Source organism: Paenarthrobacter nicotinovorans (assembly GCF_007670255.1).
Classification (GTDB): domain Bacteria; phylum Actinomycetota; class Actinomycetes; order Actinomycetales; family Micrococcaceae; genus Arthrobacter; species Arthrobacter nicotinovorans_B.
This window is the reverse complement of the sequence record NZ_SZVS01000002.1, coordinates 56,300-112,964: the sequence shown is the minus strand read 5'-3', so window position 1 is coordinate 112,964 and position 56,665 is coordinate 56,300. Positions and strand designations below refer to the sequence as shown.

At 63.7% G+C, this 56,665-nt stretch carries 52 protein-coding genes (2 of these 52 cut by a window edge); 19 read left to right on the top strand and 33 right to left on the bottom strand.

The window, feature by feature from the left end:
* From FDP28_RS03355 to FDP28_RS03330, 7 genes are all read right to left on the bottom strand, one after another.
* Positions 1-608, bottom strand: partial view of a glycosyl hydrolase family 28 protein gene (locus FDP28_RS03355; protein ID WP_144659199.1) — the 5' portion only. Its footprint begins 487 nt before the window's first position; only the first 608 of its 1,095 coding nucleotides appear in the window; its start codon is at positions 606-608; its stop codon lies off the left edge, out of view.
* Positions 609-855: 247 nt separating this feature from the next.
* Positions 856-1,653: a PIG-L deacetylase family protein gene (locus FDP28_RS03350; protein ID WP_260842313.1), complete on the bottom strand. Its 798-nt coding sequence runs from the start codon at positions 1,651-1,653 to the stop codon at positions 856-858.
* Positions 1,654-2,760 carry a glycosyltransferase family 4 protein gene (locus FDP28_RS03345; protein ID WP_144659657.1) on the bottom strand — a complete coding sequence of 369 codons (1,107 nt, stop codon included), beginning with the start codon at positions 2,758-2,760 and terminating at the stop codon, positions 1,654-1,656.
* Between the two features lie 36 nt (positions 2,761-2,796).
* Entirely contained in the window at positions 2,797-5,901 is a 3,105-nt protein-coding gene (locus FDP28_RS03340) for a hypothetical protein (RefSeq protein WP_144659198.1), read from the bottom strand.
* Complete coding sequence (locus tag FDP28_RS20720) at positions 5,891-6,037, bottom strand: hypothetical protein (RefSeq protein WP_260842312.1); 147 nt, start codon at positions 6,035-6,037, stop codon at positions 5,891-5,893. Before FDP28_RS20720 ends, FDP28_RS03340 begins: the two co-directional genes overlap by 11 nt.
* The gene (locus tag FDP28_RS03335; protein WP_260842311.1) at positions 6,037-7,338 is read right to left on the bottom strand and encodes a glycosyltransferase family 4 protein; all 1,302 of its coding nucleotides are present in this window, start codon (positions 7,336-7,338) and stop codon (positions 6,037-6,039) included. The genes FDP28_RS20720 and FDP28_RS03335 overlap by 1 nt, the downstream gene beginning before the upstream one ends.
* Entirely contained in the window at positions 7,335-8,057 is a 723-nt protein-coding gene (locus FDP28_RS03330) for a glycosyltransferase (RefSeq protein WP_144659197.1), read from the bottom strand. Before FDP28_RS03330 ends, FDP28_RS03335 begins: the two co-directional genes overlap by 4 nt.
* A 268-nt stretch (positions 8,058-8,325) precedes the next feature.
* Between FDP28_RS03330 and FDP28_RS03325 the strand changes: the two genes are divergently transcribed.
* Positions 8,326-10,545 carry a S9 family peptidase gene (locus FDP28_RS03325; protein WP_144659196.1) on the top strand — a complete coding sequence of 740 codons (2,220 nt, stop codon included), beginning with the start codon at positions 8,326-8,328 and terminating at the stop codon, positions 10,543-10,545.
* A gap of 70 nt (positions 10,546-10,615) precedes the next feature.
* Here FDP28_RS03325 and FDP28_RS03320 read toward each other — a convergent pair whose 3' ends face one another.
* Entirely contained in the window at positions 10,616-11,428 is an 813-nt protein-coding gene (locus tag FDP28_RS03320) for a class I SAM-dependent methyltransferase (RefSeq protein WP_144659195.1), read from the bottom strand.
* Positions 11,429-11,448: 20 nt separating this feature from the next.
* A complete protein-coding gene (locus FDP28_RS03315; protein WP_144659194.1) occupies positions 11,449-11,832 on the bottom strand; it encodes a DUF7793 family protein in 384 nt (127 codons plus the stop codon).
* A 203-nt stretch (positions 11,833-12,035) separates the two neighbouring features.
* Here FDP28_RS03315 and FDP28_RS03310 point away from each other — a divergent pair, with 203 nt between their 5' ends.
* The gene (locus FDP28_RS03310; protein ID WP_144659193.1) at positions 12,036-13,676 is read left to right on the top strand and encodes a sensor histidine kinase; all 1,641 of its coding nucleotides are present in this window, start codon (positions 12,036-12,038) and stop codon (positions 13,674-13,676) included.
* 157 nt (positions 13,677-13,833) lie between these two features.
* Here FDP28_RS03310 and FDP28_RS20470 read toward each other — a convergent pair whose 3' ends face one another.
* Positions 13,834-14,004, bottom strand: coding sequence for a hypothetical protein (locus FDP28_RS20470; protein ID WP_162239598.1), 171 nt, complete (start codon positions 14,002-14,004; stop codon positions 13,834-13,836).
* 106 nt (positions 14,005-14,110) lie between these two features.
* Here FDP28_RS20470 and FDP28_RS03305 point away from each other — a divergent pair, with 106 nt between their 5' ends.
* Together FDP28_RS03305 and FDP28_RS03300 are read left to right on the top strand one after the other, a co-directional pair.
* Positions 14,111-15,163, top strand: coding sequence for a hypothetical protein (locus FDP28_RS03305; RefSeq protein ID WP_144659192.1), 1,053 nt, complete (start codon positions 14,111-14,113; stop codon positions 15,161-15,163).
* A 2-nt stretch (positions 15,164-15,165) separates the two neighbouring features.
* Positions 15,166-16,719 carry a putative bifunctional diguanylate cyclase/phosphodiesterase gene (locus FDP28_RS03300; protein WP_144659191.1) on the top strand — a complete coding sequence of 518 codons (1,554 nt, stop codon included), beginning with the start codon at positions 15,166-15,168 and terminating at the stop codon, positions 16,717-16,719.
* On the opposite strand, the gene FDP28_RS03295 is transcribed toward FDP28_RS03300, so the two are convergent.
* Positions 16,712-17,290, bottom strand: a complete 579-nt coding sequence (locus tag FDP28_RS03295) for a GNAT family N-acetyltransferase (RefSeq protein WP_144659190.1) — start codon at positions 17,288-17,290, stop codon at positions 16,712-16,714. The two genes, FDP28_RS03300 and FDP28_RS03295, sit on opposite strands and share 8 nt — an antisense overlap.
* A 108-nt stretch (positions 17,291-17,398) precedes the next feature.
* Here FDP28_RS03295 and FDP28_RS03290 point away from each other — a divergent pair, with 108 nt between their 5' ends.
* The 3 genes from FDP28_RS03290 to FDP28_RS03280 are packed head-to-tail and all read left to right on the top strand — an operon-like array spanning position 17,399 to position 19,854.
* Positions 17,399-17,869, top strand: coding sequence for a hotdog fold thioesterase (locus FDP28_RS03290; RefSeq protein ID WP_144659189.1), 471 nt, complete (start codon positions 17,399-17,401; stop codon positions 17,867-17,869).
* Between the two features lie 8 nt (positions 17,870-17,877).
* Entirely contained in the window at positions 17,878-19,215 is a 1,338-nt protein-coding gene (paaK, locus tag FDP28_RS03285) for a phenylacetate--CoA ligase PaaK (RefSeq protein WP_144659188.1), read from the top strand.
* A 36-nt stretch (positions 19,216-19,251) separates the two neighbouring features.
* A complete protein-coding gene (locus FDP28_RS03280; RefSeq protein ID WP_144659187.1) occupies positions 19,252-19,854 on the top strand; it encodes a TetR/AcrR family transcriptional regulator in 603 nt (200 codons plus the stop codon).
* A gap of 269 nt (positions 19,855-20,123) precedes the next feature.
* On the opposite strand, the gene paaZ is transcribed toward FDP28_RS03280, so the two are convergent.
* From paaZ to FDP28_RS03235, 9 genes are all read right to left on the bottom strand, one after another.
* A complete protein-coding gene (gene paaZ, locus FDP28_RS03275; RefSeq protein ID WP_144659186.1) occupies positions 20,124-22,223 on the bottom strand; it encodes a phenylacetic acid degradation bifunctional protein PaaZ in 2,100 nt (699 codons plus the stop codon).
* 354 nt (positions 22,224-22,577) lie between these two features.
* On the bottom strand, positions 22,578-23,561 hold the full coding sequence (locus tag FDP28_RS03270; protein WP_144659185.1) for a glycosyltransferase family 2 protein: 984 nt from the start codon (positions 23,559-23,561) through the stop codon (positions 22,578-22,580).
* Between the two features lie 54 nt (positions 23,562-23,615).
* Positions 23,616-24,323 carry a tyrosine-protein phosphatase gene (locus FDP28_RS03265; RefSeq protein ID WP_144659184.1) on the bottom strand — a complete coding sequence of 236 codons (708 nt, stop codon included), beginning with the start codon at positions 24,321-24,323 and terminating at the stop codon, positions 23,616-23,618.
* Between the two features lie 90 nt (positions 24,324-24,413).
* Entirely contained in the window at positions 24,414-25,328 is a 915-nt protein-coding gene (locus FDP28_RS03260; protein WP_144659183.1) for an SGNH/GDSL hydrolase family protein, read from the bottom strand.
* A gap of 254 nt (positions 25,329-25,582) precedes the next feature.
* Positions 25,583-26,179: a GNAT family N-acetyltransferase gene (locus tag FDP28_RS03255; RefSeq protein WP_144659182.1), complete on the bottom strand. Its 597-nt coding sequence runs from the start codon at positions 26,177-26,179 to the stop codon at positions 25,583-25,585.
* A gap of 26 nt (positions 26,180-26,205) precedes the next feature.
* Positions 26,206-27,069, bottom strand: coding sequence for a 3-hydroxyacyl-CoA dehydrogenase family protein (locus FDP28_RS03250; RefSeq protein ID WP_144659181.1), 864 nt, complete (start codon positions 27,067-27,069; stop codon positions 26,206-26,208).
* On the bottom strand, positions 27,066-27,866 hold the full coding sequence (locus tag FDP28_RS03245; protein ID WP_144659180.1) for an enoyl-CoA hydratase/isomerase family protein: 801 nt from the start codon (positions 27,864-27,866) through the stop codon (positions 27,066-27,068). The genes FDP28_RS03250 and FDP28_RS03245 overlap by 4 nt, the downstream gene beginning before the upstream one ends.
* Entirely contained in the window at positions 27,866-29,092 is a 1,227-nt protein-coding gene (locus FDP28_RS03240) for a thiolase family protein (RefSeq protein WP_144659179.1), read from the bottom strand. The genes FDP28_RS03245 and FDP28_RS03240 overlap by 1 nt, the downstream gene beginning before the upstream one ends.
* 130 nt (positions 29,093-29,222) lie before the next feature.
* Positions 29,223-29,879 carry a pentapeptide repeat-containing protein gene (locus FDP28_RS03235; protein WP_144659178.1) on the bottom strand — a complete coding sequence of 219 codons (657 nt, stop codon included), beginning with the start codon at positions 29,877-29,879 and terminating at the stop codon, positions 29,223-29,225.
* A 142-nt stretch (positions 29,880-30,021) separates the two neighbouring features.
* On the opposite strand from FDP28_RS03235, the gene FDP28_RS03230 reads away from it, so the two are divergent.
* Entirely contained in the window at positions 30,022-30,750 is a 729-nt protein-coding gene (locus FDP28_RS03230) for a dienelactone hydrolase family protein (RefSeq protein WP_144659177.1), read from the top strand.
* Positions 30,751-30,823: 73 nt separating this feature from the next.
* Here the strand turns inward: FDP28_RS03230 and FDP28_RS03225 are convergent, their stop codons facing one another.
* Positions 30,824-32,287, bottom strand: a complete 1,464-nt coding sequence (locus FDP28_RS03225; RefSeq protein WP_144659176.1) for an amino acid permease — start codon at positions 32,285-32,287, stop codon at positions 30,824-30,826.
* A 369-nt stretch (positions 32,288-32,656) separates the two neighbouring features.
* Here FDP28_RS03225 and FDP28_RS03220 point away from each other — a divergent pair, with 369 nt between their 5' ends.
* From FDP28_RS03220 to FDP28_RS03195, 6 genes are all read left to right on the top strand, one after another.
* Positions 32,657-33,907, top strand: a complete 1,251-nt coding sequence (locus FDP28_RS03220; protein ID WP_144659175.1) for an Nramp family divalent metal transporter — start codon at positions 32,657-32,659, stop codon at positions 33,905-33,907.
* Between the two features lie 62 nt (positions 33,908-33,969).
* The gene (locus FDP28_RS03215; protein ID WP_144659174.1) at positions 33,970-34,698 is read left to right on the top strand and encodes a CPBP family intramembrane glutamic endopeptidase; all 729 of its coding nucleotides are present in this window, start codon (positions 33,970-33,972) and stop codon (positions 34,696-34,698) included.
* Positions 34,699-34,820: 122 nt separating this feature from the next.
* Positions 34,821-35,258 (top strand): VOC family protein, encoded by a 438-nt coding sequence (locus FDP28_RS03210; protein WP_144659173.1) that lies wholly within the window; start codon positions 34,821-34,823, stop codon positions 35,256-35,258.
* 21 nt (positions 35,259-35,279) lie between these two features.
* Positions 35,280-36,230 carry a 1,4-dihydroxy-2-naphthoyl-CoA synthase gene (locus FDP28_RS03205; protein WP_144659172.1) on the top strand — a complete coding sequence of 317 codons (951 nt, stop codon included), beginning with the start codon at positions 35,280-35,282 and terminating at the stop codon, positions 36,228-36,230.
* An 8-nt stretch (positions 36,231-36,238) separates the two neighbouring features.
* Positions 36,239-37,369, top strand: coding sequence for an AMP-binding protein (locus FDP28_RS03200; protein WP_144659171.1), 1,131 nt, complete (start codon positions 36,239-36,241; stop codon positions 37,367-37,369).
* Positions 37,370-37,421: 52 nt separating this feature from the next.
* A complete protein-coding gene (locus FDP28_RS03195; RefSeq protein WP_144659170.1) occupies positions 37,422-38,303 on the top strand; it encodes a 1,4-dihydroxy-2-naphthoate polyprenyltransferase in 882 nt (293 codons plus the stop codon).
* Between the two features lies 1 nt (position 38,304).
* On the opposite strand, the gene FDP28_RS03190 is transcribed toward FDP28_RS03195, so the two are convergent.
* Entirely contained in the window at positions 38,305-38,616 is a 312-nt protein-coding gene (locus FDP28_RS03190) for a DUF4229 domain-containing protein (RefSeq protein WP_144659169.1), read from the bottom strand.
* Positions 38,617-38,704: 88 nt separating this feature from the next.
* On the opposite strand from FDP28_RS03190, the gene FDP28_RS03185 reads away from it, so the two are divergent.
* Together FDP28_RS03185 and FDP28_RS03180 are read left to right on the top strand one after the other, a co-directional pair.
* Complete coding sequence (locus tag FDP28_RS03185) at positions 38,705-39,139, top strand: PLD nuclease N-terminal domain-containing protein (protein WP_144659168.1); 435 nt, start codon at positions 38,705-38,707, stop codon at positions 39,137-39,139.
* A gap of 6 nt (positions 39,140-39,145) precedes the next feature.
* The gene (locus FDP28_RS03180) at positions 39,146-39,736 is read left to right on the top strand and encodes a hypothetical protein (RefSeq protein ID WP_144659167.1); all 591 of its coding nucleotides are present in this window, start codon (positions 39,146-39,148) and stop codon (positions 39,734-39,736) included.
* Here FDP28_RS03180 and FDP28_RS03175 read toward each other — a convergent pair.
* The 10 genes from FDP28_RS03175 to FDP28_RS03130 form a co-directional block, all read right to left on the bottom strand.
* A complete protein-coding gene (locus tag FDP28_RS03175) occupies positions 39,717-41,228 on the bottom strand; it encodes a dynamin family protein (protein ID WP_144659166.1) in 1,512 nt (503 codons plus the stop codon). The genes FDP28_RS03180 and FDP28_RS03175 overlap by 20 nt on opposite strands.
* Positions 41,225-43,111: a dynamin family protein gene (locus FDP28_RS03170; RefSeq protein WP_144659165.1), complete on the bottom strand. Its 1,887-nt coding sequence runs from the start codon at positions 43,109-43,111 to the stop codon at positions 41,225-41,227. Before FDP28_RS03170 ends, FDP28_RS03175 begins: the two co-directional genes overlap by 4 nt.
* Positions 43,112-43,224: 113 nt before the next feature.
* Complete coding sequence (locus FDP28_RS20465) at positions 43,225-44,451, bottom strand: IniB N-terminal domain-containing protein (protein ID WP_186313491.1); 1,227 nt, start codon at positions 44,449-44,451, stop codon at positions 43,225-43,227.
* Positions 44,452-44,625: 174 nt separating this feature from the next.
* Positions 44,626-46,671 (bottom strand): LuxR C-terminal-related transcriptional regulator, encoded by a 2,046-nt coding sequence (locus tag FDP28_RS03160; RefSeq protein ID WP_144659163.1) that lies wholly within the window; start codon positions 46,669-46,671, stop codon positions 44,626-44,628.
* A 3-nt stretch (positions 46,672-46,674) separates the two neighbouring features.
* Entirely contained in the window at positions 46,675-48,747 is a 2,073-nt protein-coding gene (locus tag FDP28_RS03155) for an Hsp70 family protein (protein ID WP_144659162.1), read from the bottom strand.
* Positions 48,748-48,922: 175 nt separating this feature from the next.
* Entirely contained in the window at positions 48,923-49,990 is a 1,068-nt protein-coding gene (gene ccsB, locus FDP28_RS03150; protein WP_144659161.1) for a c-type cytochrome biogenesis protein CcsB, read from the bottom strand.
* Positions 49,990-51,693 carry a cytochrome c biogenesis protein ResB gene (resB, locus tag FDP28_RS03145; protein ID WP_144659160.1) on the bottom strand — a complete coding sequence of 568 codons (1,704 nt, stop codon included), beginning with the start codon at positions 51,691-51,693 and terminating at the stop codon, positions 49,990-49,992. The genes ccsB and resB overlap by 1 nt, the downstream gene beginning before the upstream one ends.
* Positions 51,693-52,448, bottom strand: a complete 756-nt coding sequence (locus FDP28_RS03140) for a cytochrome c biogenesis CcdA family protein (RefSeq protein WP_144659159.1) — start codon at positions 52,446-52,448, stop codon at positions 51,693-51,695. The genes resB and FDP28_RS03140 overlap by 1 nt, the downstream gene beginning before the upstream one ends.
* Positions 52,449-52,453: 5 nt before the next feature.
* Positions 52,454-53,059 carry a TlpA family protein disulfide reductase gene (locus tag FDP28_RS03135; protein ID WP_144659158.1) on the bottom strand — a complete coding sequence of 202 codons (606 nt, stop codon included), beginning with the start codon at positions 53,057-53,059 and terminating at the stop codon, positions 52,454-52,456.
* Positions 53,060-53,065: 6 nt separating this feature from the next.
* Positions 53,066-53,731, bottom strand: coding sequence for a histidine phosphatase family protein (locus tag FDP28_RS03130; protein ID WP_144659157.1), 666 nt, complete (start codon positions 53,729-53,731; stop codon positions 53,066-53,068).
* A gap of 209 nt (positions 53,732-53,940) precedes the next feature.
* On the opposite strand from FDP28_RS03130, the gene FDP28_RS03125 reads away from it, so the two are divergent.
* The 3 genes from FDP28_RS03125 (at position 53,941) to FDP28_RS03110 (ending at position 56,415) form a co-directional block, all read left to right on the top strand.
* Positions 53,941-54,492, top strand: coding sequence for a YceI family protein (locus FDP28_RS03125; protein ID WP_144659655.1), 552 nt, complete (start codon positions 53,941-53,943; stop codon positions 54,490-54,492).
* Between the two features lie 181 nt (positions 54,493-54,673).
* Positions 54,674-55,411 carry a hypothetical protein gene (locus FDP28_RS03120; protein ID WP_144659156.1) on the top strand — a complete coding sequence of 246 codons (738 nt, stop codon included), beginning with the start codon at positions 54,674-54,676 and terminating at the stop codon, positions 55,409-55,411.
* Between the two features lie 260 nt (positions 55,412-55,671).
* On the top strand, positions 55,672-56,415 hold the full coding sequence (locus FDP28_RS03110; protein WP_144659155.1) for a hypothetical protein: 744 nt from the start codon (positions 55,672-55,674) through the stop codon (positions 56,413-56,415).
* Between the two features lie 45 nt (positions 56,416-56,460).
* On the opposite strand, the gene FDP28_RS03105 is transcribed toward FDP28_RS03110, so the two are convergent.
* Positions 56,461-56,665, bottom strand: the end of a protein-coding gene (locus tag FDP28_RS03105) for a redox-sensing transcriptional repressor Rex (RefSeq protein ID WP_144659154.1). The gene runs 503 nt beyond the window's last position; only the last 205 of its 708 coding nucleotides appear in the window; its start codon lies beyond the right edge, outside the window — the gene reads right to left on this strand; it ends in the stop codon at positions 56,461-56,463.

Below are 56,665 nucleotides of genomic sequence, written 5' to 3'. Positions count from 1 at the left end.
GATGAGTCCAGGACATGGATCCCGTCGAGCTGGTCGTATTTGCCACTCGTAGCAACGATGGTGCTGCTGTTCTTGATGCAGAATTTTGTGGTTCCAGACGCAGCTATTGAGTAGGTGAAGGGGTTCCTGACGTTTACCCCATCCACGACGTTGTTCGAGCCGCCCCGGACGTCAACGACGTACTCGTCCAGGCGCTCGCCCATATTGATGCTCACTGGAAGGGTGTCACCGGAATGGTCCGCCGTGAGGTTGGCAATGGTGGTGTTAGTCGCGAAGTTGGTGGTGACGATGGGGTAGCCGCCCCAAGGTCCCCTTGTGGACAGGAAATTAGGGCCTGCTTTGAGGATCGTGGCCGGGCCTGCGCCCTCCAGTTTGACGTTGTTGGCCATCCGGAGTTTGCCGTTGATGATGTAGGTCCCGGCTACGAGTTTCACGACGCCGCCCCCAGCTGCTCCCGCGGCGTTGATGCGGTTCTGGATGGCGCTCGTGTCGTCCCCGGCGTCGTTGACGGTGGTGGTGACCGTGTAGGCGGTGGTGGCGTTGCTGCCCGTGGCGCCGCTCTTGGTGCACGACGCCGCGGTGGCGGCTGTAGAGGGCGCAGCAGGCACCCCAGCCAAGGCGAGTGACGCAATTGTGGCAGCAACCGCGAAAGCAGACCACCGCCGTCGTGGTTCGGCCCCAGTACTGCGCGTCGGTAGTCCGGAATTGATGGCAACAGTTCCCACTGCAATCCCCCAAAGTTTCGTGGCGCTTCGTTGCGCACCGTTGGCTGGAGCCTACATTTGGGCACCCGTACCGCGAAAACCCCAGCGCGTTGCCTTGTGGATAACTTCCGCCGGTTGTCCTGGGGCACCGTTAGCCGGGCCTGGGCACAAAATAGGTTTCCGGTTTCCGCGGGATCTTTCCGTCAGGGAACAGGGCATCCACCTGCGTTGCGTACTGGCTGATCCGTCCAGCTTTGACTTCCAGTCCCGTGTCCCAGATCCACGGCACAAACCCCGTTTTCGACATGTGGCGTTGATCCGGGGCAGCCACCAGGTCATAAGGGAAATCCGAGTACATCACTACGTTCCCGGGATGCCCGCTACCCAGCTCCCGGGCAATGAGATGGTCTACGTGTTTGCCCACTCCCGCAGGACAAAACAGCAGTTCCGCTTGGGTCTGGGAAATGAGCCCGGCCACAGCGGTACGGAGCCGGCGAATGAGTGCCTGGTCGCCCCTGGCGATCCTGCCCATCGCGATGTCAAAGCGGTAGGTGGGGTAACGGTGGGTCAGCTCCGGAAGGAGCCTGTCCCAAGCGCTGCTGCCCACCATCGGTGGCTTGCGCCGTCGGCGAAAGAGCGCATCCGCTTCGCCGAGATGGATGGCCTGGACTCCCATCGCTTCCAGGACGGCAAGGTCTTCACTTTTCCGGGCCTCAAACAGTTCCCCGGCGTCCGCTACCGTGCATTGGCGCAGGAAGGAACGGGCTGCCCGCGTGTGCGGGGCCGTCTGTGCCTCCGTGAACAGCGTGACCACGATGATCTCGCGTTCCCGGGCCTGTGCCTCAAGCAGTGCGCCGCAGGACAACACCGCATCGTCGAGATGGGGCGACAGGACCAGCCAGGGGGCGTCACCCGCCATGGACTTTTCAACGCGGGATTGCATCGGCATCTATGGCCTCCTCGCCTGGTTGGCTCGAGTTTGGCCATTCCTCATTTCGACAAGGACGGCGCGATAGGCGTCAGCTTGCATGGCGGCGAGCGCGTCCCAGCTGTAGGCGGCAGCGAACTTGCGACCTCGGGCAGCTACTTCTTCCAGTCCGTCCTGGGCATAGCTGCGGACTACTTGTTCTGCGAATTCTTTGACATTGAACGCCTCGATGAGCCACCCAACGCCAGGGGGAATGATCTCCCGCAAACAAGGGATGTCGAAGGCGACCACCGGTGTGCCCGCTGCAAGTGCGTCGATGGCCACCAACCCGAACGTCTCGTGCCGCGAGGGCACCACCAGCAACCGTGCACTGCTCAATGTCCGGAACTTTTCTTCACCGGCCAGCCAGCCGAGCATCTGTACGGAGTCCGAAAGGCCAGCATCTTTTATGGACGCGCGCAACCGTTCCTCATCCGGACCGGTGCCGGCGATCAGAAGCTTCCCATCGATCCGTCCCCGGATCCCGGCCCACGCCTGCAAAAGGAGGTCCAAACCCTTGTGCCCCACTTCGAGGCGGCCTATGAAGAGAACATCCTGGCCGGCGCCGGGATGGGGCTCGATCTCCCATATACCAGGGTCCACACCGTTGCCGATGACATCGACCTGAAGGTCCGGGTTCAGCTCTTTCAGCCGTTCACTGATTCCCTCCGACACGGAGATAAGCCTGCGGTGTGTGCGGACACCAACGCGCTCGATCCAGTGCAGGGGCAGTTTGTACTGCCGCGCTTTTTCCGCCGCATGAAGCCACTGGACGACGCCGATTGTGGGGCGACGCGTCCACAGCGGAGCAGCCATCGTTGAGAATGGGGCAAAAAAGTCCTCCACCACCAGCTCTGTCGTTGACCGGCGTTTGCGCACCTCAAAAGGCAAACGCATGACGTAGCCGGCCAGCCGGGTCAGCCGGTTGGCTCCACTCCCGAAACCGATCGGGATGTAGTGCACACCGTCCTGGGTGCGTTCCTTCCAGCCCGGATAGCGGGTTGTCAGCACAGTAACGTCGAAGCCCTGGGCAGTCAGCCGTCGATTCATCTCATGGGTCCGTACGGAGCCCCCGCCCGCTCCTGGCATGAGCGGATCTTCGAAGCCCAAATGCAGCACTCTCATTTATCGTTCCGTTCCGTAGCTTTTCGACGGCTCACCGATGTTGGCCAACGCCGCAGACTCCAGATCAGCCGGGTCAACAAACCAGATGGTGGTTTCGCCGTTGGTCGGGCCCGGGGTTGTGATCATGGGAGTTGCATGCTGCTTCAACCAAGCGAGCATGGTGGGATTCGCATAGCCGTAGCCCTGGCTGGTTGGCGCAGACTGAGTCAATATGTAACTCGCCCCGTTCTGCTGCATCAGCGGCGCCGATGGCCAGATGCCGAACCGCGGATCATCCATATAGGCAAACTGGCCCGTACTGTTCGTGACGCTGACTCTCGCGTCCGCGGGAAGATTCACCTGGATCCAGTCATCGGCCCGGGCAAAGCCGTCGTCGGGCGTCAGCTCAGTGCGCATGCCCAGCACCACGGTCGACACCACGAACAGGACGCTCAGGATGCCGAGCGCCTTGCGCATCCGGGGATATCGCTCCTTGAACTCCACCACCACAAGGACTGAGCACAGCACTCCAGCCACCATCACGCCGTATCCGTACTGTTCCTCGAAAGTGCCGAACGCAGCACTGTAGATACCGGCGGCCCCAAGAGCCAGACCAACCAAGCCGACCAGGCGTCTCGAATGGTGGCGGCTAAAGCACAGAAGGAGACCCACCAATGGGCACAAACCCAGCAGGATGTAGCTCGTACCAAAATGGCCACTTTGTTCGATAAGACGGGACACCAGGCTTGGTGAGCCTTCAGCGGTGAACCCAGCGCTCTTCTCCAGCCCGGACATGCGCACCACGCCGTTGGTCTTGGCCCACAGCCAATCGTCAAAATGGCCAGTGACCGCAACCACCAGCAGGTAGGTTCCATAGGGCAGGAAACCGAAGACTGCCAGCACCAGCGCTTCCCGCCACGGCAAGGTCTTCTTCCACACAACGGCAGCCCCCACTGGAGCCAGTGTGCAAATAAAGAAGAAGTCCTTACACAAAATGGCATAGCCAAACAGCAGCCCCGATGCTGCCAGTCTCAGGAACCACCGCGTTCTGTTGCGCGGAACGCGGGCGCCCACCAGGATCAGCATCCCTCCCAGGGCAGGAACCATGGCCGAGGTTTCAAGGAATGCATGACTGTTGTTACGCAGGACGAAAGGCTCAAATGCCAGAAGGGCTGCGGTAAGCCACGCAGCGGTGTTCGTAGCCAATCTGCGCACCAGCAGGAATCCGAGGCCCACCGTTACGGCCCCCAAGATACTGTTGAGCCAACGCAGGTGCAGTGTCACGTCGATGATGTCGCCTGTCATTCCGAACACCCTGACAACGATGGCTTCGAGCATGAAATACCCCGGCGGATGCAGGAAAAACGGCCCATCAGGCAGTGTGGGGAACCCGCCGTTGGTCATGGATTCGCCCAGCCGCACGTACAACATCTCGTCCACCCACAACTCAAAGCTGCGCTCAACGCCCAGCGCGCGAACGCCGAGGCCCGCGGCAACAACCACGATGAAGGCAAGCGATGTACTGGTTGCCGCCGTTCCTGCCCATGCGGGCACCTGGATCAAAGGCGCGGGTGACTTGCTCTTGGACCGGCGGCCGGAACCCGGGGCCGCCCGCCCCACCCGCCGTCGTCGTCTTCGCCTGAAGTCGTTCCTGTGGGGCAGCAAGCCGCGCTGGTGGGCAAGCACGGCCACGCCGCTGACGATGGCAAGCGCAAGCCAAACAAATGGCTGGAGGTGGGCAGCCGCAGCAAGGATGACAATCAGGGCGGTGGCCACGACGGCGAACCGTCCCGCTCCCTTTCCTGGTTTGGCAGCGGCAAGAATCGGACGCGCCAGAACTGCCATCACCAGGCCAGCTGTCACCGCGCCGATAGCGGTGCCCACCGCCATCCCCGCCACCGCGTTGAGCTCCCAGCCGGCCCATAGCCCGCCAACGACCAAGAGGCAGGCGAGCGCCAGGCCGAGTTGGCAGCGGCGATAAGCACGCATCGCCAGAAGGACCGTGGAGAGCACCATGAGGACGGCATACCCGAGACCGGAGGCTGCCAGCCAAGGCAAGAGCCCCAGGGAGCCGTGGTACTTCTGTGGGATGAGCAGGCCGGCCATCAACGGCGGCGCAGTAGCGATAATGGCGAACGCCACGACGGCAAGTTGCGCGAAGGAGGCAAAGGATGCGGCGAGCACCTCGGCGGTCCTCGCGCCGGGAGTGCGGAGCAGCGGAAATGCCACCAACGCCGTCCCGGCGGCAACATAGACCGGGCCTTTCGCGATCGTTGCGAGCGCCTGGAAGCCCGCGGCGGCTGTGGAACCGCCGTCGAGATAACCCACCACCACAACGTCGATGCCCACCAGAACCGAGACCACGCAAAGGACCAGTGCGACATCGCTGGTTTCTGCCCATCGCCATTTCTCCAGCAGCACGCGGGGCCGCCAGCGGAGGTCCCGGTAAAACGACCACGGGACAACCATCGGCGCCAAGCACCCTGCGACGAAGCCCAGAACTGCTCCTCCGGCGCCCCAGGCCAGGCAAATGACCAACAGGCTGAAGATGAACCTGAGGCCAACTTCACCGATGGTGGACACCGCATACCACGTGAAGCGGAGTTCCCCTTGAAGCCAACCAGCAGGCGCGTTGGCCACGAAGATTGCAAGCGCGGCCAACGCTACGGCTCCAGCCAGGGCGGGCGTGGCCACAGCGAGGGTTACGCTGCCCGTGACAATGGCCGCGGCAAGCCCCGCCAAACCGGACACGTACACCGAGAATGCCATGCCGTTGCGCCGTTCCTCGGAGCCCTCCGGATGAACGGCCACCACATGTGACAGGGGCAGCGGAACCAGGGCGTTGGCCACGATTCCAACTACCCCCAAGATCATGACGGCTGACGCGAAGTGGGTGTATTCCGTGGTTTCAAGCATGGTGGCCATCAGCAGGGTGCAGGCATAGCTCATCGCGCCCACCACTGCCGCGGAGATGGCGAGAAAGCCGCTGTTTCTGGCTACTTTTGAGTTGTGTTCCTGGGCTCTGTCCTTGCGTTCGGTCCGTGTCCTGGCCAGGGGTCTGGCCTGCACTTCGATGGTGTTGGTGCGCTGGGATCCATCTATTGATGGGGTACTGCTACTGGCCATCGATGGCATCAACAGGAGCAAGCATGCTTTCCGGGCCGGCCAAGAGGGCGTTGCCGTCCGCCTGGCGCAATTCGGCACTGGCTACTCCGATGTTTTGCAGGGCTGCGAAGGCCTCGAATTCATCGCGTCCCTTCATCAGGACGGGACGGCCACATGCCCGTCGTCGATAAGGGCGACTTCGTCCGTAGGCCGCAGAATGCTCCGCAGGGGCGCGCCGTCGGGCAATTCGAACCTCACCAAGGTGGAAAGATCCGAGTGGCCGGCGAGGGGATCCCCGCCATCCTTTCGCACCTTGCCCTCCTCCAGCAGCACTCCGGTGAGCAGCCTGGTGCTGCGTTCCCAGGTAAAGCAACGGGCCCATTCCCGACACTGCGCCGCGATGTCGGCTGCGATGCCGGGCTTCGCCAACTCCGTGATGGCGTCAGCCAGGGCACCGGCCAGTTCGCGCGGACTGTCCACCAGCCAGCCCGTTCTGCCATCCACAACGGAATCGCGTATGCCGGGAACCCGGAGTGCCAAGCAGGGAACTCCCCATGCAGCCGCCTCGATGACAGAGCAACCCCATCCTTCGGAGGCGGACGTGGACGCTGTCAGCCACGCCCTGCCGAGTATCAGGTCGCGGACATCATTGGGCTGGTAGCCGTGAAACGTCACGGCATGCCCAAGGCCAAGGTCCATGGCGAGCTGTTGCAGGCGTGCCCGTTCCGGCCCGTCGCCGACGATGTCCAACTGCAGACGTGGAACACTTCGCGCCGCAACGGCGAACTGACCCAGCAGCAGGTCCAACCGCTTGTGAGGTACCAAACGACTGACGACGGCGATGCTCGGCGCAGACGATCTGGTTCCCGCTTTTCGGGGGATATCGATGGTGCCGTTGGGTACCACGTGAACCGGACCACCGAAGCCCAGTTTCCGCAGTTCCAGCCTCGTGGAGGGTGACACCGCCACAATGGCACGCTGCCCGTAAACGCGTTTGGCCCCTGTGTTTTCCAGGAACCGGCCGACCGCTGCCATGGGTGGAGAGAAGCGGCTGCGGAACTGCTCCTGATGGACGTGGTGCACCACCTGGACGATCGGAACGTCCTTGGGGAGGAACAGCGGAGAGAAGAACGGAATCCCGTTCTGGCAGTCCACCACGGCATCGAACCGAACGTTGCTGCGCAGAAGCCGGAGCGCGGTCCTGGCGTAAATGGACAACGGGCCACCGGCACGAAGTATGCGGATACCGTCGATGAGCTCCTCCGGCGACTGACCGGCGTCGCGACCTGTCAACCACGTGACTCTGACGCCGTTCTCAACCCACCTCCTGGAAATCTGGTGCATGTATTGCTCGGCACCACCGGCGAGGGAGTGCCGGACATCGCGCCAGTTCAGCACCAGCATATGCTTCCCGGCCAGCCGGCCGGGAGCGTTCAGATCGGGCAGGACAAAGGTCATGGCATGGCTTTCTGAAGTTGCAGTACTGAGGCGAAGCTGGCCACGCCATCCTGGAAGGGGCGGAAGGTCGACTCCGATCCGTCCGTCCAAGCGACCGGGATTTCGATGATGCTGGCTTTGTGGTCCTGGAGCCGCAGGAGCAGTTCGACGTCGAACGCAAACCCCGTACTGCGGCACTGCACCATGGCTGCGGTCAGGGCATCCCGCTCAAAGAACTTGAAGCCGCACTGGGTATCCTGGATGCCTTTGACCTTGGAACGGGTCAACACCCGGAAGGCGGTTCCACCCATCCTGCGCCCCAAATGCTGGGGACGGACGAAGGTGGATCCCGGTGCGTGGCGGGAGGCGATGACAGCCGCAGCACCCCGTGAAAGGTGGGCCATGGTTTTGGTGAGGGTTTCCAGCGGGGTGGCGAGGTCGGCGTCAAAGAACCCGGTGAACTTGGAGGTTCCGCGGAGGAGGCCACGCCTGACCGCCGCACCCTTGCCCCGGCGGGCGCAGCCCACGACGGCGACCGGGACTCCCCCACGCTGCTCACGGGAGATCCGGCGGACGACCGCAGCGGTCTCATCGACGCTGCCGTTGTCCACCACTACGATGCGCGAAGACCATGACTGGGCAGCCAGGAATTCCATGGTTTGACGCAACGTTCCGGGGATTCTTGAGGCCTCGTTGTAGGCGGGAATAATGACTTCCAAATCCACAAGGGACCGTCGCATGGAGTCGGAGTGCTGCCGGGCGTGCGGATTTCCTTTCCTGCCCGGCAGAGCACCGTGTGGATAAAACGTGAGCATCTGAACCTCCAACTTTCCGAGCACCTGACGAAATCGTGCTCGCAATAGATGGAGTGAGGGGTCGGCACAACTCATGACGCCAATTCAGGGTTGTCGTTTCAAGTCGCAGCCAACTATCAGCTCGCCCGGTCCGGCCCGGCGCTGTGAGCGAAATTGCTGGTTCACTGTCAGAGCAGATCTATAGAGTGGCCCCATGAGCCACACTTCTTCTGCATCTGCCGCCGCTCCGGAAACTGCACTGGAGCCGCCGGTCGCCAAGCGCGTTCCGACACGCCGTGAACACCATGGAGATGTTTTCGTGGACCACTACGAGTGGCTCCGGGACAAGGAATCTCCGGAAGTCGTGGAACATCTCAAGGCGGAGAACGCCTATCAGGAGGCCGTGACAGCGCACCAGGAACCGCTGCGCGAAGCGATATTCCAGGAGATCAAGGGCCGTACCCAGGAAACGGATCTGTCCGTGCCCGGGCGGAAGGACGGCTGGTGGTATTACAGCCGTTCGGTGGAGGGCAAGGAGTACAGCATCCAGTGCCGCGTCCGGGCCCAGGATAGCGGCGATCGTGTAGCCGACTGGACCCCTCCGGCTGTTGAGCCCGGTGTCGCCATCGATGGCGAGGAAGTGCTCCTGGACGGCAACATCGAGGCCGAAGGACAGCCGTTCTTTAGCGTGGGTGGCGCCGCTGTGACCATGGACGGAAACCTCTACGCCTACGCTGTGGACAACGCCGGCGACGAGCGCTTCACACTGCGGATCAAAGACCTTCGGACCGGAGAACTTCTGCCGGACGTTATCGAGAACATCTTCTATGGGGTGGCCTTCTCCCCCGACGGCACCCGCCTTTTCTACACGGTGGTGGACGAGTCCTGGCGGCCGTACCAGGTGAAGTCCCACGTACTGGGCACGCCCGTCACCGAGGATGAGGTGCTTTACCAGGAGGACGACGTCGCCATGTGGCTGGGCTTCGACCTCGCCTCCGACCGCCGCCACCTGGTGCTCAGCATCGGCTGCTCGGAGTTCAGCGAGACCCGGCTGCTTCGCTTTGACGACTACGAAGCGGTTCTCACGACGGTCATCTCCCGGGATGAACGGATCCTGTATGAGGCCGAGCCCTTCCTCCTCGACGGTCGCGAGACCCTTCTCCTGACCCACAACAAGGACGCCATCAACTCGATGGTGAGCCTGGTCGATCCGGAAGAACTGGCAAAGCCGCTGTCCGCGCAGCAGTGGAGGACCGTCGTCGCGCGTTCAGACGAGGTGCGTGTCAACGGCGCGGGAGTCACCTCCACGCACTTGGTGCTGTCCATCAGGAAGGACACGATCGAGCGCGTGCAGGTGCTGCCGCTCGCCGGTCTTGGGACTGCCGCGCAGGGTACACCCGTCGAGCCTGCCTTCGATGAAGAGCTGTACACAGCGGGTGTTTCCGGCTCCGACTACGAGGCCCCCGTGATCCGCATCGGCTACACCTCCTACTTCACGCCATCGCGCGTCTACGACTTCGTGCTGCCCACTTCGGAATTGCCGGCCGGCGAACTGCTCCTGCGCAAGGAGAGCCCGGTGTTGGGCGGCTACTCGCCATCGGATTATGTGGCCACCCGTGAGTGGGCGACGGCCGACGACGGCACCCGGGTTCCGCTGTCCGTGTTGCGCCACGCCTCGGTCCGGCAGGACGGGAGCGGGGCAGGCCTGGTGTACGGATACGGCTCCTACGAGGTGAGCATGGATCCCGGTTTCGGCGTGGCCCGACTGTCCCTGTTGGACCGCGGAATCGTCATGGTCATCGCGCACATCCGTGGTGGTGGCGAACTCGGCCGGCACTGGTACGAGGACGGGAAGAAGCTCAGCAAGAAGAACACCTTCACGGACTTCATCGCGGCCACCGACTGGCTGGCAGGCTCCGGCTGGGCGTCGCCGGACCGGATTGCTGCCATGGGTGGCTCAGCCGGTGGCCTTCTCATGGGCGCCATCGCCAACCTGGCTCCGGAAAAGTACGCTGCCGTGGTGGCACAGGTCCCGTTCGTGGACGCTCTGACCACCATCCTGGATCCGGAACTGCCGTTGTCGGCGCTGGAATGGGAGGAATGGGGAAATCCCATCACCGATCCCGAAGCCTATGCCTACATGAAGTCCTACACGCCGTACGAGAATGTGCGATCAGCGGCTTATCCCAAGATCGCTGCGGTGACATCCTTCAATGACACCCGGGTCCTGTATGTGGAGCCTGCCAAGTGGGTCCAGGCATTGCGTGCGGAATCGACAGGCAGCGAGCCGATCGTCATGAAGATCGAGATGGACGGTGGCCACGGTGGCGCTTCCGGCCGGTACGTCCAGTGGCGCGAGCGGGCCTGGGATTACGCGTTCGTGGCGGACTCCCTCGGAGCCACCGAGCTCCTCCCGGGGGCGGGCCTGAAGTAACCGCCTCGCCTCACCCATCTAGGGGACAGATAACGTCGCTCTGAGCCGTCAGTGGAACGTTTGCTGTCCCCTAGTTGGGTTGGCGGGCGCGGAGGATGGCGTAGTAGCCGGGGATGACGTCGGGGGTCGAGGGATTGCTCAGCGGACGGGTTTCGATGTTCGTCGCGCCGTCCTCCACAAGGTTCCAGTCCGACGTCGGGAACGCCTTGGCGCGTTGCGCGGCACCGAAGTGACCGGGCATTGGCAAACCGCGGATGGCCCACTCCAGTGGTGCCGGGATCGACTTCCGGGTGGCGCCGAGATGACTGACGTAGTCCACCGGCGTGCCCCGGAAGTTGGTCTCGGCCAGGAACACGCCGCCACGACGTCCGACGACGGGCGGCAAGTTCGCTGCCAAGGCCGCACGTCCGTTGCGGTCCAGTACGTGCAGGACGCCGCGGATGAAGACGTTGGCGTCGCCCGTCCAGCCGGCATCGGCCAAGGCCTTCGCCACGGTCCCAGGGGCGTCAGGCGAGGTCATGTCGCACACTGCAAATGCCGTCGAGGGAACATCTGCCGACTCCATGCGTGCGCGTTCCACCGCATTGGCGGAGTAGTCGAGTCCCAAGGCCAAGGGGAAATGTTCCGCCAGGAGCCGGGTGAAGCTGCCATTGCCGCACCCAACGTCCACTATGGGAAGGGACGGATCCAGCTGTGCCAGCTTGGGGAGATAGCCGTTCATTTCGTGGTCGCTCCCGGAATCCCAGAGGACATCGCCGGTTGCACCGGTTGAGCGGACACTCCCCCAGTAGCGGTCCCAGGCCGTCCGTGGATCCTTCGGCGCCGCAGAGGAAAGCCTGATGAGGCGTGGAATCAGCAGGTACTTCCTCAGCGCAGAGAACATCCTCCAAATATAAGGGTGCTTCAGCTCTGTCCCAGCCACTCCAGCGCTTCCGTTTCGGAAGTGAAGAATTTGGTAGGGCATGGCGGCTTCATGATGCCCAGGAAGAAGTTCGCGATGACGCGGTCCACGGGAGACGAACCCCAGAGGGCAATACGGTTGGCTTGGCACGGCTTGGCGAAAACCGACCTTGCGCCGCGGGTGACGTCGTCCGTGGTGGCCATGTCCACGATCATGGGGTGGCGTTCGGGCCCACACAACTCGTTGACCCGGTCCATGGCGCGTTGGGCGTCGGACTCCTTGATCCTGGCGCCGCGCGGCCAAGTCAGGCGCAAAATCCCGGACTCTTCAAGGTCCAGCTGAAACTTCACCTGCTGGTGATCCTGCGGTGTGGTGGGGTGGTCCACGGTGCTCCTCCTGCGGTTCAGTGCCGGCGACACGGCGCTGCAGTGCCTGTTCAAGGCTGTCGAATCCCTTGAACAAAGTAAAGCTGTGACATGCGACTCATCCGGCGCATTTTCATCGGGGCACCCGCACCGCCTCACGCCGCTGATAGGGTGTTGCCACATCTGGAATTTCCATGGTTGGTGGTTGAGAGGGAGGGGGCTCAGTGGGCCAGAAGGGCGCCGACATACAGCATTCCCTTTCCGTCGTTGTTGCGGATTCAGAGGCTGACCGCCTGACCCTGACAGCGGAGGCATTGGGAGCTGCGGGCTTCGACGTTTTCCGTGCGGCGGACGCCAAAGAACTCGCCTTGGAGCTCCAGCGCCATAGTCCCGCAGTGATAGTTGCCGGAAACACCCTTGGCCGATCGCTCCGCAGCCCCGGAGTTCCGGTCCTGCTGCTCCTCGACGAAGACGAGGTTATCGACGTCAAGGCCATCGAGTCCTGGCGCGTCGCCGACTACGTTATTGGCCCGGTGCGCGGCATGGAGATCGTCCACAGAGTGCAAACGCTGCTTCGCCGGTCCTCGGAACGGGAGCGCTCCCGGGGCGAGGTTGAGGCGCTGCGTGAAAGCCTGAGGAGTGTCTCATCGGCGGTTCGCGAGACCAACGATCCCCAGCAGATCGCGGACCGTGTAGTCCGCGGTTTCGGCGAAGCCCTCGGCGTGGACCACGTGTGGTTCGCGACATTCCAGGACGAACGGGTCCCCAGCATCCGCGCCCAATGGAGCCGCGACGGGCTGCCGATGCTCCCGGCACGACTCGGCGACAGCGGAAACACCATCATCGAGGTCGCCAACAAACTGTGGACTGCAGCTGATGTCCTGGCTGTGACGGACCACCGGGGCGACCCCGGGTCGGACATCGCCAAGGCCCTGAAAGCTTGGTCCAACGAACTCGAGCCCGTCTCCACCGTGCTTCTCCCAGTCGGCGAAGGCGCATCCGCCATGGGCATCATCCTGCTGTCCACCGTGGAAGAGCGCCACGACTGGACACGGGCCGAAATCGCCCTCCTGCAGCACGTAGCAGGCAACGTGGCGCACGGGCTGATCCAAGGACACCTCATCAGCGCGCAGCAGCGTGTCCTTCACCAGCTCCGCCAACTGGACAAGGCCAAGACCGACTTCCTGGCTACCGTGAACCATGAATTGCGCACCCCACTGACATCCATCACGGCCTACCTGGACATGATCCAGGACGGTTCCGGCGGCCCGGTTCCCGAAGGCATCAACAAAATGCTGGACGTCATCGGCCGCAACTCCAGCCGGCTCCGGAAGCTCATCGAGGACATGCTGACGGTGTCCATGCAGGACGGCAGCAACCTGGACCTCAAACCCGTGGATATCGCCAAGCTCCTGCAGGTGGTGGTGGCTACCCTGCGACCGCTGGCCGAATCCCGGCACGTGTCCGTTTCAGTGACGGAAAGCCCGGAAGACATCGAGGTCACTGCCGACGAGGCCAAGCTGGAGCAGGTGTTCACGAACATCGTGGCCAACGCCATCAAGTTCACGCCCGAAGGCGGACGCGTGGGTATCAGCAGCGCAGTGTCGTCGTCGAAGGAAGGCGGAAAAGCAGCGCTGGTGAAGATTGCGGACAACGGCCTGGGCATCCCGGAACACGATCTGCCCCACATCCTGACCCGGTTCTACCGCGCTTCGAACGCCACCTCGGCGGCCGTTCCAGGCAGCGGGCTGGGCCTGGCCATCGCCCACGACATCGTCAGCCGGCACATGGGCCGCATGGTCTTCGACTCCACGCTTGGCTCCGGGACCACCGTGTCCGTGGAGCTGCCTGTGGGCGGACCGTAGGCAACAGGTTCTTGTGACAGGCCTGTCAATGCCCGCTCCCGGCCACACCCGGGAAGTCACTAATGCGCGACACAATCTGAAACAAAAATTGATGCCCCGGGCTCAGGCCCGGGGCATCAATTTCATGTCAAGTGGCCTTGAGAGGCGCCCCCAATGTTTAGTTCGGCCACCACCCGATGCTGGTGGTGTTCGTCTTCGTAGTGGTGGTGCTGTTCGGCCACCAGCCGATTGCCGTGCTGTCCTGGGAAGGCTCGGCGTTTGCCGGAGCAGCGAATCCCGTTACTGCCAGAACCGCTGCCATGAGCAGGGTTGCCGCAAATTTTTTCATCCGCTATGCCCTTTCGTACTGATGCGAATTGTTGGTCGTGACTTGAATAAAGTCACGGGGCAAACTATACGAGCTTTTCTTCGGCAATGACATGGATAATGGGCACATGAATAGTCCCCACCTCGCCGCGCACCTTGTGGCCGGCCTCACGGCGCGTGCCAAATGGAAGGAACGGGACTTTGACCAGGCCTTTCGACTGGCTGGTGAAGCCGCCGGCTTGGCCTCCGCCGCCGGGGATGAGCAGTCGTGGTGGAACATGCTGTACCTCCAGGCCGAATGCCTCCGCGACCAAGGACGGATCGAGGAATTCCTGCAACTGGCGACGGAGCTCAAGGACCACAGCTTCACCGCGTCATCGCCCGAACTCGGCGCCAAAGCCGGAACAATGGTGGCCGTGGCATTCCAAGGACTGGGACGGCTGGCAGAGGCGGCGGCGACTGCTGCCGATGCCGCCAAGCTCGCCTCTCTGGACTCTGATCTGGTGTACGTCCAGATCCTCGCCCAGAGGGCGCTGATTGCAGCCTTGGCCGAAAGCCGGCTGTTGGAGGACGCGTGGCGCGAATGCCTGGTGCTGGAAACGCTGATTACCGACGACGTCGATGAGGACACGGCGGGTAAAGGCTACTGGGTCATCGGAAATGTAGCGTTCCTCGCCGATCGCGTGAGCGACGGCGGCCGGTACCACGACCTCGCCGCGGAACGGCTCTCGCCGTCGAAGGACGTCGATCTCTGGGCACGTTTCAACCGCGCCTCGGCAGAGATGCGCCTCCAGGCCAAGCTCGACGACGCCGCCACCTTGCGCTGCATCGAAAGGGCAGAACTCGCAACGGACATCGTGGGCGGTTCCGAACGCGACCACTTGGAGATGTCCTTGGTCCGCGCCCACTGGAATTTCCTCATTGGCGATATGAAGGAAGCGCTGGCCATCCTTGAGCCGTTGAGCGCACGTTCCTCTGTCCTGGCCACCCAAACCGCGGCCGAAGCGCATTTCCTCCTTGCCCGCGCACTGCTGGATTCGGGTCGAACCGAGGAAGGCTTTGCGGCCTCCGACGTCGCTGCCCAGCTCTTTGACCAGGCCGCATTGCCGGAGCGGAGTGCAGCCGTCCGCGAATATCTGCAGCAGGTTGCTGGGCTGCAGGACCGACCGCACGGGGCGTGAACGTGGCCGACGCAAGCATGTACTCCGGGAACGACCCGCGCTTGGGGCAGCTCCTTGAGGGCATCGTCCGGCTCGCTGCAGGAGACCTGACCACCCGGATCGAGATCTCCGAGGCACGCGACGAGATCGACGCGGTCATCATGGGCACCAACCTCCTGGCCGAGGACCTTCAAATCGTCTACGAAGAGCTGGAGCAGAGGGTGCAGGCCCGAACCCAGCAGCTCAACGAAGCGCATCAGGCAATGCAGCGCATGGCCATGACGGACCCCCTGACCGGCCTGAGCAACCGTTCGGCCTTCGCTGCAGCCCTCAGCGAAGCACAGAACCAGGAAGTCGAGGGAAAGAAGCGGGCGGCCATCCTGTTGCTGGACATGGACGGCTTCAAGGCCATCAACGATTCCCTCGGCCACACGATCGGAGACAAGGTCCTCGAAACCGTGGCGCACCGGATCAGCGGAGCGGTCCGGGACCAGGACATGGTGGCGAGGATGGGCGGTGACGAATTCGCGGTGTTGATCCCCGGGGTGACCCCGGCCGAAGCCGCGGTCATCGGCAACCGCATCCTGGCTGACGTTGTTGAACCCATGGAGATCGAGGGCCAGCACCTGCGCTGCGGGGTGAGCATGGGGCTGCGGATGGCCGATCCCGGCCAGAGCGCAGAGGAACTCATGATGGAAGCGGACATCGCCATGTACGAGTCCAAAGCTGACGGCCGTGGCAAGCTCAAGCTTTTCGCGCCGGAGATGCTGCTCGCCCGTCAAATGCGGAACCAGTTGGTGGGTGAGCTGAAAGAGGCGATCGCTGGATCCCAATTGGTTCTTTACTACCAGCCCATCATCAGGCTCGACACACGCGAAATTGAAGGCGTGGAGGCCTTGGTCCGCTGGAACCACCCCACCCGAGGGCTCATCATGCCCGACGAGTTCATCCCCATCGCCGAGGAAACAGGAATGATCTCCGATCTGGGCGGCTGGGTGCTCCGCACCGCCGTCGAGCAGTTGAAGCAATGGCGCAGCGACCCCCTCACGGCGAGCCATAACTTCAGCATGCGCATCAACGTTTCGGCAGCGGACCTGCAGCGGCTGGAGTTCGTCGAGGACGTGCGGGAGGCGTTGTCGGCCGCCGGGCTTGACCCGTCCCTCCTGGTCCTGGAGCTGACCGAGAGCGCGGTGATCCAGGGCAACGACCTGGACCGTTACACGCTGAACAGCCTGCGCCGGCTGGGGGTTGGACTTGAAATCGACGACTTCGGCACGGGATATTCCTCCATCAGCTACCTGCGGCAACTGCCGGTGGACACGGTCAAGGTAGACCGCACGCTGCTCTCAGCGCTGGGAAGCGATCCCTCACAGCCTGCCCTCCTGGCCGCGGTGCTGCAGCTCATCAAGGCGTGTGGATTGAACGCGGTCTGGGAAGGCATCGAGACCGCGGAGCAGGCCGAGTACCTGTTGGGCATCGGCTGCACCAGCGGCCAGGGGTACTACTTCAGCAGACCCTTGGCCGCGGCCCAGCTGACGGAACAACTGAAGCACCACAAGGCATGGCCGGTCAGCTGACGCTCCGGGTCCAGGGGCGGTGCCGGTTGCGCCACTCGGAGTCCAGGATGGCGTAGATGTTCTCCGTGGCCCATTGACCCTTGTAGTGCCAGTTATCCACCAAGGTCGCTTCCAGGCGCATGCCCAACCGCTGGCAAATTCCCGCCGATCCCTCGTTAAGGGCATCAAGCTTGGCGTCGACGCGATGGAAGGACAAGTGCTCAAAAGCGAGTCGGAGGACGGCCTCGGCCGCTTCGGTGGCGAAGCCGTGGCCGCGTGCATCCGGGTGCAGAATCCAGCCCAGCTCAGCCTGGCCTGTCCCCTCGAGCCACTTCAGCACGACCTCGCCGATCAGGCCGGGCTGGTCCTGGCGCTCGATGGCCAAGCACACCCAGTCCCCCTCCTGGTTGAACTCGAAGTTGGCGTAGCGGCCCAGAACTTCCATGGACTTGGTCTTGGTCAATTCGTGGCGGAACAGGAACCGTGCGGTTTCGGGCAGGGACTGGTATCCGTGGAAGCGTTCCAGGTCATCGACCTCGAAGCGGCGAAGGATCAGGCGGTCCGTGACAATCGGGAGTTCAATTTCGGGCATGCACTTGAGGCTACTAGGCCCGGACGAATCGTGGCCCAGTCTTGACACGTGGCGCGATCTGGGATTACCTAATGAACATTCGGTAAATAAAGCTGGAGGCAATGACGCATGGTTGAAACAACCCTCTCCGGTGCTTCGCACCACATCCTGACGAACGACTACGCGTCCGAATGGATGGGCATCGAGGTCCTCAAGCTCGACGACGGCCACGCCACCATCCGCATGCACCTCCGGCAGGAGATGCTCAACGGCTTCGGCATGGCCCACGGCGGAATGATCTTTGCCTTCGGTGACACCGCCTTCGCTCTGGCCTGCAACCCGGCCAACCCGACGCCCGAGGAGGCGGCCTCCATCACGGTGGCCTCCGGCGTCGACATCAATTTCATCAAGCCGGCCTTCCAGGGTCAGGTGATTACCGCCGTCGCAAACCGACGCGCAAGTACCGGCAGGAGCGGTCTGTACGACATCCAGATCTTCGCTGCCGCCCCCGACGCCGACGCCCCCTCCACTGCCGACGCCCAGCCCGGGGAGCTCATCGCTGAGTTCCGCGGCCGCAGCCGGACCATCTCCAAGAAGTAGGAACCCTCATGACCCAGAACACCGTGGCCACACCCGTATCGCCCTCAGATGCCGTGCTGGACCGTGAAGAGACCATCTCCCGCGACGAGCTCGAGGCCCTGCAACTCACCCGCCTCCAGCACACGGTGGCCTACGCCTACGACCGCGTGCCGTTGTACAAGCGGAAGTTCGACGAAGCCGGAGTCCACCCGTCGGACCTGCGCGAACTGAGCGACCTAGGCAAGTTCCCGTACACCACCAAGGAAGACCTCCGCCTGGAGTACCCGTTCGGCATGTTCGCCGTGCCGCAGGACCAGGTGGCCCGCCTCCACGCCAGCTCCGGCACTACAGGACGCCCCACGGTGGTCGGCTACACCAAGAACGACCTCGCCAACTGGGCCACGCTGGTGGCCCGCTCCCTGCGTGCCTCGGGCGTCCGCCCCGGCATGAAGGTCCACAACGCCTACGGTTACGGCCTGTTCACGGGCGGTCTCGGCGCTCACGCTGGCGCCGAAGCACTTGGCTGCACCGTCATCCCCATGTCCGGCGGCCAGACCGAACGCCAGATCCAGCTCATCCAGGACTTCAAGCCGGACGCCATCCTGGCCACGCCCACCTACCTGCTGACCATCGCCGACGCCATGGCGCACCTGGGCATCGACCCCACCTCCACGTCGCTCAAGTACGCCGTTCTGGGTGCCGAACCGTGGACCGAGGAAATGCGCCACGAGCTCGAAACCACCATGAACATCAAGGCCTCGGACATCTACGGGCTCTCCGAAGTCATGGGTCCGGGTGTCGCCGGTGAAGCTGTTGAAACCCAGGACGGCTGCCATATCTGGGAGGACCACTTCCGCCCCGAAATCATCGATCCGTTCGACCACTCCACGGTCCTTGGCGATGGCGAGCCCGGTGAGCTGGTCTTCACCTCCTTGACCAAGGAAGCCCTGCCCATCATCCGGTACCGCACCAAGGACCTCACCCGCCTGCTTCCCGGCACGGCCCGCCCGGCACACCGCCGCATGGGCCGCATCACGGGGCGCAGCGACGACATGATCATCCTGCGCGGCGTGAACCTCTTCCCCTCGCAGATCGAGGAAATCGCGCTGCGCATCCCCGAGCTCAGCCCGCACTTCCAGCTGGAAATCACCCGGCCCGAGGGCAAGCGCATGGACTCGCTGACGGTCCGCATTGAGCGCCGCGAGTCCGTCCCCGTTGAGGCCGGTACGACGGCGGCACACACCTTGCGGGAGCAGATCAAGATTCACGTTGGGTCCTCTTGCGTCGTTGACGTCGTTGAGCCCGGTTCCCTTGAGCGGTCCAACGGCAAACTCCGCCGGATCTACGACATGCGCCCCAAGGGCTAGCGGCTTCTGCCGTTCAGAACGTGAGAAAATGCCAGCATGCCTACTGAGACCACCACCAAGCGCGGACGGCCCGGTTATGACCAACAGTCGGTGCTCCGCATCGCCGTCGACGTCTTCAACCGGCACGGCTACGACGCTACGTCCATGGGCATCCTGGCCGAGAACCTGGGGATCTCCAAGTCAGCCATCTACCACCACGTGCCGTCCAAGGGCGATCTCCTGAAGCTCGCCCTGGACCACGCACTGGGTGGCCTGGAGGCGATCCTGGAGGAACCCGCGGCCACCTCCGGCCCTGCCGACGCCAGGCTGGAATTCGTGCTCCGGCAAACTATCGCCGTGCTGGTGGATCGGCTGCCGTTCGTCACCTTGCTGCTGCGGCTGCGGGGCAACACGGAGATCGAACGCGACGCACTGGAACGTCGTCGCGCTTTCGACCACAAGGTGGCTGCCTTGATTTCCGCGGCCCGCGACGACGGATCGCTGCGCCAGGACATCGATCCCCGCACCGTGACCCGGCTGCTGTTCGGCACCATCAACTCGATCGTGGAGTGGTACAAGCCCGGCGGCTCGCTGTCCCCCGAAAAGCTCGCCGACGACGTCATCACCATGGCCTTCGACGGCCTCCACAGCGCCGCCTGACGCCCGCTCACATCCCCGGCGTTTGAGCCCAACGCTCGCGCACATTCCCCCGGCTTGAGCCGAACCCCCAATCACATCCCCCCTGCTTTCGGCGCACGCTCGCGCACATCCCCCCGGTTTGAGCCCAACCCCCAATCACATCCCCGCCCCTTGAGCCCAACGCTCGCGCACAACCCACACGCGAAACGCCTTCCCACAGCGCGTGGAAAGGCGTTTCGTCGGTTGTATGAGAGAGCGTCCGCCCCAATCCCAGGGGATGTGAGAGAGGGTTACTTCTCGACGAGGGTCAGGACGTCGTAGGTTGCCACGATCTCATCGTTCTGGTTGGTCAGGACAGCGTCCCAGGCAACCTCGCCGTATTCGTCGGTCTCGCGCGGAGTGATCTTCTTGGCCGTGAGGGTTACGCGGATGGAGTCGCCCGCAGCCACGGGCGTAATGAAGCGCAGGTTCTCCAAGCCGTAATTGGCCAGGACGGGACCCGGAGCCGGCTCCACGAACAACCCGGCGGCCCAGCTCAGGAGCAGGTACCCGTGCGCCACGATACCCGGGAAGAACGGGTTGGCCTCCGCGGCTTCCTGGTTGGTGTGGGCGTAGAAGGTATCGCCCGTGGAATTCGCAAAGGCAGTGATGTCTTCAAGCGAGACCTGGCGCAGCTCCGAACGTACGGCGTCGCCAATACGCAACGTGGCAAGGGACTTGCGGAACGGGTGCTCACCCTCGGTTTCGAGGGTGAAGTTCCGATCGGCACCTGTGTGCCACTGGCCCGTGACTGCCGTGAGCATGTTGGGCGAACCTTGGATGGCAGTGCGCTGCATGTGGTGCAGCACGGAGCGGATGCCGCCCAGCTCCTCGCCACCGCCGGCGCGGCCAGGACCGCCGTGGACGAGGTGGGGAACAGGGGAACCGTGGCCCGTGGAGGAACGTGCGTCCTCGCGGTTGAGCATGTGCACACGGCCATGGTGGGCGGCGATTCCAGTCACCAACTCGCGTGCGACGGCGGGGTCATTGGTGCACACCGAGGCCACCAATGAGCCTGAACCACGGGCGGCCAGCCGCACGGCGTCGGCGAGGTCGTTATAGCCAAGGACCGAGGAAACAGGCCCGAAGGCTTCCAGCGAGTGCACTTCTTCGGCTTCGGCATCGCTCCAACTCAGGAGAACCGGCGACATGAACGCCCCGTCCTCGACGACACCTACGGCGCCTCCAACCGAGGTGACCGACGGCGAATCCAGGCTTCCGTACGCAAGTTCACCACCGGCGTCGAGCATTGACTGAACAGCAGCCCGGACATCGGCGAGCTGTTCCAGCGACGCGAGGGCGCCCATGGTGACGCCTTCGGCTCGGGGGTCGCCGACCACGACGCGTTCCGTGATGCGCGCGCCGATGGCGGCGGCCACTTCGGAGACCAAGGACTTGGGGACCAGCACCCGGCGGATGGCCGTGCACTTTTGGCCGGCCTTGACGGTCATCTCCGTGACGACGGCCTTGACGAAAGCGTCAAACTCGGGGGTGCCTGGAACGGCGTCGGGGCCGAGGATGGCAGCGTTGAGCGAGTCCGTCTCCGAAGTGAACCGAACGCCGCCTTGGACAACGTTCGGGTGTGACTTCAGGGAATTGGCCGTTGACGCCGAACCCGTGAAGGAGACGAGGTCGCGATAGTCCAGTTCGTCCAGGATGGTCCGCGCGGAACCGGAGATCAGCTGGATGGACCCCTCAGGCAGAATCCCGGACTCGACGATCGCCCGGACGGCGTCCGCGGCAATGTAGCCGGTGGGCGTCGCCGGCTTCACGATCGTGGGAACCCCGGCCAAGAACGCGGGGGCAAACTTTTCCAGCATGCCCCACACCGGGAAGTTGAATGCGTTGATCTGAACGGCAACGCCGGGGATGCGGGTGTAGATGTGCTCGCCGGCGAACGAGCCGTCCTTGGACAGGATTTCCATGGGACCGTCCACCACAACCTGCGAGTTGGGCAGTTCGCGGCGGCCCTTGGAGCCGAACGTGAAGAGCACGCCGATGCCGCCGTCGATGTCGATCATGTTGTCGATCTTGGTGGCACCGCTCTGCGACGAGGATGCGTACAGTTCCTCGCGGCGGCCGTTGAGGTACATGGCGAGTTCTTTGAGCTTGAGCGCGCGCTGGTGGAACGTCAGTTTCCCGAGTTCGGCTTGGCCTGTGGTGCGTGCGAAATCGACGACGGCGGCCAGGTCCAGTCCGTCGGTGCTCACGTTCGCCAGGACTTCTCCGGTGCTGGCATCGCGGACCGGGACTTTCTTCGCATCAGCTGCCGGAGTCCACCAGGCATTCCTGACGAAGCTGGGCACTGTGGCAACGGCTGTGGTTTCCGGGGCGACTGCGGTAGTGGTCATCGTCGACGGGTCCTTCCAAGGCACGTGAGATCGGCACGGTCGGTGCTGACTCAATCGCCAACATTACTGACCGGCCGTTCGGTAATATATACAGGGTACATGAATGCCCGGGAGAGTACAGCAGGAATTTGCCGCGGTTGGCCTCAATGCGCGAGGAAGGGCCGGCCCCACTGTGAGTGGGACCGACCCTTTCTTGGTTACTTTTGGCTTGGCTATTTGGCGCCGAACTTGGCGCCGAACTTGGCGTTTAGCGAGCGTCCAGCCCAAACCCCGGGAACATGAGCGAGCGTCCAGCCCAAACCCCGGGAACGTGAGCGAGCGTCCAGCCCAAACCCCCGGGAATGTGAGCGAGCGTCAGCTGCGGAGGCCGAGCTTCCTTGCCAGCAGCATAGGCTTTTTCAGGAACTCCCCCACGCTGGTCCGCGTCACGACCGTATGGTTGAGGGCTTCGATGCGGTCAAGGATGTGATCGAGTTTGGCTGTGGTGTCATCCAGGCGACGCTGCTGGGCAACGATAAGTTCTTCCTGCTCGGCCAGGACCCGGGTCAGGTAGAGCACGGTGCCAAGGCCGTTGCGGGCAACGTCGTCGCGAAGATGTTCATCACGGACCAAGGCATCGTAGTGGGCATGCTCGGCCGCCTTGGCGAAAATGCTGTTGCCGTCGTGCCCTTCGGATTCGGGCCGCTGGGACCAGAAGGCGAGGGGTTCGCCGTCGAGAAAGCCCACCCGCGAGTGGCTCAATACGCGCAGGTGGAACTCCCAATCGCCCACCACAGGCAGGTCCTCGTTGTAGAAGCCCACCGCTTCATGAACACTGCGGCGGTACAGGAAAGAAATAGGCACCGCCCGGTTGATCTTCAGCATGTCCGAGAGGGTTATCTGCCGCATTCCGGCCCAGAAGATTTCGCGTCGGACGGGCTCGATCCGGTCGCCCACCAATTCCTCGATGACGATTTCCGTCCGAACCATCACGCCGGTCTCGTCGGCGTGCGCGGGGTCGTCAAGGTACGCCACGGTGCGGGCGAGGAAGTCGGGTGCCCAGAAGTCGTCGTCATCGTGAATGACCACAAACTCGCCCGTGCCCGCTTTCACGCCGGCGTTTGATGCCCCTTCCATTCCCACCGATTCGGAGTGGTGCAGCGTAGTGATGCGTTCCCTCTCGATTTCCGGCCGCTGGGAGGTGAGGCGATCGACGTCGGACGGGTCGCCGCCGTCATTGACGATGACCAGCTCAAAGTCCTGGAAGGTTTGCGCAAAGATGTCATCCAGCGCGCGGGCAAGGAAAACGGGTCGGTTCTTGGTTCGGGTCACGATGGTGACACGGGCGCCGTGAGTCATGCGGTTCCGTCCGGGGTCGGGAGTGAGTCAACTCAGCTTGTTAGCAGCGCCGCGTCACCGGAGTTTTGTGAGTACTGCCGTTACCTCCCGATCGCTAAGACCATTGGCCTTCAGGAAACCCCCAACATCAATCGATGCCAGGAAAAGCCGCAGACTCTGCAGGCGCTCCGCCAGCAAGGCCTCGAGCTGTTCATCGGGAAGATAGGGGTCGTGGACATGGGGCGCCCCGTGCGTACGGTGCCTCTCGTTGATCCCCCGTGCCGCGAGTTCGTAGCCCCGAAGGATCTCGTCATCGGTGAACCCTGCAAGCCGCTGCAGCATCAACGCGATCATTCCGCTGCGGTCCCGGCCGGCTGAACAGTGCACCACCACTTTGCCCGGCGAGGCAGCTATTGCCTTGAACACCGCCGCGATTTTCTCCCCGAACAGCTGCAAATAGTCGCCATACTGTGCCGGGTCCTTCAAGTACGGGCCGAACAGCTCGCTGAAGCGCCCATGGTCCGGATCCTCCGTTGGGCAATGTACGACGGCGATCCGCGCCTTCACATCGTCCGGCACCTCGGGATCGGTGTCGCGTTGCCGCCGCTCCCGCGAGGCGCGCAGGTCGATCACGGTGCGGACGCCGTCGTCGTACATCTGCTGCCAACCAGTACCGGTGACCCATTCGTGGCGGCCCATCCGGTACACGTCGCCGGCGATCCTCCAAGCGTTGACCGCACCGTCCCAGTGGACGCTTTGGTGGGTTGAAGAAGTCCCGTCCATAGGAGCCAGCTAAGCACATATGCACGACCCCGTGGTGAACCCGCTGATCCGTTGTTGGCCAGCAACGGATCAGCGGGTTGGCAACGTCAGTTACTGTTTCACCAGCTTGGTGGGTTTAATCGTGGAGAGCAGAGCTGACGCGTAGGCCTGATGTCCGGCGTCGTTCGGGTGGAAGTTGGCATCCGCCTGCAGCTGTGCCAAGTCCAGTACGATCCATGAATTGCCCGAATTCACTGCATGGCCCAGGAAGCGCTTGGTCACGTCAACGAACACGGCGTTGGTCCCGCTCTCCGCCACGGCCTTCGCGATGGTGGCATTGAGGGCATTCACGGCCGTGTTCACTGTGATCTGGTTAGTAACCGGCACAACGGTAACCCCGCCGATCACAATATTCCCCCGGGACGGATCGAACAGACGCGGGTATCCCATGACAACGATCGTCGCGTTCGGAGCGGCGGCCTGGATCGACTGGTAGGTAAGTTCCAGTCCGGCTTCAAGACTCCCGAGGTTCTGGATGATTCCGGCGACGGTTGCCGCACAGGCCTGTGTGTTCGGGGTGGAGCAGGCCTGAAGTGCCAGCAGGCTGCCCCCATCAATGGCTCCGGCTGTGATGCTCACCAGATCAGTGTCACCGGACAGTGCCTGGCTGAAGGCCAAGCCGGCGATTTGCTCCGCGACAGTCGGTGCACCGTTGTAGAACGGACTCGGGTTGAGCGGATCGAAGGCCAGGAGAGAGCCGTGGCAAGCAGCGTTGGTTATGAGATCCACCCTCGCTGATGCATCAACGAGGTCAACGTAGCCTCCGCTGCTCTGCCAGCAGACTGCAGTTCGCGTGAGCCCGTCCGCCCCCGTCCCCGCGGTGTACGAATCACCCAACGCGACATAGTCCAGCGGTGGCGGCGGCGCTGCGGTGGCAGGAGCGGCGGTGAACCCCAGCGTGAGCGCCGCGACGGCGAGACCGCCGAGCAAAGCCGGGATCCGGCGTCGTGAATTTTGCTTTGCCATGACTAATCCCCTTTTTATGCGGTGATGGGGCTCCGGCAATCCGAGCTTCAGCTGTTCGCGGATGTCGCGGCTCGCCCACCAGTCGGCCGCATACCGGGGCAATGTGGCTAGATTACGCCTGCCGGGAAGCGGGGAAAAGACCTCGCAGCAGGGTGTTCAGGCTTTGCCCTGCCGGCGGTAGAGGAGATGGACGATGGTGATGATGGCTGTGCGGAGACTGAACCTCGGCTTCCGGACTGTGGTCACCCTGTTGGCTACGCCCCGTACTTGGCCAGCCGGTACTCCAGGCCGTTCCGCACCGCTGGCCATTCGTGCTCAAGGATGGAGAACACCACCGTGTCGCGCAGCACGCCATCCTTGGTACGAGAGTGGTTCCTGAGCACCCCGTCCTGCTTGGCCCCCAAGCGGGCAATCGCCTCGCGGGACTGGTGGTTCAGCCAGTGCGTGCGGAATTCGACGGCCGGGCAGCCCAGGGTTTCAAACGCGTGCCGGAGCAGCAGCAACTTCGAATCCGGGTTGGTTCCCGTGCCGTGCGCCGACGCCGCATTCCAGGTGGACCCGATCTCGACCCGCGGGGTGTCGGCGTCGATGTTCATGTAGGTGGTCATGCCGATGAGCTTGCCCGTGGCGTTGAGCCGCGTGGCGAAGGGCAGCATGGAACCTGTCTCCTGAAGCGACAGCCGGCGTTCGATCTCCGCGGCCATTCCGTCAGGCGTGGGAACGGAGGTGTACCAAAGCTTCCACAGGTCCCCGTCGCGGGCGGCGTCCACCAGCCCGTCGTGGTGTTCCGGCGCCAACGGCTCAAGGGTCACGAAGTTGCCGGTCAGGGTGATGGGTTCGATAGAAGTCACCCGGTTAGCCTAACCGGCTCCAACGCTTAGTCGTTCCAGTCGAAGAAGCCCTTGCCGGATTTTCGGCCCAGCTCGCCGCGGGCCACCTTGTCACGCAGGATCTGCGGCGGGGCGAAACGGTCGCCCAGAGTGGAGTGCAGGTACTCGGCGATCCCCAGCCGGACATCCAGCCCCACAATGTCCGTGGTCTTCAGCGGGCCCGTTGGGTGTTTGTAGCCCAGCACCATCGCGGCATCGATATCCTCGGCGGACGCGACACCCTCCTCCACCATGCGCATCGCCTCCAGGGCAATGGCCACGCCAAGCCTTGAGGACGCAAAGCCTGGAGCGTCATTAACGACGACGGCGGTCTTGCCAAGTGCCTCGGTCCAGTTTTTCGCTGCCTGGGCGAGTTCGGGAGACGTCTCTTTGGCCAGCACCACTTCAATCAACGTGGAGGCGGGCACCGGATTGAAGAAGTGCAGTCCCACAAAGTTGGCGGGCCTGCGGAGTTCATTTGCGAGTCCCGTAACGGACAGCGAGGAGGTGTTTGAAGCCAGGAACGCATCCCCTGACAGGTGGTCTTCCACGGCCTTCAGCGCTGTGACCTTGAGGTCGAAATCCTCGGGGACTGCTTCCACCACCAGGCCGCAGTGAATGAAGGACTCGTAGTCCGTGGAGGTGCTGAGGCGGGACATGGCTTCTTCGGCCGATTCGCTGAGTGTGCCGCGGGCTGCGGATTTCGCTACGGCGTCGGCAACCCTGGCGTGGGCGCCCGCTGCAGCCTCGTGATCGCGCTCCACCACGACCACCGTGGCGCCCTTGATGAGGAAGGCATGCGCGATGCCGGCGCCCATCCGGCCACCGCCCAGCACTCCGACTACGTGCGGGATGGAGGGAACGGCTGTCATTTCTGGGTCCTGTCCTGGGTAACTTCGTTTGAGTTCTTCTTGTCCGAAGACTTTTTGTCGAGGAAAGCCTGCATGCGATCAAACTTTGCCTGGGATTCGAAGAGTATTCCCTGCGCCAAGGTGTCGATCAGGGGGTGGGCTTCAGCCGGGGCATGGAACACCGACTTGGTGATGCGAACGGCCATCGGATCCTGGCGGCCGATCCTGTCGGCAAGTGAATGCGCTGCGTCCATCAGCTCCGGCGCTTCAACAATGGAGGTGATGAGATTGATCCGGAGCGCTTCCTCTGCCCGCAACACGGCACCGGCCAGGAGGATCTCCTTGGCTTTCGGTTCCCCCACGAGTTCCTTGAGGCGCCACGTGGCACCGGCGGCAGCCAGGATGCCCAGGCCCGTCTCCGGGTTTCCGATCCGGACACTCGGCGTCCCGATCCGGAAGTCTGCCGCGTAAGCGAGCTCGGCTCCCCCACCCAGGCAGTATCCGTCCAGGGCTGCAATGACCGGCATGGGCAGCTTGGCGATACGGACAAAGATCGTTGAATTGATGCCCTGCAACGCGTCATCCCGGCGTCGTTCGCGCAGCTGTCCGATATCGGCACCAGAGGCAAACACCCCATCGGTTCCGGCGATGATCAGCACTTTCGGGTTGCGCTCCAACTCGGCGCACACCGCGTGGAGTTCATCCACCATCGTCTGGTCGATCGCGTTGCGGACCTCGGGACGGTTCAGAAGGACGACGAGCCTGTCCTCGCGCTCTTCAATCAGGAGCGCCGTGAAGTCTTTAGGGTTCAGTGCCATTACACGCCTTCCAACAGCATTGCGGTGCCCTGGCCCACGCCGATGCACATGGTCGCCAGGCCGAGCTTGGGTCCGGTCGCCGAGGCGAGTTCGCGCTCCATCCGGCCCAGGAGGGTTATGGCGATCCGTGAGCCGCTGGAACCGAGCGGGTGTCCCAAACTTATGGCACCGCCGTCGTTGTTGACGATGTCCGGGTCCAGTCCAAGGCGACGCATGCTTGCCAAGGACTGCGTGGCGAAGGCTTCGTTGAGTTCCACGGCTCCGAGCTGGTCCACGGTAAGCCCGGTCCGGGTCAGGACCTTCTGCGTTGCCGGGACGGGGCCGATGCCCATGATTTCCGGTTCGCAGCCCGCGGATGCGCCGTCGATGATTCGGGCGCGGGGCGTGAGGCCGAATTTCTGGATGGCGGCCTCAGAGGCGACGATGATGGCCGAGGCGCCGTCGTTGAGGGTGGACGAATTGCCTGCGGTCACCACGGAACCGCCCGGGACCACGGGACGAAGCCCGGCGAGGACATCCATGGTGGTTCCCTCGCGTGGGCCTTCGTCGGTGTCCACTACGGTTTCGGACTTCCGGGTTTTGACGGTGACAGGGACGATTTCGTCCTTGAAGCGACCACCGGCAATGGCCGCCAGGGCGCGTTCATGCGAACGAACCGCGAAAGCGTCTGCATCCTCGCGGGAGATGTTGTCCACGCGGCCCACTTCTTCGGCAGTCTCCGGCATGGAGTAGGTCATCTTGCCGTCGCGCGACAGCTCGCCCTTGGTGAAGAGCGGGTTGGCGAAACGCCAGCCGATGGAGGTATCGAAGATCTGTCCCGGCTTGGCGAACGCTGTCGCGGGCTTCTCCTGCACCCACGGGGCCCGGCTCATCGACTCGACGCCACCGGCGACAACAATGTCCGCGGCACCGGACTTGATCATCTGGCTGGCCATGATGATGGCACTCAGGCCGGAGGCGCAGAGGCGGTTCACGGTGATTCCGGGGATGTGGAGGGGAAGTCCGGCAAGGAGGGTTGCCATGCGGGCCACGTTGCGGTTCTCCTCACCGGCACCGTTGGCGTTGCCGAGGATTACCTCGTCAATGGCGTCAGGGTCGACGCCGGCACGCGCCACCGCTTCCCGGACCACCAGTGCTGCGAGGTCGTCGGGGCGGACAGAGGACAGCGCCCCGCCATAGCGCCCGACAGGCGTACGAGCGCCGCCAACAAGAAAAGCCTCGACCATGAGAACATCCTTCGCGAAAGTAAAGGGACCGGCACGGAATAATATACCGACCGTTCGTTCTATAAAGATTACACGGCCCAGCGGGACGGTCAACAGATGAAGCTCCCCGCAGGACCGCCCCTACGCCGCCTCAAACCACCCGAATACCCAAGTGTCCGGCCAACAAGGGGGCCATCAAGCTCAGCTGGTAATCGTCGATGACCACCCCGGCAAGTCCGGCCAGTCCATTGATTCCGCGGAACTCCGAGGTCCGCAGGTCTACGTCCTTGAGCTTGGCACCTGTGACATCCAGGGTGCCGATGGTGCAGTTTTTCAAAGCCACCCGCGTTCCCGTGCAACCACCGAGGTCGAGCTCATTGATGATGCAATCCGAGATCTGGACGTCCATGAGCTTGGAGCCCCTGAGGTTCACGTAGTCCAGCTTGCCGCCGTCGATCCGGACGGAACGCCAGGTGCCCTCGTAGAGTTCAGCCGAACCCCATCGTGGGTTGGCGATCTCCACGTCCTGCCAGGAGGTGCGCGCAGCCATCAGCACGGGCGCATACGGCTCGGCCAGAATGCATTCCCGGAACGTCGCCCCACGCAGTTGTGCCTCATTGAAGGACACCCCGTTGAATTCGCACTCAATGAAGTCCGCGCCACTGAGTTCCTCGCCGTCCGCGGAAACCCTGGTGAGCCGGACGCCGTCGTATCTTTCGCCACGCTGGAAGTCCGGGGCGTCGTCGTCGCGCAGTTCTTCCAACCGCACCGGGGAAATCTTCGGGGCGGCAACCTTCGCTGCCGCCATCAGAGTGACTCCGCCTTCCCGGGCTTCGCCGGTTCGGCGTTGGTATGCTGCGTCAAAGTGGTGGGTAATTGCATGCGTCGAGCCTATCCTTGGGCCCTGACAAAAAGCTTCATCTGCTGGAACCAGAAGGAGGGCCGCACCCATGGTCACCATCGATTTGAGCGCCAGGAGCAAGGTTGCCGGAGGCTCCACTGCCCTTCAGGGGTACCTCGCCGAACCCTCGGGGGATGGCCCCTTCCCTGGGGTGGTGATGATCCACGAAGCCTTTGGACTGAACGATGTGATGCTTCGCCAAGCAGACCGCCTGGCGGCAGCCGGCTACCTCACCCTCGCTGTGGACCTGTACAGCGACGGCGGTCCACGACGCTGCCTGGTCACCACCATGCGCTCCATGCTCTCTGGCACAGGACGGGCCTTCACGGACATAGCCACCGCCCAGGCATGGTTGCGGGAGGATGAAAGGTGCGCCGGGAAGGTGGGGGTCATCGGTTTCTGCATGGGCGGCGCTTTCGCGCTCTTGTCCGCTAACGACGGCTTCGACGCCGCTTCGGTGAACTACGGGCAACTGCCGCGGGACCTCCACAGCGCTCTCGAAGGCGCCTGCCCGATGGTCGCCAACTACGGGGCCAAAGACCGGACCCTGCCGGGTGCCGCCGCCACATTGGAGCATGCCTTGAGCAGCCTCGGCATCAAGCACGACGTCAAGGAATTTCCGACGGCGGGCCACGCCTTCATGAACGACGCGCCGGTTGGCCCCAAGCCCCTCCGCCCACTGATGCGGGTCATGGGAATCAAGCCGGATCCCGCCTCTGCCCCGGAAGCGTGGCGGCGCATCGAGGAGCATTTCGCCAAGTACCTTCGGGGCAATTAACGCAAACGGCGGGCGCCCCTCCAGGTGACGTAATCACCGGAAGGAGGCACCCGCCGTCGAGCCTTAATAAGGGCTAGCTGAACAGCTCGCTCTTGGGCTCGTTGTTCTTGACCTTCTGCCAGCCAAGCCACAGCACCAAGGCGAAGAACGGAATGGTTGCGAGGGTCCAGAGGCCCAGGAGGAAGACCTCCCCCGTGGCCTTGTCGGTCATGGTGTCGAAACCGATGAGCACAGTGATGGCCAGCAGCGCCACGAGGCCAAGCCAGCTGGTCCACGGCGAACCGGGCATCGGTAGGGAAGAGACCTTGCCCTTCTTGTGGCGCAGGGCGATCTGGCTTGCGAAGATCGAACCCCACGTGAAGATCACGCCGATGGACGCGGTGTTCAAAGCGAGATCGAAGGCGTGCGAGCCACCGAGCCAAATGTTCAGCAGAATACCCACCAGGTAGACACCGCCGATGGCCAGGATCGCCGCATACGGCACGTGGCGTGAGGACATCTTGGTCAGCCACTGCGGGGCGTGCCCGTTGTTGGCCATGGTGCGGAAGATGCGGCCGATCGAGTACAGGCCGGAGTTGCAGGAGGACAGCGCTGCGGTGATGACGATCATGTTCATCACATCACCCATCCAGCCCAAGCCCATCTGCCCGAACACCGTCACGAACGGCGAGGTACCGGCCTTGTACTGGTCAGAGGGCAGCAGCATCGCGAGCAGGGACACGGATCCGACATAGAACACCACAATGCGGAGCACGACGGCGCGGATCGCCTTGGGAACTTCGCGTTCCGGGTTTTCCATCTCACCTGCGGTAATGCCGACGAGCTCGATGGCGTTGTAGGCGAAGATCACGGCGTTGAGGACCAGGATCATCACCAGGCCGCCCTTGGGGAACATGCCGCCTTCGTCATGGAAGAGGTTTGCCACGGACGCGTGGCCCTCACCGACCTTGGCGTTGGTGACAACCATGAAGGTGCCAACAGCCAGGAAGATGACGATCGCGGCAACCTTGAGGCAGGATGCCCAGAATTCGAACTCGCCAAACGCCTTGACGCTGAACAGGTTCACGGCCACCAACAGCACCAATGCTGCGATGGCGGACAATTCGATCGGCACGTTGGGGAAGAAGAACTGGAAGTACAGACCGATCGCGATGAGCTCGGCGATGCCTGTCATGGCCCAGTTGATGAAGTACATCCAACCGGACAGGTAGGCGCCCTTCTTGCCGAACATCTCGCCGGCGTAGCTCACGAAGGAACCGGAGGTCTGGCGGTACATGATGAGTTCGCCAAGGGCGCGCATCAGCAGGTAAGCGATGACGCCGGCAATGGCGTAGGAGAAAATCAGGGCCGGGCCGGTGGAGGCCAGGCGGCCACCGGCACCCATGAAGAGGCCGACGCCGATGGCGCCACCCATGGCGATCATGGTGACGTGGCGGCGGCTCAGGGTCTTCTTGTATCCCTCGGCGCTGAGGGAGGAACCGACGGCGGTGGTTGAGGCCGTCTGGTTCTTGAGATCTGTGGGGGTACTTTGCGGCACAGCTGTTCCTTGTGGGTTGGGGTGTTGCTGTTGTGGTTGCGCCGGTGCCGGAGCACGGGCGGCTTTTGCACACAAAATTCGGGTTTTTTCCGTTTGGAGAATCCGCTGTGTGACGTAGGCCGCAGAACGCCGAACGTTCGCGCAACCCGTCCATCTTACGGCATGTGACGGCCGACCCGTGACGCAGGCAACAGGCCCGCTCTTGGTCAGAAGCAACCCGGGGTCAGATATGGCCCATGTTTACCCTCTGGAGGGGCCATATCTGACCTCGCGTCGCAACTCTCCAACGGATTGCCTAAATAAAACTTTTCGGTATGCCTAAATTTCGCTATCCTCGTAATGAGTACCCCCCAACGACGAGGAACCCCGATGGCTGCACCCACCCTGGAAACACGTGCCACTCCCGGCAAAGTATGGTCGCGGCTCCTGCTGCTGGGACCGGCGTTCGTTGCTGCGATCGCCTACGTCGATCCAGGAAACGTTGCTGCGAACCTCACCGCCGGCGCGAACTACGGCTACCTCTTGGTCTGGGTGCTGGTGGTCGCGAATGCCATGGCAGTGCTGGTGCAGTACCAATCCGCAAAGCTCGGCCTCGCCACCGGAATGAGCCTGCCGGAACTTCTCGGAAAACGCCTGGGCACCAAACGTCGGCGCCTCTACTGGGCCCAGGCCGAGATTGTCGCCGGTGCTACAGACATGGCCGAGGTGATCGGCGGTGCCGTCGCCCTCAATCTGCTGTTCGGGCTGCCGCTTCTCGCGGGCGGCGTAATCGTCGGTGTTGCTTCCATGCTGCTGCTGGCTTTACAGTCCCGTCGTGGCCAGCGGTCCTTCGAGTACGCCATCCTTGTTCTCCTGGCGATCATTGCCGTGGGTTTCGTGTCGGGCTTGTTCGTCAATCCCCCGGACGCCAATAGCGCGCTGGGCGGGCTGCTCCCGCGATTCGATGGTCCCGACACGGTCCTCCTGGCGGCCAGCATGCTCGGAGCGACCGTCATGCCCCACGCGATCTACCTCCACTCCGCCCTGGCCCGGGACCGCCACGGCTTCTCACCGGACCCCGTGATCCGGACCCGCCTGATCCGGACAACCCGGATGGACGTAGTAGGCGCCTTGCTGCTCGCCGGAGTCGTCAACATCTCCATGCTTCTCCTGGCCGCGACCAGCCTGCGTGGAATCGAGGGCACGGACACGATTGCCGGTGCGCACGCAGCGGTAACAGCGGCATTGGGTCCTGCCATCGGCGTTGTGTTCGCCATCGGATTGCTGGCTTCCGGGCTGGCCTCGACATCCGTTGGCTGCTACGCCGGGGCAACCATCATGGGCGGGCTCCTCAAGATCCGCATTCCGCTGCTGGTCCGCCGTGTCATCACCCTCGTCCCTGCCCTGATCGTCCTGGGCGCGGGAATTGAGCCGACGCTTGCCCTGGTACTGAGCCAGGTGCTGCTCAGCTTCGGTATCCCCTTCGCGCTGATTCCACTGATCCGATTGACCGGCAAGCGTGACGTGATGGGAATCCACACAGATTCCCTGCCCTTGAAGATTGCCGGCTGGACCAGTGCCACCCTCATTGTCGGATTGAACTGTGTCCTGATCGCGCTGACCCTGAGCGGGCAGGGTTGAGCAGGCAGGATTAAGCGGTTCAGGCCGAGCAACCATGGAGCCAGCAAAGCTAGGCTGGACACATGGGCACTCTTCAGACCAAGGCATCTTTGTACAGGTTCACCGCCCTGGATGCCCTTGCCGTGGCCGCCTACCTTGGCTTCACCCTCTACTTCACCTTTGCCGGTGGCACAGTTCAGCGGCTCATGCTCCAGCTGTTCGCGGACCCGGCCACAGCATCCTATGCGGTCAACGCCATCTTCTATGCCGGCGTCGGAATATTTGCCCTGGCGTCAGCCTGGCGCGTGGCGGGCCGCGACCTGAAGATCCTCGGGACCCGGCCGTGGTTCACCCTGGGCATGATTCCCCTCGCGATCGTGGTGATGCTGATCCTCACGGCGATCCTGGTAGCTGCGTTCGGTACCGCCCAAAGCTCCGAGAACCAACTGGGCATCCAAGGTTTGCTGCAGCATGTCCCCGCGTGGCTGATGGTGCCGTTGTTGGTGATTCTGGGGCCCTTCGTGGAGGAGTACCTGTTCCGCCACCTGTTAATCGGCAAGTTGTCCCAGCATGTCAACATCTGGATCTGTTGCGTGATCTCGGTGGTGGTCTTTGCATCCATCCACGTGATCGGACGTGAGGGCCTGGTGTTATCAGCCCTGGCGCCATACTTGGGCATGGCTATGGTCCTGGTGGCCGTGTATGTCTGGACGGGGAAGAACCTGATGTTCTCCTACTTCGTGCATGCAGCCAAGAACCTTATGGCCGTCGTGCTGATTTACGCCGTGCCCCCGGAGCTCCTCCCCAACTAAGGGACAGCAAACGTTCCACTGAGCCTTCATTGCGACATTTGCTGTCCCTTGGTTGGGTAACCCGGACGGAAGGTGACCGCATTCGACTACCCAGCCACCCGCCGTCGGAATAGCTTGGGGGCATGACACTCAACATCCAGGTAGTAGTCGATTGCAAGAAGCCCCACGACCTCGCCGATTGGTGGGCTGAGACCCTTGAATGGACCGTCGAACCCCAGGACGAGGCCTTTATCCGCTCCATGATCGAGCAAGGCTTCGCCACGGAGGACCAGACCATCACGCACAACGGCAAACTCGTCTGGGCCGAGGGCTGTGCCATCGTTCCGGCGGAGGACCCGGATCCCAAGACCGGCCGGCGCATCCTGTTCCAGACGGACCCGAACGAAAAGACCGTGAAAAACCGCGTGCATTGGGACGTCCGTCTGGACGGGCGGGACAAGGATGTCGTGCGCAAGGAACTGGAAGCCCGGGGCGCCAAACACCTCTGGACCGCCAGCCAGGGACCCCACGAATGGCACACCATGGCAGACCCGGAAGGCAACGAGTTCTGCATCAGCTGAGGCCATTACTAGACTCGGTATGTGAACAACGATCTCCCTGCCAAGGTTTCCGACATCTTTGACCCATCGCGCTGGCGTACCGTCTCCGGCTTTGATGACTTCAAGGACATGACGTACCACCGGCAGGTTGAACGGTCAGCCGACGGCACGGTCAAGGACCTCCCCACGGTCCGGATCGCCTTCAACCGCCCCGAAGTCCGCAATGCGTTCCGCCCGGGAACCGTGGATGAGCTGTACCGAGCCATGGACCACGCCCGCATGACACCGGACGTAGCCACGGTCCTGCTCACCGGCAACGGCCCCTCCGAAAAGGACGGCGGGCACTCGTTCTGCTCCGGCGGCGACCAGCGCATCCGTGGACGGGACGGGTACCGCTACGCAGAGGGCGATACCCAGGAGACCATCGACCCCGCCCGCGCCGGCCGGCTGCACATCCTGGAAGTCCAGCGGCTCATGCGGACCATGCCCAAGGTGGTTATCGCCGTCGTCAACGGTTGGGCGGCTGGCGGCGGCCACTCCCTGCACGTCGTCAGCGACCTGACCATCGCCTCGCGCGAACACGGCAAGTTCAAACAGACGGACGCCACGGTCGGTAGTTTCGACGCCGGCTACGGCTCTGCGCTGCTGGCCCGCCAGATCGGGCAGAAGGCCGCGCGGGAGATCTTCTTCCTTGCCCGCGAATATTCCGCAGAGGACATGGTTCGCATGGGCGCTGTCAACGAAGCCGTGGACCATGAACGGCTGGAAGAGGTCGCGCTGGAATACGCCGCTGACATTGCCCGCCAGTCGCCGCAGGCCATCCGCATGCTCAAATTCGCCTTCAACCTCGCCGACGACGGGCTCGCCGGGCAGCAGGTCTTCGCCGGCGAAGCCACCCGCCTTGCGTACATGACGGACGAAGCCGTGGAGGGCAAGGAAGCCTTCCTTCAAAAGCGCGATCCCGACTGGTCCAGCTTCCCCTACTACTTCTAGGACCGGCCGTGGATATCGATCCGATTCTCAAAGCACTCGCCGCTGCCCTCCACGGTGAGGGTCCCGCCGTCGAAATCGTCACCGACGCGGACGGCAAGCCGAGCGCAGTTCCCGTGGAGACCGGCGTCGAGGATGCGGCACTGGTGGTCCGTACCTCCGGCTCAACAGGGGTCCCCAAGGCGACCGTGCTGACCATCGATGCCCTGGCGGCGTCGTCGGTGGCCACGGCCATGGCCCTGCGTGGCGAAGGCCAGTGGCTGTTGGCCCTTCCTCTGCAGTATGTGGCCGGCGCGCAGGTCCTGGTCCGCTCGCTCTACGCCGGAACGCGCCCGTGGGTGATGGACCAGTCGAACGGCTTCACTCCCGAGGCGTTTACGGCCGCAGCGGAGGAACTGACCGACAAGATCCGCTTCACGTCCCTGGTACCCACGCAGCTTCAGCGCCTGCTGGACTCCCCGTCTCCGTCAACCCTGGCGGTCCTGCGCCGCTTCAATGCGATCCTGTTGGGCGGCGCCCCCGCTTCGCCGGAGCTGCTCGCCACTGCCCACGCCGAAGGGCTGAACGTCGTCACCACCTACGGCTCCGCCGAGACGTGCGGCGGGTGTGTGTACGACGGCGAGCCTCTGGACGGCGTCGAAATCCGCCTTGGCGAGGGCGAACTGGAAGGCCGCGTCCTGTTGGGCGGCGCGACGGTCGCCGCCGGCTACCTGGACGGCGGCCCCGAAGCGTTCTTCGAAGACGACGACACCCGCTGGTATGTCACCGGCGACCTCGGCGAGCTGTCACCCGATGGCAAGCTCACCGTCCTGGGCCGCGCCGACGACGTCATCATCACCGGCGGCGTCAAAGCCTCCGCCGCGTACATCCAAAGCAAGCTTGAAGAGCTCGACGGCGTCAACGCGGCTTTCGTCGCCGGCGTACCTTCGCGGGAGTGGGGGCAGGCAGTTGCTGCCTATATCGCGGTCGATGACCCAAGCCGCGAGGGAATCAGCGATTTCACGGCACGACGCCAAGCCGCCCTGGGTGCGTTGGCACCCAAAACAGTCCTTGCCGACAAGGAATTGCTGATGCTGCCCAACGGAAAGCCGGACAGGCTGGCCATGATCGAACTGCTTTCCAATCTGCATCAGGGACAATAGACAAGTTCGTCCCCCAACTGACATCAAACGCGAAACACACGAGGTACAACACGTGGCGACAGCTGCACAATGGATCCAAGGAGCCCGTCTCCGCACCCTGCCCGCGGCAATCGCGCCAGTCCTGATCGGCTCGGCAGCGGCGTACGAGCTCCACGCCTTCCGGTTGCCGAACGCGATCCTGGCCGCGCTTGTTGCGCTTCTGCTCCAAATCGGAGTCAACTACGCCAACGACTACTCGGACGGCATCCGCGGAACCGACGAGGACAGGGTGGGCCCCCTGCGCTTGGTAGGCTCCGGCGCAGCGAGGCCGGAACAGGTCAAGTGGGCGGCGTTTGGCCTGTTCGGCGCTGCGATGGTGTGCGGCCTGATCCTGGTGATCATCACCCAGTCGTGGTGGCTCATCCTGGTGGGCATCGGATGCGTCCTTGCAGCGTGGGGTTACACCGGCGGCAAGAACCCCTACGGCTACATGGGCCTGGGCGATGTGTTCGTGTTCGTGTTCTTCGGGCTGGTCGCCACCTTGGGCACCACGTACACGCAGGCTGGACAGGTCAGCTTGGCCGCCGTCATCGGGGCAATCGGAACGGGACTCATTGCTTGTGCGCTGCTGATGGCCAACAACGTCCGCGACATCCCCACGGACACCGCAGCCGGAAAGCGGACCCTGGCAGTACGTTTGGGTGACCGGCATGCCCGGGAAAGCTACGTGCTGATGCTCGCGGTGGCCATCCTGCTGGTGATCGTTTTGGCCCCCACCAAACCGTGGATGCTGATCGTGCTTCTGCTGATCCCCGCGTGCCTCATGCCGGCGTGGCTGATGGTGAACGGGAAGAAGCGAAAGAGCCTGATCCCGGTGCTCAAGCAGACCGGCCTGATCAACCTCGGCTACAGCCTGCTGTTCTCGCTGGGGCTGATCCTGAGCCGCGGCTTCTGAGTTAGAGGGTGCCGGGGCGCTTGTCGTTGTTGATGGCCACGTCCGGGTTCTGCTCCACCAGGCTGTCCTCGGCGTCGGCGTCCTCAACCTCGCCGGCGGAACGGATGGGCTTGGCCCGTCCGGAGAAACGTTCTCGCATGGCGGCCGTGGCGGCGTCGCGCTGTTTCTGGAAGAACAAGTAGCTGATGGCGAAAGCGATCAACCCTGCGAAGACCACTGCCAGGATCCAGCCCACCTGCAAAAAGAGGAAAAGCACGAACAACGGCACGAACAGTGCCAAACGGATGAGGGAATACTTCAGGAAAGCCACCATCCAAGTTTAGCCGCCCCGATGGTTGCACTCTGATCACGGCCCAAACCGGGGCACCCAGTGAACGGCTTCCGGGCACTAGACTTGATGCATGCTCCGCGTTATAGGCGTCGTCGTCGTCCTTGTTGTCTTCGTCTATGCCCTGGTGGATGTCATACGTACGGACCGCCACCTGACCCGCGGGATTTCGAAGACCGCCTGGATCATCGTGATGATCGTCCTGCCGGTGCTGGGCGCCATCTTGTGGTTTATTTTCGGTCGGCCGTACAACAAGCCCACGGCAGCACCCGCGCGGCGCCACCCCACCGCACCGGACGACGACCCCGAGTTCCTCCGCAACCTGGAGAACCGGCGCCGCAACCAGGCCGAAGAGGACCGCCTGAAGAAGCTCAAGGCGGACCTGGAGGCCAAGGAACGCAAACTCCGCGACAAGTCATCCGGTGGCCCTGGCGACGCCAAGGGTTTCGGCTCGGGCGATGCCGCCGCCGGTGGGCCCGATGCGCATGATACCGACGAGCTGAAGTAGGTAAACATGGCCCAGCAAGCTGATGGTTCACGGCAGTCGAACTCCACGCCATCAGTGAGCGGGCCACCCGCGCCGCCCCAGCGCCCCGGATTCTCCATTTCCACCCCGCCTCCCATAGCTGTCACCGTGAGGCCTCCCAGTCCTGCACGGTTGTCCCGTTCGCTGTGGCTGGCAAGTTTCCTTGCCGGGATCGCCGTCGTGGTCACAGGCTTCCTGGGCCGGGACGCCCATTTTGAGCGTTTGAAGGGCGTCATCCAGTCCATGGTCCCGGACGGTGACGCCTCAGCGGTCGAGGGGGCCACCGCCGTCGTATTCCTTGGCAGCCTGGCGCTGATCGCTGCGGTGGTAGCGGTGGAAGCTGTCCTGTTGGCAGTCCTGTTCAGACGACGCACATGGCCCCGCTGGGTTCTGGCACCCGTCGTCCTGCTCCACGCCGTGGTCACCGTGATGACCGTGGATTATGTGGCGGCCCCCGGCGCCGACGGGATCCTGGCCACAGTGCTTCTCGCCATCCAGTTCATCCTCGCCGCTGCCGGCCTGATACTTCTCTTCCTGCCGTCCACCACTGCCTGGCTGCTCAGCGGACGGCGGGCATAGCCGCCAGAATTCCCTCGCAGCTGCGCAGGACCACGCGGCACGCGTCCACTGCCGATGAATCAAGGAGCAAGGGGTTTTCCGCAATGTGGCGCCAGCGGTCCACTGCGTCACGGGCTGCCCGGGCGACCTCGTCGAGGCCTGCGTCGGGCGAAAGTCCCAGCCGCTGGTATGGAAGATTGCCCGTGCCGCCCACCAACTGTTCGGCTTCCCCGGCTTGTCCGGGGGTGAGCCCGGAAGCACCGGTCCGCAGCAGCCCCAGAAGCCTCAGCTCCCTGAATTCGTGCGCCCCGGCCAGCAACTGTTCCAAAGCCGTTTCGAGGACGGCCGCGTCCCCCGGTTGGGATCCGCTAAGCAACGCTTCCAAACCCACGACGGCGGCACGCGCCTTGAGCGCCTCAGCCCGCGTTTGGAACAGCGAGTCAATGGTGCCAAGCAGTTGGCCAAGTCCGCTGCGCCGCGCCAGCTCGTGCGCCAGTTCAGTTGGATTGTCGATTCCGCCGCGGATCAGGGCCACCGCGAGCCGGATTCCGAACATGCCGAACCGTTGAACCAGGGATTCCTTAAGTTCCGGGTCCAGCCCGTCCGGTCCAGGCAGCCCTTCCGGTCCAGGCCGCCCTTCGGGTCCAGGCCGGACAAACCGGTCAACCGAGAGCATCATCTTTTCGCGCCGGTTGCGATCCATCCGGGCGAGGACCGTGAAAGCATCCACATCGCGTTGGCGCATGGTCCGTGCACTTTGTGCGAGCAACCCCGCGACGGGAACCACGCCCAAGGCCAGTGGCTTGAGGTTCTCGTCCCGGCTGTACCGTTCGGCTATCACGGCCGCGGAAATCAAGGCATCGATCCGTCCGGCGCCAATCTCGTCCGCGCGCGACAGAACGGCCAAGGCATTGACAGTCCCGGACTTCCCGGCGGCTGTGTCCTTGAACGATTCCAGGAAGTGCACATCCGAGGCGTGCAAGTGGCGCATCAGATAGATCACGGCGTCGGCCGCCATGGGCGCGTCCTCCGGAAGCAGGAAGGCAGTGGACCTCCCCGACACCTCGCTTGACAGGGAAGCGATGCCGGGAGTGTCGATCAGGGTCAGGTCCCGGAGGCTGGCTGATGGCCAGTCAACCACCAGCTTCTCCACGTCCTCCGCTTGGAGTCCCCCCAACGAAAACACCAAGCGGCCCTCGTCACGGTTCACCGGCAATGCCCGGGGCTCCCCTGTCAACGGATGAAGGGTGATCCGCGGTGCATGCCCGTAGCGGTACCACGTGACGATCCTCGTGCACTCTCCGGCATCCGTCGGCGCGATCTCCTCTCCGATAATGGCATTCAGCAGAGTGGACTTACCCGCTTTCACCATTCCCGCCACTGCAATGCGCAGAGGCCCGCCGAGGCGTTGGTCGAGTTCGTCGAGCACTGCAAGGGCCGCCGGATCCCCTTGATACAGCTCCCGCGCCTGGCGGAGCAGCGCCGCTGCGCCCGCGATCCCCGACTCGATCATCCGGCCGGTACCCCTGACGACGCCGGAACGGCTTGCTGCGCCGCGGCCCCCTCCTCCTGCAGCTGCCGGGCAACGGCATTCAACGAGTCCACGGCTTTGAGCTGGTTCTTGATCTCCCTGATCCGAAGTTCCCTTTCCGCCGCGTACGTAGCCGCCGCTTTCTGCGCCGCAGCCACGGATTCGGTGAGGGAACGGTGGTGTTCCTCCGCAATGTCCGTGAAGTGGTCCCGGGTGGCGCGCTGGACCAGCCGCAAGCGGTCCTTGAGTTGCTTGCCCACCTGGAAGACGACGTCGTCCACCTGCTTCCGCACCAAAAGCTTGGCCTCGGACTGCCGCCGTTTGAGCCGCGCTTCCTGCTCCTCCCGGTACGCTTTCCGGCCGAGCATGAGCCCGGCTCCCACTGACAACGGGTTGATCAGGGCCATACCGAACAGGCCGGTGAGCAGCCCGAACATGAGCACCCCACCGTAGGACCCGCGCATGCCGATCAGGATCTTCTGTACCGGTCCCATGCGCCCATCTTCCATGCCTTGGATTTCTGCCACAGGGTCCAGCACGCCGCCGGTGTCGGCGACATGGAGGGCAGGGAGGGTTACTTCGTCCTCGGAGAAATGCTCTGCGACCTGGCCGGCCAACCATTGTGCACGCTCACTGGTCCACACGAACGTGTCCGACACCGCGGCGGCGGCGCTCTGTTCGAGCCATTTGGCGAACTGCTCCCAAGCCGGGCCCGGATCCCCCTGGTCGATTGCTGTCTCGGCCTCCCGCTGTATGCGGCGGAGGCGGTCCTTCAGGTCATACTCCATGTCCGCGATGAGGTCGCCTATCCCGTCATTCAGGGTTGTCTGCCAGCGTGCTGACTTCTTACGGAGCGCGTCCGCATCCTCCTTTGCCGCGGTCAGGCCGGCAATCATCTGGGGTGTGTCCTCAGGATTTTCCAGGGCAGCGAGTTCGGACCGTAACGCCAGCATGAGATTTCCGGTCACCGAAACGAGGTCGTTACCCACTGAGCGGCGTTGCAGGAGGGCAGCTTCACCAACAATGCTGTTGCGAAGGTAGGAGATCAGGGCGGGGAACCCGGATTCATTGTTCAGCTCGGCGTCTTGGAGCCGTGCTGCCTGCAGCCGCAGCTCCGACGAGACGGGGAACAGGGGAATGTCCGGCCCAACGTCGGCAAGGTGTCCTTTGTCCAGCTCAGCTATTTGCCGCCATGCCGGGTAAAGGTCGGTCTTGGACAGCACGCAGGCCACATTTGGGCTGACGCGCATGGCCTGGCGAAGGAATCGCATCTCGGGTTCGGTGTACTCCTGGGATGCGTCCGAGACGAACAGCATGGCATGGGCCGAGGGCAACGCCGTGAGCGTGGTCAGGGTATGGCTTGAGCCCAGGCCGCCAACGCCCGGGGAATCCACGATGCAGAGCCCGCCTGACAGGAGCTTCCGGGGAAGGCCCACCTCGGCTGCAAGGATGTTCCGGGCGTTACCGGGGTTTCCTTTCTCCGACACGAAATCCGCCAACGCGGCCAGGTCTACGGTCTGGCGGTCCACCCGCGGCTCGGCGCCCGGTTCATCACCCGTTGCGCTGTCCGGTCCCCCGGCGGTGCCCGACGGGATCAGGACAACAGCCGACGCCGGATCACCGTGCCTGACCACTGTGGGAACCGTGGTGGCGATATCGTCATCCACCGGGCAAACGGGGGCGTTCACCAGCGCATTGATGAGCTGGCTTTTTCCCTGCTTGAACTCGCCCACCACAATCACCCTGATGCTTGGATCCTGCAGGCGCTTGAGGGTGTTCTCCAGGCGCCGCCTGAGGTCATTCCGCTCACCTGCCAATGCCATTCCGTGCTCCACCAAAGTGGTGATGCGTACGGTTTCCGCCACGGCTCTTCCTTTGCTCACATGATGTGCTGTTTCCCGGCCCGCCCCGGAGGCCACGAAGTGCCCGGCAGGAGGTGGTCCGCCTGCCGGGCACTGCTGGGGTGTCGCGCTTTGTCTTAGTCGATCTCGACGTCGTTCTTCGCAACCACTACCGAATCGCTGATGTCGTTGTACTCAACATCGAGTTCGTTGTCGGCCACCACAACGTTGTCCTCGACGTTGGTGTAATCCACGTCCACATCGCCGACGGTGGTGGAGTTGTCCTCGGTGTAGGTCAACTCGTTGTCCGCCACCACGATCGAATCGTTGATGACGTTGACATCGTCCACTTCCACATTGGTGGAGTAGTCCGGCGAGTAGTCCAGATCCAGTTCGTTGTCCTGGACCACCACGGAGTCGTTGATGACCTGTACGTCCTCCAGATCCACGTCCACGTCGGTGGAGTTGTCGTTGAAGGAGTTCGTGTTGGTGTTGGTGGTGTTCGTTGTGGTGGTGTTTGTGTGCGTGGAGCTGTCCTCGTTGAAGGAGTCCCTGACATCAAGATCCACATCCACATCGACGTCGGTGTTGTAGGAATCGTCGGTGTTGTAGGAATCCTTGGTCACCGAGTGGTCCGAGTAGTCGTTGCCCACGGATACGTCGTTGTTGTCGCCGCTGGTGTTGACGTGGACGGAGTTGTCCACCGAGTGGTCATCGGTGTTGGTGGTAGTTGTTGTGGTGGTGGTGTTGCCCGAGTTCGTGACGTCGTCACCGGCAGCAATGGCACCGTCACCGGAGGCAGTTACGGCATCCTGGTTGAAGAACTGCGTCACGTCCCCATCGGCCCAGATGTTCTGGTTCACCGACTGGTCCGTGATCGTGTCGCGGTCGTCGATGGTGGTGGTGTACGAGTAGTTGTTCACCACGTGGACCAGCTGCTGGACTGCGTGGGCGTGGTCATCGTGGCCACCGCCCCAACCACCGCCGGCGCCACCGCCGCCGTGCTCGTGATCGTCGTCGTGCTCATGGTCATCGTGGCCACCGCCCCAACCACCGCCGGCACCGCCGCCGCCGTGCTCGGGACGTCCTCCGCCCCAGCCGCCGCCGTCGTGCTCCGGGCGTCCACCGCCCGTAGTGGCGTGGTTGCCACCGGTGTTGTATTCACGGTCGAACGAGGACCGCGCATTGATGGGCGCGTAGTCCAGGACCACCGGACGGACGGCGTCCACGTCCGCGGAAGAAACGTCGCGCAGCCCTGCGGCGGCGAGGGCCGCTTCCGGATCACGGACGAAATCTTCGGCGGCATCGGGGTCGTTGAACAGGCTCATCAGGAACTGCACGAGCTGTTGTGCGAGTGTTGGCATTGGACTGCTCCCTCAAATTCTGTGATGGGTGGTGATTGGCCCGGCGCCTTTGCCGGGCTTGCATTCAACGTATTGCCGACGCCAAGGGCCGGGCATCGGGGGTGGTCCCCCTACCCGCTGCCCTGGCGTTAGGGGATCGAGGGGATTTCCGTTAGGGGGTTGGGGGGGTACCCGTTACGGAGGCGGGTACCCCTCCCCCAATGCCAGGCGCAGCCGGATCAGGAGTTCGGAACGGTTTTCGGCCCCCAAACGGCGGCGCATCCGGGCTACGTGGTGCTCCGCCGTGCGCGGCGAAATGTAGATGGCCTCGCCGATCTCACGGTAGGTCTTGCCCTCGAGGATGAGTCGGCCCACTTCGCGTTCCCTGGCACTGAGCCCTGAGGGGTCCTGCAACCCGGCAGCGCCACCGTCACCGGCAGGAGACACCTCAGGTGGCATGGTGGCGCGTTCGGTAGAGGCAGCTTGGGCAGTTCCTTGGGGATGGATATCGCGGGCACAGGCCAAGAGCCTCACCATGTCCCGCCGCTCGTCGGCATGTGCGGCGGCGTGACCGGCCAGGCGTGCGCCTTCCCATGGCTGTCCAACGGTGGCCAAATCGCGGGCGGCAGATTCGACGTCGGACGCTGCAAACCGCCCGGCCAGGACCGAAACCCACGCCTTGCCCGCCGCGGCGAGCACGGCGGCCACATGGCTGTGTTCCGACGCCCGGACCAGCGCAGCTGCGTGTGGTGCGAGTTCGGCCGGGCTTTCAGCCAGGAGCGCGGCCTGCATGGCGGCCCAGTGCACAGGTACGGACCACAAGGGAGCATCCGGCACCCGCTCGAGGAACTGCCACACACCCTCCAGGTAATGCCCAACCCTGCGGGTCTCCCGCAACCGTGCGGCGGCAATCATGAGCTCACCCCACGGCAGGAGGCTGAAAAGGTCCACGGAGACGTGCATCATGGCCTCCCGTGCGCGGTCCCAGGCGAGCACCAGCTCGTGGACTTCGCTGCCGCGGCGTGCCAAACCAACGTCCAGGGCGGCCAGGAGGAAGTCGTCCCGGGGTGAGAGTGCCCAGTGGTTGGCCTTGACCGCCTCATTGATGGCCAGACGGGCCTCATCCGGGTTGTCTTGCTGCATGGCAGACCACGCCTGCAACAGGAATAGTCTGGGACGGGCAACATCGCCTCCCTGCCCGGCTGCCAGTGCCGCGTTCAACACGGTCTCGGCAATGCCGGGTTCGCCCGTGTGCAGGGCACATATGGCGGCAAGGGCCGCCGGCGTCTCGGACAGGGGGATTGCTGACCGGGCGGCATTCATCATGTCCGAGGCCCTGATCAGTTCGGGAAGTGCCGTTTGTGGTCTGGGTCCCAGCGTCCGGAGCAGTCCTTGCTGGGTCAAGGACAATGCCACGGCCAGCAGAGTAGGTGAGCCTGCCGGGGATGCCAGCGCTGCCAACTGTTCGGCTCCGGCAACGTTGCCTGAACCGATCATGGCCACTGCCGCCAGTGGGGCCGAGCTGTCGATCCTGTCCGGGCCCAACCACGCATAGCTTTCGGCGCTCCGTGCCAACATGCCCCGCTGGGCCCATACAGCCGCGGCCACGTCAACAGCCAGGCGAAGGTCCGGGGCGCCGGGGGTACCGACGAGGCGGTCTACGATCCTGCCGGCTGTATCCAGGTCCCCCAGGGCTGCTGCCGCCTGCGCCCGTTTGGCCGCTGTGGCGGACTCCTCACCCCCGGCCAGCAGCGCCTCGGCATAGATTTCCGCTGCAAGGCCCGGGTCGGTATCCACGGCGGACCCTGCCGCCCGTTCGAGTTCCGCGACGACACGCGGGTCCTGATATCCGTGGCGCGCCAGCTGGCGGGCCAGGTCTCCCAGCGGACGGCCCTGCGCCGAGATCATGTCCACCAGTTCCTTCTGCAGCTCCCGGATCCGCACCGGCGGTGTCACCCTCAGCAGGGCATGTTGGACTGTTCCCACTACGGAACCGTCCTGCAGTAGCACTCCGGCGTCCTTTGCCGCGCCGGCTATGGAGTCCAGGTCACTATCCGCCAGGCTGCCGGGCAAAAGGGAAGGAAGGGAAAATCCCACGGACAACGCCAGCAGAAGCTCACGCACGGCCTCCGGCTGGCCGGTCAGTTCAGCTGCGGTCTCCCCTTCATGCGCAGGATCGCCGGGAAGGTGATTGTCCCGTCCGGACTGGAACCGTCCGGACTGGTGGTCGTGTCCCGCCATGGGTCAGACCGCCGGGGTCAGCGCGGGATCCGGGTTCGGGCTGGTTTCGGATGGTACTGGGGCCGGGTCCGGGTTGGCTGGTTGGGTGGGCTCCTGCTGTGGCACGGTCGGCTCGGGCGACGGCGGCACCGGGTTTTGCGGCGCCGTCGGTTCCGGCTGGGGAACGACGGGGTCCGTCGACGGCGGTGGGACGCTCGGGTCCGTAACGACAGGAGGCGTTGTTGGATCCGTTGCAGGTGGCGGCACGGTCGGTGGGGTGGTGGCAGGAGGTGGTGTGGGACCACTGGCAGCTCCGCCGGTGGGTTCAGGAGTTGGCGTGGTGGTTCCCGATCCCGGCGTTCCGGGTGCCGGGGCACCATTCGTCCCGGTGCTGCCGCCCGTCCCAGGGGCGCCGCTTGTGCCGCCGGTCCCTGCCGAGCCCGCCGCGCCACCGGTTCCTGCCGAGCCCGCCGCGCCACCGGTCCCCGCCGCCGTCGAACCTGCCGGGGATCCCGCCGTCGAACCCTGGCCGGTCCCCGCCCCTGTGCCTGGCCCGCCGGATCCTGTCTTGCCGGAGCGGGCAGGGCTCTTTCCCGTCCCCGTCCGCGTCACCCCAGCCCCAGCGCTTGCCTCGAGTCCCGCCGTCGGACCCCCAGCCGCTGGCGCAGCCCCGGGCGCTGCCCCGCTGCCGGCGTGCGGCGGGCCGGCCGGGGTAGCCTCGCCGCGCATGACATCGGCTGCCTGGCTACCGAACATGGAAGCGAGTATGCCGTTGCCTTCTGGGCTCTGCGCCGCCGTCGCGGTGGCAACGGTGAGCGCCGTCGCCGCGGTGACCGCTGCTGCCGCCAGCCGCAGGCGGGTGCGGGGTGCATGGCCGGATTTGTCCGCAGACTTAGCGGCACCAAACTTCGCGGCACCGGGGTGAGGCCTGGCGACGACGTGCGGCCGCGCTGGTACAGGACCGGCGGAAGGAGCAGCAACCGGAACGGCCGGAGCAGCCGCAGCGTCCATGCCTGCCGACATCCCGGCCCCTGCCACAGCCGCCCCCAGGCAGATGGAAGACTTCGGATCAGCGTCAACGGCGATGGGCCGGTCGAGTTCCACCGAAATCATCCCAGCCACCAAGGGAATGCGCGATGACCCCCCGATCAGCAGGACAGCACTCAGCTCCGCGGGCTCAACGTTGATGCTGCGCAGGCTGCGCTCCAGTGCGTGCACCGTTTCCCGGATGGGCGCCTCGATCAGGGCTTCGAACTCGGAGCGGACCAGCCGCAGCGTCCGCTGGGTTCCAGGCAGGGCGACGGCGATGCTGGCTTCGCTGTCCATGGAGAGCGCTTCCTTCGCCTCCCGGCATTCCCGCCGCAACCTCGATAACGATGCTTTGCTTTCGGGATCCTCCGGATCAAGCCCCTCGATGGCCTCACCCAGGTGGGCGATCACGTGGCGCAGAACGGCGGCGTCGAAATCGGCGCCGCCAAGGGTTTCAATGCCGTCGGGACGGCCCAGGAGCTCGAAGGAGCCGGGGGCCGTCTTCCGCAGAACCGCAGTATCGAACGTCCCACCGCCGAGGTCGTACACAGCAACGGTGCTGCCGTCCTCCACCCGGGTTTGGGCCGCATAGTGCAGGGCCGCAGCGACAGGTTCACTGATCAGCGTGACGTCCGTCAGCCCGGCAAGGTTCAGCGCCGCGAGGACGGTTGAGGTGCGGTGCCCGCCCCAGGATGCGGGGTGCGTCATGATGATCGACGCCGGCGAACTCCCCTCGCGCTCTTCGGCTTTATCCACCACCCATTTGGCCATGGTGGCGTACACGTCCTCCGGGGCCAACCACGACTCACCCACGGCAAGCGGAACCGCGTCACCTATGCGCCGCTTGAACTCCCTGACCATCCGCCCGGGATCGTCCAAACCCCGGCGCTCAGCGATCTCCCCCACCAGGATCCGGCCATCAGCTGCATAGAAAAGAACCGACGGCACGGCACTTCCCTGCAGCCCCAGCGGCAGGATTTCAGGAGTTGGTGTGGAGCCCCCAGCGGGTCTGATGAGGGCTGCTGCTGTGTAACTTGTCCCGACGTCAATGGCGAGAACATAGCTCATGGGTACCTCGAAAGATCACGGCACGGCGCGAGCGAGCGGCTTCACTTGCGGATCCTGAACAAGTTAGCACCTGCTCCGGAACGGCAAAAGGCTTATTTGCTACACCGATTTGTCAATTTCTTGGTCCCTGAAATGACTATCCAGGTAAAGCTCCTGCTCAGGGCAGGAGTGTCTCCTAAAGCCCGGAGTATGAATGCAGGCCGTTGAAAACGGTGTTTACGAGGGTGAAGTTGATAATGACGCAGGCATAACCGACGATCGACAACCACGCTGCGCGGGTTCCGGTCCAGCCGCGCGTCGCACGGGCATGCAGGTACCCGGCGTACACAACCCAGATCACGAAGGTCCACACTTCCTTCGGGTCCCAGCCCCAGAAACGGCCCCAGGCTTTCTCAGCCCAGATGGCGCCGAACATGAGGGTGAACGTCCAGCCGATGAAGGCGATCGCGTTGATGCGGTAGGAAAGGTTTTCCAGGCTCAGTGCGTTGGGGACCACCCGCATGAAAGCCAGGTTGTCCTTGCGTCCTGCGGCCAGGTTCTTCTGCCGGTACGACTGCAGCAGCTGCAGCACGGACATGGCGAAGGTCAGGGTGAACAACGCCGACGACAGGACGGCGATGGATACGTGGATGATGAGCCAGTAACTCTGCAACGCGGGAACCAGGTGGCCGACAGGGGTCCAGAAGGACACGGAAGCGGCCACCAGCATGATGATCGCCAGGCCCAGCACGAACGTGCCCAGGAACCTCAGGTCGCGGCGGATCAGGGTGATCAGGAAGACGGCCACCGCCACGAACGCACCCGTGGTGAGGAACTCGTACATGTTGCCCCACGGGACACGGCCGGCGCCCAGGGCCCGGGTTACGACTCCTGCGCCATGGATCAGGACGCCAAGGACCGTCAGGGCAACAGCCACCCGCGCCGGAACGCGTCGTTCGGCCGTGTACCGCATGTCGCCCGCGGCGGTTCCGCCCGCGTAGGTGGGGCCCGACGTCGGCCGCTCGGCCCGCCCGACCGGCCCACCGGCGTCGGGACCTGACAAAGCAGCCCCAACGCGACCGGCGCCGACAGCTACCTTCTCGCCGGTGGAGATGGCCGCGGCCTTGAGGTCCACTGCCTGGAAGGTCTTGCTGCTCTTCGCCAGGTCCCAGGCAAAAGCGATGAACGCCACGGTGTACGTGCCGGCGGCCAACAGCATGAACAGCTCGCTGTACTGGCCCAGGGTTTCGTTGATGGCTGGCATTACTGGTCCTTCGAGGTTGAGGAAGAGACGGTTCGCGGGGCGGGGGGCTCCGTCGGGTCGGGGATGTTCCATTCGCGGGCAAAGAGTTCACGCAAAGCTGCGGCTTCGCCTGCGAGTCGGTGGTCTTCGCCGCGGGCAAGCAGGCCGTACTCCACCATGGTGCGGCCGTCCTCGTGCGTCCCGGTACGGACCCACACGCGGCGACGGTTGACGTACAGGGAGACCATCAGGCCGGCCACGGCAAGCAGGCCGAAGATCAAGGCGTACAGCTGGCCCGGGTTGTGGTGGATGTCAACGCCGATGTACTTCTTGACGCTGTCGAAACTGATGCTTCCCTTGCCTTCGGGCAGCGTGGCGCTCTGGCCCAGACCCAACACGATACCGCCGGCCTCGAGCTTGCGCCCGTTCAGCTGGGTGAGGTTTCTGACGTCCAGTTCAAAGACGTTCTGCGGCGCGCCATCATCCAGGCCCAGGTCACCGTAGTAGGAATCCAGGGTCAGCTGGGGGTTGGCCAATGCCGGGTCGGCGCTGAAGGAGATTCCCTGGTCCGACTCGAATGCGGTGGGCAGGAAGAAGCCGTTGAAGCCGAGTTGATCGGGCTTGCCGTCCGGGACCTTGATGACAACCGAGGAGTAGTAGTTGGCACCCTGCACTTTGGCAGTCACAGGTCCCTGGAAGGCCACATTGCCGTCGCCGTCCCGGACAGTGACCACAGGCGCGTAGCCGTTGCCCGTGAGGTACAGGCTGGTTCCGCCCAGGGAAACGGGGTCGTTGACCTTGAGCACTTGCTTCTGCTCGGGGGCGTCCGGGTTCTCCTTGGTGGTGACCTCGGCCGTGTAGTCGATCGGCTGGCCGGTCTTCTTGGGCGATTCCCGGTCGAACGTCGCTTGGAACTTGTCCAAACGGAGGGAGTACGGCTGGAGCGAGCTGCTCTGGAAGTTGGTCCCCGGCGTGAACTGGTCGTAGCCCACCAAGGTGTTCACGAACGTTTCGCCTTCGACCAGGATGCGCTGGCCGCTGTACCCGAAAAGGCCGCCGATGGCCACGGACACCAGCACGCCGATCAACGAGGTGTGGAACACCAGGTTGCCCACTTCCTTCAGGAAGCCGCGCTCGGCGCCCAGGGACGGCAGGGCGCCGTCGACGTCCCGCACTTCGACGCGGTAGCCGCGCTTCTTGAGCAGCCCGGCGGCATCGTTGATGGCTTTCGACGCCGGAATCCCGGCGTCGGCGGGCAGCGCCAGGGTGCCGTACTCCGGAAGCCGCGACAGGCGCTTCGGGGTCCGCGGCGGCTGGGACTTCATGGCCTTGTAGTGCGCGATGGCGCGCGGCGTGACACAGCCGATCAACGAGATGAAGAGCAGGATGTAGATGGCCGAGAACCAGGCTGAGGAGTAGACGTCGAACATCTGGAGGGCGTCAAGGAATGGCCCGGTTGCCGGGTTGTTCTTGATCCACTCCGTGACGGTGACCGGATTGGCGGCGCGCTGTGGGAAAAGCGAACCCGGGACTGCTCCCACAGCAAGCAGCAGCAGCAGGAACAGCGCCGTGCGCATGCTGGTCAGCTGGGTCCAGGCCCACCGGAGCATGCCTTTGAATCCGAGCGCAGGTACCGCGGCCTCGGATTTGGCCTGCTGGAGCTTTCCTTCCGCTGTCTTTTCAGCGGCTGGTGACTTCTTCTTGGCTTTCACGGACCCGCTCATCAGATTGGCAACTTCACGTCGTTTTGGAACCAGTACTGCAACTCGGTCACCCAGTGACCCCACACACCGGTGGCCATCAGGATGCCGAGCAAAATCAGGATGCCTCCGCCGATCCGCTGGATGGCCAGCCGGTGCTTGCGGAAGAAGGACATCACACCCATGCCGCGGCGCACAGCCAGGGCGATCAGGAGGAACGGGATGCCCAGGCCAAGGCTGTAGATGAACGCCAGCAGCGCACCTTTGGCAGCCGAGGAGCCGCCGGAAAGGCTCAGCAACTGCACGGCGGAGTAGGTCGGGCCAATGCAGGGAGCCCAGCCCAACCCGAACGTCAGCCCCAGGAGCGGAGCGCCCCACAGCCCGGCCCGTGGTTTCGCGTGGATCTTGGCGTCCCGCTGCAACCAGCCGAACCCGCCCATGAACACCACGCCCATGACGATCACCAGGATGCCCAGCAGCTGCGTGATCCAGGCGTTCTGGGGGCCTGTCAGGAGGGTGCCGAGCTGGCCGAAGGCACCGCCCAGGAGCACGAAGATCACCGAGAAGCCGAGGACGAACAGCCCGATTCCCGCCAGCATGCGTCCCCGCCGCTGCTTTTCAAGATCGACGCCGGTCAGTCCCGTCACGTACCCGAGGTACCCGGGCACCAGGGGCAGCACGCACGGCGACAGGAAGGAGACCAGCCCGGCCAGCAGCGCCACCGGCACTGCCAGCAGCAGGGAACCGTTGAGGATCGTCTCGGCGAATGGACTGTTCACGGCGACTACTCGGCCACGGCTGAGGTGATGAGGGCCTTCAAGGTGCTCTTTTCAATCTCCCCGAGCACGCGGGAGGCCACTTTGCCTTCCTTGTCCAGGACCAGGGTGGTGGGAACAGCACCCGGAGGGACGATGCCGGACACGGACAGCAGTACTGACCCGTCCTTGTCGTTGAAGCTCGGGTAGGTGAGGTTGAACGTCTTGTCGAAGGCCTCGGCGGTGGCTTTCTCGTCCCGGAGGTTCACGCCGAAGAACTGGACACCCTGGTCCTTGTATTCCTGGTGCAGGGCTTCAAGTTGCGGGGCTTCAATACGGCAGGGCGCGCATGCGGCGAACCAGAAGTTCAGCACAGTGACTTTGCCCTTGAGGTCCTCGGGTTTGACTTCAGTGCCGTTGAACAGCGTGCCTTTGAGGGCCACGGGTGCTGCACGGTCAGCCTTGGCAAATTCTGTCACCGAGCCGTCACCTGCAACGTAATTCTTGTTGTCACCGGCTTTGGCCTGCTCCGCAAGGGAATCCTTCTGCGCGCAGGCGGAAAGACCCATGGTCAGTCCGGCCAGCAGGACACCGCCGGCAGTAAGAACGCCGCGGCGGGAGAGGTTGTTGTCCATGTCTTCCTAAGCCCCCGGGGTGCTGGCCGCGCCGGGAAGCAGGGCTGCAGCGGGTTCGCTGTACTCAACTCGGATGATCTTGCCGTCGTCGTCCAGCGTCAGGGAGGTAAGCGACGTCAAGGTGCATTCACGCTTGCGCGGATCGTGTGCCAGCCGCCGTCCCTCGGCGGTCAAGCGGGTGGTCCAGATGGGAAGCTGGTGGCTGACCAGGATCGCCTCGGCGCCATCCCCGCCCAGCTCAATGGCCTTCAGGCGGGCATCCTCCACCGCCGCCAGCACACGGGCTGCCTGCTGCTTGTACGGCTCTCCCCACGACGGGCGCAGCGGGTTGCGGAAGTAGAACCAGTGCTTGGGCTTGAGGAACTCGCTCTTGGTGGGATGGAGTCCTTGGAAGTGGTTCTCGGCTTCAATGATCCGCGGCTCGATGGTGACCTTGAGGTTCAGCGCTTCCGCCGTCGGCATGGCTGTTTCCTGGGCGCGCGTCAAGGGCGAGGCGACCAGATGCACGATCTTGGCGCCCTCGGCGGCTCGGGCAACGAAGTGGTCGGCCAGCATCCGGGCCATCTCACGGCCGCGCTCGGAGAGGTGGAATTCCGGCAGTCGACCGTAGAGGACGCCGTCGGGATTGTGGACCTCGCCATGGCGAAGCAGATGGACAGTTGCTTGGGGCATGTTTACCAGTTTCTCAAAGAAGCGGGACGATCCGAAATCTTCTACCGCAAGTAGAACTCAAAAATTTCCCGAAAAGTTCCACGGAGTTGGAATAAAAGATGCATATGCATGTTTATACTAGACACGAAGCTCGGTTGACGCTTCAAGCAATTGGTTTCAACCAGGCAAGCACGCAGTACCTTCCACTACCTATAGGAGCAACAACCATGATGACCCTCCCCGCCTCCGTCACCACCGGCACCTGGACCCTCGACGCTTCCCACAGCGAGATCGGCTTCACCGTCCGCCACGCAGGCATCAGCAAGGTCCGCGGCCAGTTCAAGGACGCTGCAGCCACCCTCGAGGTCGGCGAAACCCTGGCCGACTCCAAGGTCAACGCAACCATCCAGACCGCCAGCTTCGACTCCGGCGACGTCAACCGCGACGGCCACGTCAAGGGCGAAGACTTCTTCGACGTCGAGAAGTTCCCGGAGATCACCTTCGTTTCCCGCCACGTCAAGGCCAACGGCAACAGCTTCGACCTCGTGGGCGATCTCACAATCAAGGGCGTGACCAAGGAAGTTTCCATCGAGACCGAATTCAACGGTGTGGCCGTGGATCCGTTCGGCAACACCCGGGCAGGCGTCTCGGGCGAAACCACCATCAGCCGCAAGGACTTCGGCCTCACCTGGAACGCAGTCCTCGAAGCCGGTGGCGTACTGGTCAGCGACAAGGTTGTCATCAACCTGGAACTCGCGTTCATCGCTCCGGCAGCTGCCTGATTCCACAACACCCCGGACGGCGTCCCTGCCCAGCCTCGTGCTGCAGGGGCGCCGTTTCGCATTCGGGCGTTTCGCACACACATGAGTCACCCGGCCATTGTTCGGCAAACACCCTGTATTTAGCTGCGAGTTGGCTCCGAATTTCCTATGCAACCTTCAACCTGCGGTCTACAGTGATGCCATGAGTACCCCAGATGAAGCACCCCAGCCACAGCAGCCCGGCGCCCAGCCACCGCAGCAAGGCAATGTTCCTCCTGCGGGCTACCAACCCCCAGGCGGTTACCAGCCCCCACAGGGCGGCACTGTTCCGCCCGGCGGATACCAGGGACAGCAGGGCTACCAGCCACCGACACAACCTGGCCAGTTTTCGCAGCCTGGTCCGGCACAGGGCGGCCCCGGTCAACCAGCCCCCGGGCAGCCGGGATTCCATTTCGAAATGCCCACCGATGGACCCCGCAACTTCAACGACGTCATGCCCCAGGGCGGATTCTCGGGAATCTTCAAGACACAAGGCCTGCCGACGGAATTGAAGGTGTCGTACTTCATCTGGGTGATCTCGGGACTCCTGGCCCTCCTCTTTGGGCTCATCGGGTTTTTCGCCATCATCGCGGCCTTCGCTTTCATCCCCGGCGTGGCAGCATTCCTGCTGGTACTCCTGATCCTCAGCCTGGCTGTAGCAGCAGCCCAGATTGTCCTGGCCATGAAGATGAAGGAAGGAAAGGAGTGGGCCCGCCTGGCCCTGACAATCCTTGCCGCCGTATCGCTGCTCCTGGCCATCTTCGGCTCCATCAACTCCGGTGCCCCGGGCGCTGGCTTGGGCGGCAACTGGTTCGGCTTCCTTGTCAGCGCCGTAGCCGTCGTCCTGATGTGGCTGCCCAACTCGCAGCTCTGGTTCAAGGCAATCAAGGGTCACGCCTAGCGCAACCGGAGCTACCGGCGTCGTCCTTCACCAGCGCTTTGTGAGCAGAAGGCCGCGGGCGGTCCTTAGGGGTCCCCGCGGCCTTCATCATGAAGACGTACTCCAACATGATGATTTTCCCTGGCCCCTTGAATTTCCTGCGTGTGGTATGCATCGTCGCCGGAGCGTGGGGGTACGGTGGAAGCAGAACCACGCTGGGGGCAGGGTCACTTTGCTGATCCCGGCGGCCGTACCTGCAGTCGAACAAGCAAAGGAATGCCATGAGCAACCCTCCATACCCGCCGTCGAACCCGGGCGACTCCAACCAGCCCGCGCAGCCGGGCGGCCAGCCGGCAGCACCGCAGTACGGCCAGCAGTCCCAGCCACCGGCAGCACCGCAGTACGGCCAGCAGTCCCAGCCCCCGGCAGCACCGCAGTACGGTCAGCCCGCAGCTCCCCAGTATGGCCAGCAGACCCCGTACGGCCAGCAGTCCCCCTACGGCCAGCCCGGTTCCTCGCCCTATGGCCAGGCACCGCAGTACGGGCAGGACACCAACTGGCCCAGCCAGCAGCCCGGCCCTTCCACGGTCCCCCAGATGGTCACCATCGCCTTCTGGTTGATCGTCGGAGCAGCTGTGATCTGGCTTATCTCCATCTTCATCTCCATTGCAGCCATGAACGACCCCGCCTTCCGGAGCATGTTCGAAGAGCAGATGGCGGCCGGTGGCGCGGCTGATCTCCGCTTTGAAGACGTCAAGGGCTTCATTGTTGGCGTCATGATTGCGCTTGGCGTCATCGGCGCCGGACTCTACGCCCTCGTGGCCCTCAACGTTCGCAAGGGCAAGAACTGGGCACGCATCCTGGGAACTGTCCTCGCCGCGCTTTCCATCTTCGCCCTGGTACCGCTGAGCCTGGCAACGCTGTCAGCACTGCTCGGCATCGCAGCGATCGTCCTGCTGTACCTGCCGGCGTCGGCTCCGTACTTCCGGAAGACGCAGCAGTTCGGAAACCCGTACGCCCGCTAAAGGGCCGGTTTTACACAGCGACTCCGGGCGCGGACCCGGGTGAGGCTAAACAGCCTGGCCCGGTGTCTGCGCCCTTTGTGCGTGGTAGGCCAGAATCTGGAGTTCCGTTGCCATGTCCACTTTTCGGAGGTTCACATGCGGCGGAACCTGCAGGAGCACCGGCGCGAAGCTCAGGATGCTCCTGATGCCTGCTGCGATCACACGGTCGCACACTTCCTGCGCCACGGTTGCCGGGAGTGCGAGTACCACC

Bases quoted from the DNA above. Each gene is read 5' to 3' on its own strand.
- FDP28_RS03350 (WP_260842313.1), bottom strand. From the start codon at position 1,653: ATGCCGATGCAATCCCGCGTTGAAAAGTCCATGGCGGGTGACGCCCCC.
- FDP28_RS03345 (WP_144659657.1), bottom strand. From the start codon at position 2,760: ATGCCAGGAGCGGGCGGGGGCTCCGTACGGACCCATGAGATGAATCGA.
- FDP28_RS03340 (WP_144659198.1), bottom strand. From the start codon at position 5,901: ATGGCCAGTAGCAGTACCCCATCAATAGATGGATCCCAGCGCACCAAC.
- FDP28_RS20720 (WP_260842312.1), bottom strand. From the start codon at position 6,037: ATGAAGGGACGCGATGAATTCGAGGCCTTCGCAGCCCTGCAAAACATC.
- FDP28_RS03335 (WP_260842311.1), bottom strand. From the start codon at position 7,338: ATGACCTTTGTCCTGCCCGATCTGAACGCTCCCGGCCGGCTGGCCGGG.
- FDP28_RS03330 (WP_144659197.1), bottom strand. From the start codon at position 8,057: ATGCGACGGTCCCTTGTGGATTTGGAAGTCATTATTCCCGCCTACAAC.
- FDP28_RS03325 (WP_144659196.1), top strand. From the start codon at position 8,326: ATGAGCCACACTTCTTCTGCATCTGCCGCCGCTCCGGAAACTGCACTG.
- FDP28_RS03320 (WP_144659195.1), bottom strand. From the start codon at position 11,428: ATGTTCTCTGCGCTGAGGAAGTACCTGCTGATTCCACGCCTCATCAGG.
- FDP28_RS20470 (WP_162239598.1), bottom strand. From the start codon at position 14,004: ATGAAAAAATTTGCGGCAACCCTGCTCATGGCAGCGGTTCTGGCAGTA.
- FDP28_RS03305 (WP_144659192.1), top strand. From the start codon at position 14,111: ATGAATAGTCCCCACCTCGCCGCGCACCTTGTGGCCGGCCTCACGGCG.
- FDP28_RS03295 (WP_144659190.1), bottom strand. From the start codon at position 17,290: ATGCCCGAAATTGAACTCCCGATTGTCACGGACCGCCTGATCCTTCGC.
- FDP28_RS03290 (WP_144659189.1), top strand. From the start codon at position 17,399: ATGGTTGAAACAACCCTCTCCGGTGCTTCGCACCACATCCTGACGAAC.
- paaK (WP_144659188.1), top strand. From the start codon at position 17,878: ATGACCCAGAACACCGTGGCCACACCCGTATCGCCCTCAGATGCCGTG.
- FDP28_RS03280 (WP_144659187.1), top strand. From the start codon at position 19,252: ATGCCTACTGAGACCACCACCAAGCGCGGACGGCCCGGTTATGACCAA.
- paaZ (WP_144659186.1), bottom strand. From the start codon at position 22,223: ATGACCACTACCGCAGTCGCCCCGGAAACCACAGCCGTTGCCACAGTG.
- FDP28_RS03270 (WP_144659185.1), bottom strand. From the start codon at position 23,561: ATGACTCACGGCGCCCGTGTCACCATCGTGACCCGAACCAAGAACCGA.
- FDP28_RS03265 (WP_144659184.1), bottom strand. From the start codon at position 24,323: ATGGACGGGACTTCTTCAACCCACCAAAGCGTCCACTGGGACGGTGCG.
- FDP28_RS03260 (WP_144659183.1), bottom strand. From the start codon at position 25,328: ATGGCAAAGCAAAATTCACGACGCCGGATCCCGGCTTTGCTCGGCGGT.
- FDP28_RS03250 (WP_144659181.1), bottom strand. From the start codon at position 27,069: ATGACAGCCGTTCCCTCCATCCCGCACGTAGTCGGAGTGCTGGGCGGT.
- FDP28_RS03245 (WP_144659180.1), bottom strand. From the start codon at position 27,866: ATGGCACTGAACCCTAAAGACTTCACGGCGCTCCTGATTGAAGAGCGC.
- FDP28_RS03240 (WP_144659179.1), bottom strand. From the start codon at position 29,092: ATGGTCGAGGCTTTTCTTGTTGGCGGCGCTCGTACGCCTGTCGGGCGC.
- FDP28_RS03235 (WP_144659178.1), bottom strand. From the start codon at position 29,879: ATGGCGGCAGCGAAGGTTGCCGCCCCGAAGATTTCCCCGGTGCGGTTG.
- FDP28_RS03230 (WP_144659177.1), top strand. From the start codon at position 30,022: ATGGTCACCATCGATTTGAGCGCCAGGAGCAAGGTTGCCGGAGGCTCC.
- FDP28_RS03220 (WP_144659175.1), top strand. From the start codon at position 32,657: ATGGCTGCACCCACCCTGGAAACACGTGCCACTCCCGGCAAAGTATGG.
- FDP28_RS03215 (WP_144659174.1), top strand. From the start codon at position 33,970: ATGGGCACTCTTCAGACCAAGGCATCTTTGTACAGGTTCACCGCCCTG.
- FDP28_RS03210 (WP_144659173.1), top strand. From the start codon at position 34,821: ATGACACTCAACATCCAGGTAGTAGTCGATTGCAAGAAGCCCCACGAC.
- FDP28_RS03190 (WP_144659169.1), bottom strand. From the start codon at position 38,616: ATGGTGGCTTTCCTGAAGTATTCCCTCATCCGTTTGGCACTGTTCGTG.
- FDP28_RS03185 (WP_144659168.1), top strand. From the start codon at position 38,705: ATGCTCCGCGTTATAGGCGTCGTCGTCGTCCTTGTTGTCTTCGTCTAT.
- FDP28_RS03180 (WP_144659167.1), top strand. From the start codon at position 39,146: ATGGCCCAGCAAGCTGATGGTTCACGGCAGTCGAACTCCACGCCATCA.
- FDP28_RS03175 (WP_144659166.1), bottom strand. From the start codon at position 41,228: ATGATCGAGTCGGGGATCGCGGGCGCAGCGGCGCTGCTCCGCCAGGCG.
- FDP28_RS20465 (WP_186313491.1), bottom strand. From the start codon at position 44,451: ATGCCAACACTCGCACAACAGCTCGTGCAGTTCCTGATGAGCCTGTTC.
- FDP28_RS03160 (WP_144659163.1), bottom strand. From the start codon at position 46,671: ATGGCGGGACACGACCACCAGTCCGGACGGTTCCAGTCCGGACGGGAC.
- FDP28_RS03155 (WP_144659162.1), bottom strand. From the start codon at position 48,747: ATGAGCTATGTTCTCGCCATTGACGTCGGGACAAGTTACACAGCAGCA.
- ccsB (WP_144659161.1), bottom strand. From the start codon at position 49,990: ATGCCAGCCATCAACGAAACCCTGGGCCAGTACAGCGAGCTGTTCATG.
- resB (WP_144659160.1), bottom strand. From the start codon at position 51,693: ATGAGCGGGTCCGTGAAAGCCAAGAAGAAGTCACCAGCCGCTGAAAAG.
- FDP28_RS03135 (WP_144659158.1), bottom strand. From the start codon at position 53,059: ATGGACAACAACCTCTCCCGCCGCGGCGTTCTTACTGCCGGCGGTGTC.
- FDP28_RS03130 (WP_144659157.1), bottom strand. From the start codon at position 53,731: ATGCCCCAAGCAACTGTCCATCTGCTTCGCCATGGCGAGGTCCACAAT.
- FDP28_RS03125 (WP_144659655.1), top strand. From the start codon at position 53,941: ATGACCCTCCCCGCCTCCGTCACCACCGGCACCTGGACCCTCGACGCT.
- FDP28_RS03120 (WP_144659156.1), top strand. From the start codon at position 54,674: ATGAGTACCCCAGATGAAGCACCCCAGCCACAGCAGCCCGGCGCCCAG.
- FDP28_RS03110 (WP_144659155.1), top strand. From the start codon at position 55,672: ATGAGCAACCCTCCATACCCGCCGTCGAACCCGGGCGACTCCAACCAG.